Origin of the sequence: Duganella sp. P38 (assembly GCF_050859475.1) — a bacterium.
In the GTDB taxonomy this organism is placed as follows: domain Bacteria; phylum Pseudomonadota; class Gammaproteobacteria; order Burkholderiales; family Burkholderiaceae_D; genus Rugamonas.
Window position 1 is genome coordinate 4,474,994 of record NZ_CP193936.1, and the last position, 54,373, is coordinate 4,529,366.

The following is a 54,373-nucleotide window of genomic DNA, read 5'->3' on the forward strand; positions in this document are numbered from 1 at the left end:
TCTCGTTCTTCGTGCTGGTGCTGCGTTTTTGGCACCACAACAAGTTCGAACCGGGCGACAAGGAATGGCTGCAGCAACCGCAGGACGTGTTCAACAACCGTGAAGAGAATCTGCCACCGGTCGGCCAGTACAACGCCGGTCAGAAGATCCTGTTCTATGTGTTGATCCTGTCCATGGTCGGCCTGCTGTTGTCGGGCATCGTGATCTGGCGCGCGTACTTCGCGTTCTACTTCCCGATCGAGATCGTGCGCCTGGGCGCGTTGCTGCACGCGTTCTGCGCGACGGTGCTGATCATGTCGATCATCGTCCACATCTACGCGGCGTTCTGGGTTAAGGGTTCGATCAGCGCCATGGTGCGCGGCACGGTCACCTACGGGTGGGCACGCAAGCACCATCCGCGCTGGTTCGAAGAAGTGATCCGCAAAGGCCGCACCAAGCTTGACTAAGCCTGCGGCGATCCCGATTTGGGATTAAAATACTCCCTGAGCCGGCAGCGATTCCGCTGCCGGCAATACGGGAGATTTTTTGGTACAACGCTTGCTAGAACCTGGCGAAATCGAGGCACTCGATCACACCGCCATACCACGCCTGCTGCTCCCGGAAGCACGCAGTCTGTTCACCGCGCGCGCCGCGCGTCTTCGCCAGTTGGCGGATAATCAAATCAAGGGCATCCCGGTCGGCGAGACCATGAGTGGCTATCTGAAGATGATGGCCGCGCTGGTCGACGCGCAGTCCGCCGTGATCCGTTCGCTGCCGCCAGAAACGTTCGCCTTGCCGGATGCGGCCGGCATTCAAATGGCAATCGACCACCACATGCCGCCGCTGCCGGTCAACGGCGAGCGCCCGGCGACGTGGCGCCGCGTGTTCGACGCGATCCTGAATGAACTCGACCCGCTTGCGGCAAGCCAGCCACAATTGGCTGCCGTGCTGGCGGAGCTGCGCTCGCTCGACAGCGCGCAACTGGAAGGCTGCGCCGACGCGGTGCTGGCCGAGCTGACGGAAGGCGTGCATCCGCTGCACGCGCCGTTCGTGGCTGCGGCCTTGCAAGTGATGTGGACCATGCGCGCCAGCCAGCTCGAAGCGCCCAAGGTGCAGCCGCTGGTGACCAATACCCTGTGCCCGGTGTGCGGCGCGCATCCGGTGGCCAGCGTGATCCGCATCGGCGGCCAGTCGCAGGGCTATCGTTACCTGCATTGCGCTTGCTGCTCCAGCGAGTGGCACATGGTGCGCGTGAAATGCTCGTGCTGCGAGAGCACCTCCAATATCGCTTACCAGAGCATCGAGCCGGAAGGCGGCATGCCGGCGGCGACCGAGCCGGTCAACAAGGCCAACGATCCAAGCAAGGTAGCGCGCGCCGAGACCTGCGAGGATTGCCACACCTACCGCAAGATCTTCAACCAGGAACACGACCTGTTCGTCGATCCGCTGGCCGACGACCTGGCCAGCCTGGCGCTGGACCTGCTGGTCGGCGAAGCCGGCTACTCGCGCGCCAGCGGCAACCCTCTGCTGTGGTTTAACGCCGAATGAGCGTGTCGCCCGCCACCGCCGCAACGGCAGGCGCGATCCGCCTGCCGGCCGTGCACCTGATCCTGTCCGACGCCGGCTGTGAAGCCTTGATCGCGCAATATGGCCGCGTGCAGACGCTGGAAGCGGCGCGCGCGTTGCTGGCCGAACTGCGCGCTATGCTGCTGGCCGCGCGCGAAGGCGGCGACACGGCGGCGCTGGCGGTGGCCGGCGCGCCCGACACCAGCATCGCCTCGCTGGTCGCGATGCTGGCCACCCGCCTGCAAGAACAAAACGCCTCGCCGCTGCGCCCCGTGTTCAACCTGACCGGCACCGTGCTGCACACCAACCTTGGCCGCGCCCTGCTCCCCGACGCCGCCGTGCAAGCGGTGGTGGACGCGATGCGCTGGCCGATGAACCTCGAATGGGACATCGACACCGGCAAGCGCGGCGACCGCGATAACCTGATCGAAGACCTGCTGCTGGAACTGACCGGCGCCGAAGCGGCCACCATCGTCAACAACAACGCCGCCGCCGTGCTGCTGATGCTGAACACCGTGGCGCTGAACAAGGAAGTCATCGTCTCGCGCGGCGAGCTGGTGGAAATCGGCGGCGCCTTCCGCATTCCGGACGTGATGACCCGCGCCGGCGCCGTGCTGCGCGAAGTCGGCGCCACCAACCGCACGCACCTGAAGGACTACGACGAAGCGGCCGGCCCGGACACCGCGCTGATGATGAAGGTCCACACCAGCAACTACGCCATCACCGGCTTCACCAAGAGCGTCGAACTGGATGAACTGGCGCCGCTGGCGAAACAGCACAACATCCCGGTCGCGGTGGACCTCGGCAGCGGCACGCTGGTCGATCTGGAACAATACGGCCTGCCGCACGAAACCACCGTGCGCGAAACCATCGAAGGCGGCGCCGACCTGGTCACCTTCAGCGGCGACAAGCTGCTGGGCGGCCCGCAATGTGGCATCATCGTCGGCCGCAAGGACCTGGTCGCGCAGATCAAAAAGAATCCGCTGAAGCGCGCCCTGCGCGTCGGCAAACTGACGCTGGCAGCGCTGGAACCGGTGCTCGCGCTGTACCGCGCGCCCGACCTGCTGCCCGAGCGCCTGACCACCCTCAAGCTGCTGACCCGCCCCGCCGCCGACATGCGCGCGCAGGCGCAAGCCATTCTGCCGCTGCTGCAAGCCGCGCTGGGCGCCGGCTACGAAGTCACCGCTGACGCCATGACCAGCCAGATCGGCAGCGGCGCGCTGCCGGTGGACCAGCTGCCCAGCCACGGGCTGGTGATCCGCCCCGCCGCCGCTGGCCGCATCAGCAACGCCCTCGGCGTGCTGGAACAGCGCCTGCGCGCGCTGCCGCTGCCGGTCATCGGCCGGGTGGCGCAGGATGCGCTGTGGCTCGACCTGCGCTGCCTTCAGGACTACCAGCAGCAGCGCTTCATCGAACAACTTTCGCTGCTCCAGGCATGATCGTCGGTACCGCAGGCCACATCGACCATGGCAAAACCACGCTCACGCGCGCTCTCACCGGCGTCGATACCGATCGCCTGAAGGAAGAGAAGGCGCGCGGGATTTCGATTGAACTGGGCTACGCCTACACGCCGCTGAGCGGCGACGACATCCTCGGCGTGATCGACGTGCCGGGGCACGAGAAATTCATCCGCACCATGGCCGCCGGCGTCACCGGCATCGACGTCGCGCTGCTGGTGATCGCCGCCGACGACGGCATCATGCCGCAAACGCTGGAGCACCTGGCCATTCTGCGCCTGCTGGGCGTCAAGCGCGGCGTGGTGGCGATGACCAAGATCGACCGCGTCGACAGCAATCGCCTGGAACAGCTGGAAAAGGAGATCCATGCGCTGCTGGCGACCACCGATTTCGCCAGCGCGCAAATCTTCCGCACCAACGCCACGGTGGACGGCGATGTGGGCGTCAAGGCGCTGCTGCACCACCTGTCGCGCATCGCCGCCACGCTGCCGTCCAGCGATGAACGGCGCCTGTTCCGCCTTGGCGTGGACCGCGTGTTCACGCTGTCCGGCCAGGGCACGATTGTCACCGGCACGGCGCTGGCGGGCAGCGTGCGCGTGGGCGACACGCTGCAACTGGCGCCCGGCGGCCAGCAAGTGCGCGTGCGCAGCATCCACGCGCAGAACCGCGCGGCGGAAGCCGGCCGCGCAGGACAGCGGCTGGCGCTGAACCTGAGCGGCGCCGCCAAGGACGACATCGCGCGCGGCGCCTGGATCGTGGCGCCGGCGCTCGGCGAATGCTCGCAACGCGTCGACGTGCAACTGACGCTGACGCCGGACTGCGGCCTGACGCTGAAGCCATGGTCGCCGGTGCACGTGCACCTGGGCGCGGCGCACCATACGGCCAACGTGGTGATGCTCGATGACGAGGTGCTGGCGCCCGGCCGCACGGGACGCGTACAGCTAGTGCTGGACGCGCCGGTGCACGCGGTGCCCGGCGACCGCTTCGTGCTCCGCAACGCGCAAGCCACCGCCACCATCGGCGGCGGCGTGGTGCTCGACCCGTTCGGCCCCGCGCGCAAGCGACGCAGTGCGGCGCGGCTGGCGTGGCTCGATGCGCTGTCGGCCTACATCGGCAACGGCGACATCGCCGCCCTGCTGGCGCGCGGCCCGCTCGGCCTGCGCGCATCGACGCTGGTGCGGCTGTCGCAACTGCCGGCGGCGCAGATCGAGGCGCCGGCGGGCACGGTGGAAGTGGCGCTGCAAGGCGGCGACACGCTGCTGATCGCGGCGGCCGAAGTGAAGGCGCTGCAAGCGCGCATTCTGGCGGCGCTGGCCGAGTTCCACGCGCGCGCGCCGGACGATGCCGGCCCCGAACTGTGGCGCCTCAAGCGCATCGTCTCGCCGGACATGGAAGACCGCTTGTGGAGCCGCCTGGTCGACACGCTGCTGGCCGCTGGCGCCATCGGCCAGCGCGGCCGCAGCCTGCACCTGCCCGAGCACAGCGTTGAACTGAGCGCGGACGAACAAGCCGCGGCGGCGCCGCTGCTGGCGTCGCTATTGGCCGGCGGCTTCGATCCGCCATGGGTGCGCGACCTGGCGCGCGCCCACCAGATGCCGGAGGCCGAGGTGCGCCGCCTGCTGCTCAAGCTGTCCAAGACGGGCGAGCTGAGTCAGGTGGTGAAGGACTTGTTCTATCATCCGCAGCGGCTGGACGAACTGGCGCGGCTGGTGGCCACGCTGCCCGAGGTGCAGGCCGCCAGTTTCCGCGACGCCACCGCGCTCGGACGCAAGCGGGCGATACAGATCTTGGAATTCTTCGACCGGGTCGGCTATACTCGCCGGATTGGCAATATCCACCTGATACGTCCGAACGCAGTCTGGGCGTACAGTTCCTAGCAATCCCACGGAAGGCATACTCATCCGGTGATGGGGCCGGGCTTCAAACCCGGTGGGGGGCGTCAGCCGCTCCCTCGTAAGTTCGACTCCTACTGCCTTCCGCCATTCACCGTTTGCAGCACCATGTCGATGGCCGCGTCGAAGTCGGCCGGGGTCTGTTCCAGCAGCGACCACAGGTGATTGTGCGCGGCGCCCTGCACGATGTGCAGCTGGCGCGACTGCGCGCCGGTGGCTGCGCCGAATAGGCGGTCGGAGATTTCCAGCGGGATCACGGCGTCGTGCTCGGCGTGGATAATCAGCAGCCGGCCCTCGAAGCGCGCCAGGATGTCCCAGGCGTCGCTGTCGTCCCAGCTGCGCTCGCGCCGTATCACGGCCGAGAACTCCGGCCCGAACGGCACCTCATACGCCGCCGGCGTAAAGACGCCCGGCACGATCAACACCAGCGCATCGACCTTCTGCTGCCCGGCCAGGCGGATGGCGTTGTAGGCGCCCATGCTGGCGCCGAACACCACCAGCGGACCTTGCAGCGGGCTGGCCGCCAGCACCGCCTGCGCCTGCCGCGTGCGGCTTGCCACCGACGATTGCGCCAGCACGCCGCCGGTGTCGCCATGGCCGATCGCGTCGAAACACACGCTGCCCAGGCCGCGTTGCTGCAAGGCGCCGCGCAGCAGATGGTGGCCCTTGCGGGTGCTGGCGCCGGCGCCGTGCAGGTAAAGAATGCGGTTGCTGTCGCGCCCCACGTAGTGGTCGGCCTTCAGCGTGTGGCCGTCGAACGGCACGTCGAAATCGTGAATGGTCATGCCTTAGCCTACCGAAAGCCGCTGGCTTTGTAAATGAAAGTAGCCCGCCTTCCGTCATTCCCGCGCAGGCGGGAATGACGGGGGCGCACAGTAGGGGTTTCCACAAGGCACAAACTTTTACAATAGATGTTAGAATTGCCTAACAACAATACATATTGCAATCAAAATAACTATATCCACCACATTTTAAACATCGAGGAAACCTATGAATTTTGCAAAGATGAGAGTGGGTAATCGCCTGGCCATCGGCTTTGGCGCCTGCCTGGTGCTGTTGCTGGTCATCGCGGTCGGCAGCTCGATCACGATGCGCGGCATCACCAACGACACCGACAACCTGCTGGAGCAGCAGCTGCAAACCGAGCGCCTGGTGACCGAGTGGCACGGCAGCATCCAGAGCAACATCCAGCGCGCCCAGGCTTCCGCGCGCCTGACCAATCCGGAAGACCGCAAGTATTTCGACGACGGCCTGGCCGGCGCCATCAAGCGCAACGGCGAAGTGCAAAAGCTGCTGACCGAGCGCCTGGTCGACCCGCGCGCCAAGGAACTGTTCGCCAAAGCCATGACCGACCGCGACGCCTACCAGGCCGCCCGCAAGAGCGTGCTGGAAGCGCGCGACAGCGGCAACGCCGAGCTGACCGCGCAGCGCATCCGCGACCTGTTCGTGCCGGCCTGCGATCGTTACCTGGCCAGCATCGCCGCTGTCGCCGAGCGCCAGCGTGCCGCCATCGATGAAATCGGCAAGGCCGTGCACGACCGCAGCGTCGCCGGCATTTCGCTGTCCGCCTTCCTGGCGGTGATGTCGATCGGCGTCGCGGTGCTGCTGGGCTGGCTGATCACCCGCTCCGTGCTGAAGCAACTGGGCGGCGAACCGCTGTACGCCGCCGGCATCACCGACCGCATCGCCGCCGGCGACCTGACGGTGCGCGTGGAGCTGGCGCCGGGCGACCGCTCCAGTCTGCTCTACAGCATCGCCGCCATGCGCGACCGCCTGGCCTCCATCGTCGGCCGGTGCGCAGCACCACCGAGGCGGTGGCGACCGCGTCGGACGAAATCGCCAGCGGCAATATGGACCTGTCGTCGCGCACCGAACAGCAGGCCAGCTCGCTGGAAGAAACCGCCTCGTCGATGGAAGAACTGACCTCGACCGTCAAGCAAAACACCGACTACGCGCGCCAGGCCAACCAGCTGGCGGCCGAGGCGTCGGACGTGGCCAGGCGCGGCGGCGGCGTGGTGGCGGAAGTGGTCACCACCATGGAATCGATCAGCACCTCGTCCAAGCGCGTGGTGGATATCATCGGCGTCATCGATGGCATCGCCTTCCAGACCAATATCCTGGCGCTGAATGCGGCGGTGGAAGCGGCCCGCGCCGGCGAACAGGGCCGCGGCTTTGCCGTGGTGGCGTCGGAAGTGCGCAACCTGGCGCAGCGCTCGGCCAGCGCGGCCAAGGACATCAAGGAACTGATCAGCGATTCGGTGGAGAAAATCGAAAGCGGCGCGGCGCTGGTGGACCAGGCTGGCAATACGATGACCGAGATCGTCAACAGCGTGCGCAGCGTCAGCGACATCATGGAGCAGATCGCCCACGCCAGCGCCGAGCAGGAAGCCGGCATCGAGCAGATCAACCAGGCTATCGGCGAGATGGATGGCGTGACGCAGCAAAATGCCGCCCTGGTGGAAGAGGCGGCCGCAGCGGCGGAATCGCTGCAAGGCCAGTCGACCCATCTGGCGCAACTGGTCAGCGTGTTCAAGCTGGACGGCGCCGTGCCCACAAGCGCGGCGCGTTCCGCCACCGCCGCAAGCACTCCAGCGCCAGCACGCGCGCCGGCCCTGCCGCGACTGCGCAACAACCTGGCGAACTGACCGCACCGCCGCTGCGCGCACCGCACCTGCCGCAGCGGCGCTCTCGCCTGAGGCCTGGCCGCCAGGCGGCGGCCGCACCGCCGCGCTCCCCTGTGCTGACTGTACAATGGCGCATCATTTACCAGGGGACAACTTCCAATGTACAAGACCGCTTTGCAAGCCGCCGCCATCGGCATGGCGTTCGCTTCGTTTGCCGCCGGCGCCGCGCCGGCACTCACCGGGCAGCAGCTCTACCAGGCCAACTGCGCCGTCTGCCACGGCGCCGGCATGGAAGGCGCGGTCGGCCCGACACTGGGGCAGCACGCGTGGCTCCACGGCGAGCCGACCAAGGCCAATCTCATCAAGATTATCAGCAAGGGCGTGCCCGAGAAGAACATGCCAGCCTGGTCGCCTGCGCTCAGTTCCGCGCAAATCGCGCTACTGGCCGACTACATCGCCGCCAACGCCAACAAGAAGCTGTCGGCCAACGCCACGCCTGCGGCAGCGCCGGCAGCCAGGCCGGCGACCGATCTGCTGAGCGGCTTCACGCTGCCGAAAGGCTTCCGCATCAGCGTCTACGCGGAGGGCGCGGCGACTGCGCGCAGCATGGTGGTGTCGGACAGCGGCATTGTCTACGTCGGCTCGCGCAAGGCCGGTAAGGTGTACGCACTGGTGCCGCGCGCCGACAAGCAGAGCGCGGACGTGGTCACCATCGCCGAAGGGCTGGAAAACCCGATTGGCGTGACCTTGCTGAACGGCGCGCTGTACGTCGGCGAAATCAGCCGCGTGATCCGTTTCGACAACATCGACCAGCGCTATGCGCAAAAGCCGTCTTACGAGGTGGTCAAAGTCAGCCTGCCCAACGATAAATGGCATGGCGAGAAAATCATCAAGGCCAGCCCGGATGGCAAGCTGGTAATACCGGTCGGCGCACCCTGCAATATCTGCGACACCGACGACACCAAGAGCGCCAAGATCTATCGCATGAATGCCGACGGCAGCCAGTTGGAAGAAATCGCGCGCGGCGTCCGCAACACCGTCGGCTTCGCCTTCCATCCGACCACCAAGCAGCTGTGGTTTACCGACAATGGCCGCGACGAGATGGGCGACAACACCCCATCGTGCGAGCTGAACGTGCTAACCAAGTTCGGCCAGCATTTTGGCTTCCCTTACTGCCATGGCGGCGTGGTGCCGGACCCGAAATTCGGCCAGGGCCGCACTTGTGAAGAGTTTGTCGAACCGGTCGCCAAGCTGGGGCCGCACGTCGCTCCGCTGGGCTTGAGCTTCTACACCGGCAAGCAATTCCCTGAAGCGTATCGCAACAACATCTTCGTCGCCGAACACGGCTCGTGGAACCGTTCGACCAAGATCGGCTACAACGTCCGCCTGATCACGCTGTACGGTAACAAGATGGTCAGCGACACCAGTTTCATCGACGGCTTCCTGCGCGGCGACGAGGTAGTTGGGCGCCCGGTGGATGTGGTGACGCTGGACGATGGCTCGCTGCTGGTGTCCGACGACTACGCCGGCCGCATCTTCCGCGTCATCTACGACGGCAAGTAATCCAGCGCCAGCACCTGCTCAAGGCTCCATGGACGGGCTTCGGGCAGGTCGCTCAGTCCAGCCTGCAAGATCGCGGCGCTCAGCGCGTCCGCCCAGATTTCCTGATTCCACTCAGGATCATCCATAAGATGCCGAAGGCTCGGCATCTTCTTCAGCAAGCTGGCGATCCGTTCGCGCTGCTCGCGAATCGTCTTTATCCAGCTAGCGCCGCGCCGCTCGGGCTGATACTGCCACTTCAACAGATGCCCCATGAGTATCGCCATCCGATGCCCCAGTTGGTGGCGATGGCTGATGTTCATGTCCTCGATTTCTTCGGCAATATGCTCGATGTCGAGCAACGCCCATTGTCCTGAGCGCAGTAGCGCCACTTGCTCATCCGCCCAAGCGACAACGTCATCTTCGTAAGCAGTACTCATGATCGCCTCCTGTCGCAATTAGACGGGATTGCTGGACAAAAGTTCCGACTCAGTGAAAGCTGGACGTACATCAAACGAACAATAAAAAAACCGCCGGGGCTTGCGCGCCCGGCGGTTCTTTGACTCAGCCTAAACTGAATTACTGTGCGTTGGCGGCAGCGGCGGCAGCTTCTTCCGCAGCGGCTTTCATCGACAGCTTCAGGCGGCCGCGGTCGTCGGTTTCCAGAACCTTGACGCGCACTTGCTGGCCTTCTTTCAGGTAGTCGGCCACGGCGTTCACACGCTCGTTGGCGATCTGCGAGATGTGCAGCAGGCCGTCTTTGCCCGGCATCACTTGCACGATGGCGCCGAAGTCCAGCAGCTTCAGCACCACGCCGTCGTAGGACTTGCCTACTTCGACCGAGGCGGTCAGCTCTTCGATGCGACGCTTGGCTTCCTGGCCGGCGGCAGCGTCGACCGAAGCGATGGTGACCACGCCTTCGTCGCTGATGTCGATCTGGGTGCCGGTTTCTTCGGTCAGCGCACGGATCACCGCGCCGCCTTTGCCGATCACGTCACGGATTTTTTCCGGGTTGATCTTGATGGTGATCAGGCGCGGGGCGAAGTCCGACAGTTCGGTCTTCACGCTTGGCACGGCTTTCTGCATTTCGCCCAGGATGTGCTCGCGGCCTTCCTTGGCTTGCGCCAGCGCCACTTGCATGATTTCCTTGGTGATGCCCTGGATCTTGATGTCCATCTGCAGCGCGGTGATACCGTTGCGGGTGCCGGCTACCTTAAAGTCCATGTCGCCCAGGTGGTCTTCGTCACCCAGAATGTCCGACAGCACGGCGAACTTGCCGCCTTCCTTGATCAGGCCCATGGCGATACCGGCCACGTGCTCTTTCATCGGCACGCCGGCATCCATCAGCGCCAGGCAGCCGCCGCAGACCGAAGCCATCGACGACGAACCGTTCGATTCGGTGATTTCCGATACCAGGCGCACCGAGTAGCTGAACTCGTCCTGCGCCGGCAGCGCGGCGATCAGCGCGCGCTTGGCCAGACGGCCGTGGCCGACTTCACGGCGCTTCGGCGTACCGACGCGGCCGGTTTCGCCGGTAGCGAACGGTGGCATGTTGTAGTGCAGCATGAAGTCATCGGTGTACTCGCCCATCAGCGCGTCGATCTTCTGCGAGTCGCGGGCGGTGCCCAGCGTGGCAACGACCAGTGCCTGGGTTTCGCCGCGGGTGAACAGCGCCGAACCGTGGGTACGTGGCAGCACCGAGGTGCGGATCGAAATCGGGCGCACCGTGCGGGTGTCGCGGCCGTCGATGCGTGGCTCGCCGTCGAGGATCTGCGAACGGACGATCTTCGATTCCATGTCGAACAGGATGTTGCCGACTTCAACCGCGTCAGGCGCGGCGGCGCCGCTGGCGGCGGCGTCAGCGGCCAGGTCGGCGATGATTTCCGCCGAGGCGGCGCGCAGTTTTTCGGTACGGGCCTGCTTGTCGCGGGTCTGATAGGCTTCGCGCAGCTTGGCTTCGCCGAAGTGGGCCACGCGGCCGATCAGCGCTTCGTTCTTGGCCGGGGCGGTCCATACCTGCTCCGGCTTGCCGCCGTCGCGCACCAGGTCGTGGATCGCGTCGATCACGGCCTTCATCTGGGTGTGGCCGTAGACCACCGCGCCCAGCATGATTTCTTCCGACAGTTGCTGCGCTTCCGATTCAACCATCAGCACGGCCGATTCGGTACCGGCAACCACCAGGTCCATCTGCGAGGTCTTCAGTTGTTCAACGGTCGGGTTCAGGATGTACTGGCCGTTGGCGTAACCGACGCGGGCGGCGCCAATCGGGCCGTTGAACGGCACGCCCGACACGCACAGCGCGGCCGAGGCGCCGATCATCGAGGCGATGTCCGGATCGATTTCCGGGTTGACCGACAGCACGTGAATGATGACTTGCACTTCATTCATGTAGCCCTCTGGGAACAGAGGACGGATAGGACGGTCGATCAGGCGGGATGTCAGCGTTTCTTTTTCCGAAGGACGACCTTCACGCTTGAAGAAACCGCCCGGGATCTTGCCCGCAGCATAGGTTTTCTCCAGGTAGTCGACGGTCAGCGGGAAGAAGTCCTGGCCTGGTTTCGCGTCTTTACGCGCCACCACGGTGGCCAGCACGACGGTGTCTTCAATCGACACCATCACCGCGCCGGAGGCCTGGCGAGCGATCTCGCCAGTTTCCAGCGTGACGGTGTGTTGACCGTACTGGAAGGTTTTCGTAACTTTATTAAACATGGGTAATCCCTTTCTATTTGCCGACAGATTTTCAGGAGCTGTCGTTCACCTCACCACAGGCCACCGGGCTGGGGACCGGCGACCTTTGCTACAACTTTACAACTACGTTCTACTTAGCAATTTTTTAATACCCATAAAGACAAAATGCCCGCGACAGCAAACTGGCGCAGGCATTTTGACTTAAGCCGGACGTGGCAAGAATTACTTACGCAGGCCCAGTTTAGCGATCAGGTCGCGGTAACGGGTCGCGTCCTTGTCCTTCAGGTAGGACAGCAGGCTCTTACGACGGTTAACCATCTTGATCAGGCCACGACGCGAGTGGTGGTCTTTGCTGTGCGCTTTGAAGTGGCCGTTCAGTTCGTTGATACGGGCGGTCAGCAGTGCAACTTGCACTTCCGGGGAGCCGGTGTCTTTTTGGCCACGGGCGTTGTCAGCGATGATCGCTGCTTTGTTGATGTTTTCTACGGTCATGATATTTACCTTTAACATGCGGTGCGCGGAGTCGTAACCCTGCCCACCGTGAAGTTACAATAAAGCCTGGTCGGAAAGACCAGACCCGGAAGTATAACGGAAAAACCTGGTTGTGTATGCCCTTTTTCAGGAAAACCGCCATGAAACGCCTGATATCGATTGTTATTTTGCCACTGGCGCTGGGCGCCTGCGCCCATTTCGGCGCGCCGCCGCCGCAACCGGGCGACAGCGCCGACGCCGTCCGCGCGCGCCTCGGCCAGCCCACCAATGTCTACCGCAGCGGCGCCGACACGCTGCTGGAATACGCCACCGGGCCGATGGGCCAGTACACCTGGATGGCGCGCCTGGGTCCCGACCAGCGGCTGATCTCCTATCAACAGGTGCTGAACGGCGCCACCTTCGCCACCATCAAGCCGGGCCGCGATACCAAGGACACGGTGCTGACCATCCTCGGCCGGCCGACGCAGGTGACGCACTACGCCAGCGTCGACGGCGATGTGTGGTTGTACCGCTACAAGGAGCAGGATGTGTGGAACTCGATGATGTCGGTCGAATTCAACCGCCAGGGCGTGGTGAGCGCGCTGGTCAACGGGCCGGACGAGGAACGCGAGAACCGCCGCCGCTGAGGGTAGGATCATTCCCACGAGAATTGACGGCGTGCGCCGACGTGTTTTGCCGGGCATGGTTGCTATTATTTTCCCATCAACATTGCAACCTACGGAGAAGACATGTCCTTACGCACGCCCCCAGCCCGCCACGCCATCTACGCCGCCACCCTGCTGGCCCTGAGCACAGCCAGCGCCATCGCCCTGGCCGAGCCGTCGCCGGCGCTGGACCGCGCCAGCATCTCGGCCGGCGCGTTCTACACCGAGCCGAAGATCGACTACGAAGGCGACACCGACTATGGCCGCATCGACACCGGCAGCTACAAGACCGACAACGTGACGCTGCCGCGCGTGAAAGCTTCGCTGCTGCTGGGCGATTCGCACGGCCTCGATTTCGACTACTACCGCTACGACAAGAACTACAACCCGAGCCTGAGCGGCTCGACCAACATCAACGGCCTGCCGCTGACCGGCAACGGCCAGCTGAACGCGAAGCTGAAACTGGACCTGGCCAACCTGGCCTATAAATGGTGGATCGGCAGCGGCACCAGCGTGTTCGGCGTTGGCGTCGGCGCGGCCTATTACTCGGCCAGCCTGAAAGGCACCGCCAGCGGCGTGCTGAACGGCGTGTCCGGCAGTGGCCGCTACGAAGAGAAGGAACACGCCTACGCGCCGTTGCTGGAACTGGGCTGGCGCCAGCAGGTGTCGGACAATGTGCGCATCTATGCCGACGCTTCGGGCATCAAGAAAAATGGCGGCAGCATCGAGGGCCACATTTACGGCGGCGCGCTAGGCGTGGAGTGGTATCCGACCAAGATGGTCGGCCTGGTGGCGGAATACACCGCCCATAAGGTCAGCCTGAACCGCGCGCGCGACAACAGCGACCTGAATATCCGCCTGCACGGCCCGGCTGCTTACGTTAAGGTCCGCTTCTAAAGCGGTCGGGCGTTACGGCCTGCCTCACCCTTCCCCGTCATTCCCGCGTAGGCGGGAATCCATAGGACGCAAACCGCATACTCAGCATGGATTCCCGCCTGCGCGGGAATGACGGGGGCGGCTGTATCAGCCCAGCGCTGCGCGCACCTGCTGCGCCGTCGGAATCGGCGCCACCGCGCCGTGACCCAGCGTCGACAGCCCCGCCGCCGCATTCGCGTAACGCACCGCGTCGGCCAGCGCATCACCGGCAGCCAGGCGCGCCAGCAGCGAGCCGTCAAAGCAATCACCGGCGCCGGTAGCGTCCACCGCCTGCACGGCGCGCGCCGCAGCCAGACGCGGCTCGGCGCCCGGCTCCGCATACCACGCGCCGGATGGTCCGGCCTTCAGCACAACCGTGTGAGCGCCATGCGCACGCGCCCAGGCGAAGATCGCCGGCACATCGTCGGTGCCGGCCAGCGCCACCGCCTCGTCCAGACTAGGCAGGAACAGATCGGTCATTGCGATCGTTGCGGCAATGGTGGCGCGGGCGCGCGCCAATGGCCATAGCGACAGCCGCAGATTAGGATCGAAACTGACGCGGCCGCCAGCGGCGCGCGCGGTGTCGATGGCGGCAAACACGGTGTCGCAGGCGCCGGCCGAAATGGCCTGCGAGATGCCCGAGACGTGCAGCCAGCGCGCGCGCGCCGCCGCGCCCAGGTCCATCGTCTGCGGCTGCATGCGGCTGGCCGCCGAGCCGGCGCGCAGATAGCTGAACGAGTGGCCTTGCGGCCCGTGGTTGACGAAATACAGGCCGGTCGGCGCGCCCGCGTCGCGCGCGACCGCGCTGACGTCCACGCCTTCCGACTGCCACAGCTCCAGCAGCATGCGGCCGAAATGGTCCTCGCCGACGCGGCTCAGGTAGGCCACCCGCGCGCCCTGGCGGCTGGCGGCAATCGCCGCGTTGGACGTGTCGCCGCCGAAGCCCTGGCGATACAAAGGCTCGCTGGCTCTGGCCTGGTTGAACTCCACCATCGCCTCGCCCAGCGCTACAACATCAAAATACTCACTCATGGTTGCGGGTTCACTCGCTCAATTTTTGAATGCAGCTTGTTCAGCGCCGACAGATAGGCCTTGGCCGACGCCACGATAATATCCGGGTCCGCACCGACGCCATTGACGATGCGGCCCTCCTTCGACAACCGCATGGTGACCTCGCCCTGCGACTGCGTGCCGGTGCTGATGGCGTTCACCGAAAACAGCACCAGTTCCGCGCCGCTCCCCACCTCGCCCTCGATGGCGTTGACGGTGGCGTCGACCGGGCCATCGCCGCGGCCTTCGCTGACATGCTGCTCGCCGTCGATGCTGAACGTGACTCTGGCGCTCGGCGTCTCGTCGCTGGCCGAACGCTGCTCCAGCGCGATGAAGCGATACAACTCGCTCTCCTGCGACTGCTGCCCGTCCGACACCAGCGCCAGTATGTCCTCGTCAAAAATATCGGCCTTGCGGTCGGCCAGTTCCTTGAAGCGCGCGAAGGCGGCGTTCACCTCGACCTCGGATTCCAGATCGATGCCCAGTTCCTGCAAGCGCTGCTTGAAGGCGTTGCGGCCGGACAGCTTGCCCAGCACGATCTTGGTCGCCGTCCAGCCGACATCCTCGGCGCGCATGATCTCGTAAGTCTCACGCGATTTCAACATGCCATCCTGATGGATGCCGGAAGCGTGGGCAAACGCGTTCGCGCCCACCACCGCCTTGTTCGGCTGCACCGCGAAGCCGGTAATCTGCGACACCATCTTCGACGCCGCCACGATCTGCGTGGTGTCGATGCCGCATTCGAGGTTGTAATAGCCGCCGCGCGTGCGCAGCGCCATCACCACCTCCTCCAGCGCGGTATTGCCAGCGCGTTCGCCCAAGCCGTTGATGGTGCATTCGATCTGCCGCGCGCCGCCGATCACCACGCCGGCCAGCGAATTGGCCACCGCCAGCCCAAGATCGTTATGACAGTGGACCGACCACACGGCCTTGTCCGAGTTGGGAATGCGCTCGCGCAGGCGGCGGATGGTGTCGCCGAACAGTTCGGGCACCGCGTAACCCACCGTGTCCGGGAAGTTGATGGTGGTCGCGCCCTCGGCGATCACGCCTTCCAGCACGCGGCACAGGAAGTCCTCGTCTGAACGGCTGCCGTCTTCGGGGCTGAATTCGATATCGTCGGTATGCTGGCGGGCGAAGCGCACGGCGTTGCGCGCCTGTTCCAGCACCTGCTCCGGCGACATGCGCAGCTTGGCCTCCATGTGCAGTTTGGAGGTGGCGATGAAGGTGTGGATGCGTTTGCGCTCGGCCGGCGCCAGCGCTTCGGCGGCGCGGGCGATGTCGCGGTCATTGGCGCGCGACAGCGAGCAGATGGTCGATTCGCGCACGGCGCTGGCGATCGCCCTGATGGCGTCGAAGTCGCCGGGCGAGGCGGCCGCGAAGCCGGCTTCGATGACGTCCACGCGCAAGCGTTCGAGCTGCTTGGCGATGCGGATTTTTTCGTCCCTGGTCATCGACGCGCCCGGCGATTGCTCGCCGTCGCGCAAGGTGGTGTCAAAGATAATCAGGCGGTTGGATGAGTTGCTCATGATAGCTCCGTGGCTGCGTTGCGCTTCGTTGCTTGATGCTCAGCTTAATCCCAGGGCCGACCGCCCGCGCGGTTACAGTCGTTCGCTCGGGTCGTCGCTTTCCAGCTCGGTCTGGATCAGGCTGACTTTCTTGCCGGTGGCCGCGCGCCAGGCGGCGACCACATAGCCGGACAGGCCGTAGATCGCGAACAGCGGCCACAAGGTCACGGCCGGCTTGATGGCGATCAGCGCCAGGCCGAGCGCGATCAGGAACACGCCGATGAACGGCACCGGCTTGCGGAAGTTCACGTCCTTGAAACTGTAGAACGGCACGTTGCTCACCATCGTCAGGCCGGCAAACACGGCGATGCCCCACGACACCCAGCCCATGTCCAGGCCGGACACTTCCAGTTCCAGCATCATCAGGATAAAGCCGGCCATCAGCGCCGCGGCCGATGGCGACGGCATGCCCTGGAAGTAGCGCTTGTCCACCACTTCGATATTGGTGTTGAAGCGCGCCAGGCGCAGCGCGGCGCCGGCGCAATACACGAAGGCGGCGATCCAGCCCAGCTTGCCCAAGCCGCGCAGCGACCATTCATACATCACCAGCGCCGGAGCGGCGCCAAAGGACACCATGTCCGACAGCGAATCGTACTGCGCGCCGAATTCGCTCTGCGTGTTGGTCAGGCGGGCGACGCGGCCGTCCAGGCCATCGAGGATCATGGCGACGAAAATGGCCCAGGCGGCGTGCTCGAATTTCTGGTTCATCGCCATGACGATGGCGTAGAAGCCGCAGAACAGCGCGGCCGTGGTGAAGGCGTTCGGCAGCAGGTAAATGCCGCGATGGCGCGGGCGGTCGAGATCCAATCCCCGGGCACGACGCGCAAAACGGCTGAACCGCGAGGTTTTGGGCAGTTTGGCTTGGGCCGCGCCCTTGGCGCGGCGGCGGGGGAAATTGGGCATAGTGATCCGTTCTCTTATCAGGTAGTGTTGCTCCGTCATTATAGAGGACCGGACAACAAAAAAGGCAAGGCGCGCGCCGTTGCGCCCTGCCGCGCGATTACTTGAAGCGCACCTTGCCCACCAGGCGCATCGACAGCACCGTCTCGCCCGGCTCGAAACTCGGCTCGGCCACCTCGGCCGCGCGCACATTGGTGGCGTTGGCGATCACGCGCGCGCCGGTGACTTCGACACGGTTGCCGCTGTAGTTGCCGGATCCTTCAAAATCCACGGTATCGAGCACGGCGTCGCCGACCTTGCGGCCCATGGCCCTGGCGATGGCGTTGATGCGCTCGTTCAGATTCTGGTAAGTGGCGGCGATGCGCTGCTCGTCGAGCTGGCGCGTGGTTTCCGGCCGCAGGCCGAAGCGCAGATTGTTCAGGCTCAACACGCTTTGCGCGGCGGCTACGGTTTTCGGCAGGTTGTCGAGGTTGACAGTGACCAGTTGCACCGACTGGCCAACCCGCCACGAAGCCGGTACGCGCAGCTTGCGCGTTTGCAGCGGCTGGCCCGGCTGCGGCGGCGTTTCTTCGGCATAGACGGGATAGGTGTAATAGCCCTGGGTTTTCAGGCTGGCCTGCGGATCGGCCTTCTTCAGCAGGTCCAGGCCCTGCTTCATCTTCTGGTTGACGCGCGAGGCGGCGGCGGCCTTGTCCTTGTCGATCTCCTCCACCGAGAGGATGGCGGTGGCCTGGTCATTCACATGCGTCACTTCGCCGAAGGCCGGCACCACCACCAGCGTGCCGTTGGTCGGCAACGATTCGGCGTGCGCCGCAGCGCACGCCAGCAGAACAACAGCAGCAAGGTATTTCATCGCAGTCTCCGGTTAAGAAAACTGCAACTCTACCTTAACTTGCGTTATTTGAAGCGTACCTTGCCGACCACCTGCATCTGCAGCGTGGATTCGCCGGGCTCGAAGCTAGGCTCGGCCACTTCCGCCGTGTCGGCCGCTTTCGTGCGCATCATCATCGGCGCTGGCGCGAAAGCCTGCTCGCGCTGGGCATAGTTGCCCGAGCCTTCGAAGTCGATGGTATCGATCACGGCGTCGCCAACCTTGCGGCCCATGGCACTGGCGATCGAACCGATGCGCTCGTTCAGGTTCTTGTAGGTGGCGGCAATGCGCTGCTGATCCAGCTTGCGCGTGGTTTCCGGGGTCAGGCCGAAGTTGATGCTGTTCAGCGTCAGCACCTTCTGCGCCGCGGCCACGGTTTTCGGCAGCTTGTCCAGGCTGGTGGTGGTGACTTCCAGATACTGGCCGACGCGCCACGCGGTCGGCAGGCGTTGCTTGACCGGCTGACCGTTGGGCAGCACGCGCTCTTCCGGGTACACCGGGTAAGTGTAATAGCCCTGGGTTTTCAGGCTGGCGTTCGGGTCTTCTTTCTTGACGATGTCCTGGCCTTGCTTCATTTTCTGGTTGACGCGCGAGGCGGCGGCGGCTTTGTCCTTGTCCTGTTCTTCGACCGCCAGCACCACGACAGCCTGGTCGTTGGCGTGCTTCACTTCGCCGTAGGCGGGCACCACTACCAGCGTGCCGGTGGTTGGAACGGCGTCGGTCGGAGCGGCGTGTGCGCCCAGTGCCAGCGAAACGGCGGCAGCGGCGGCGAGTTTTTTCATCAGGTTCATTACGGGCTCCAGGTTGAGATAACGACAAGCCGCACTTTACCTGAATTTACATCGCGCACCTGTAAGACATAGTGACTGTTTGTAACATTGCTGATGGCACCGTGCTACAGTATCCCCATGCTTAATTATTTGATAGGCATTCACCGGCGCCACGCCGCACGGCCTCTGCTGGCAGCCATGCTTGCTGGCGTGCTGGTGTCGCCCCTCAGCCTCGCGCTCAGCCTGAGCGTAGCGCTCACCTTTCACCTGAGTGGCGGCGTCGCGCACGGGCTGTCAACGTTGTTAAGTGGGCTGGTATTTGCCTACGTTTATGTACTAAGTCGTCAGCACGGCAAGATGGCCGGGTTCTTGGCAAGCAATACCGCACACGCGGTGCACAACTTCGTGGTGGTATTTATCGTTTCACCGCTGATTACCGGATAGGCGGCTCGGCTTAAGGATTTTATAATTGGCGGCGAACTATGATGCTCTACCACCCAGGAGGGCTAGTCATGATGATCATCGGGGAATTCGCGTTTTATCTGTTCATGGACGTACTGATGTACAGCCTGGGGCGATTAATCATCCCCATCGTCTCGCTGGGCCGCGCCCGCGCGGTGCGGACCAGGGAAATCTTCAGTAGAAATCCCATGCCGCCCTATGCCGATGACGGCAAGATGTTGATCCCCGAATGGGGCGCTGCGATGGCCGGCGTTATCACACTGTCCCTGGCATTATCCCTTTACCTGGCCCTGCGCTGAACGCTGCGAGCCTATTTCTGGAAGAACAGCACAACAGCCAGTGCGACCAGGACGAACGACCAGTATTTCACCGGAATGAAGAACAAGTCGTGCTTCGGCTTGAAGACGACTTCCTGCCCGGTGTTTTTGTCCACCAGCACACGCGCCGGCTGCACTGGCGTCGATCAGGCGATGCAAGCCGTACACCAGCGCCGCCGCCAGCAACATGCCGACAAAAGCGCCGCCCGGACGATACCCTTCGGGTAAGGCTTCCACACCCAGCTGGCCCACAACCATGCCCAGTACCGCCAGCAACACAACCACAATGCCATACCCGCGCCAGATAATCATACAATTCCCTGTTCATCAATAAAACAACAATTTTACCCTGCGGAAACTTTTCAAAACTCACACATTTTCACTGGGCGTAAAAAAACCGGCAACAAGTGCCGGTTTTTTGAGGAAGAAGAAGCTGCTTAGTTCTTCGACTGGTCAACCATCTTGTTCTTGGCGATCCAAGGCATCATCGAGCGCAGTTTGGCGCCGACTTCTTCGATCTGGTGCTCGGCGTTCAGGCGGCGACGCGAGATCAGGGTCGGGGCGCCTGCCTTGTTTTCCAGGATGAAGGACTTGGCGTATTCGCCGGTCTGGATGTCTTTCAGCACCTGACGCATGGTTTCCTTGGTCTCGGCGGTTACAACGCGCGGGCCGGTCACGTACTCGCCGTATTCGGCGTTGTTCGAGATCGAGTAGTTCATGTTGGCGATGCCGCCTTCGTAGATCAGGTCAACGATCAGTTTCAGCTCGTGCAGGCACTCGAAGTAAGCCATCTCCGGCGCGTAGCCGGCTTCCACCAGGGTTTCGAAGCCAGCCTTGATCAGCTCGACAGCACCGCCGCACAGCACGGCCTGCTCGCCGAACAGGTCGGTTTCGGTTTCTTCGCGGAAGTTGGTTTCGATGATGCCGGCCTTGCCGCCGCCGTTGGCCGACGCGTACGACAGGGCGATGTCACGCGCGGTGCCGGACTTGTCCTGGTAGACGGCGATCAGGTGCGGCACGCCGCCGCCCTGGGTGTAGGTGGCGCGCACGGTGTGGCCTGGCGCTTTCGGTGCGACCATGATCACGTCCAGGTCGGCACGTGGCACAACCTGGCCGTAGTGCACGTTGAAGCCGTGGGCGAAGGCCAGCACCGCGCCTTGCTTGGCGTTCGGCGCGACGTTTTCGTTGTAGACCTGGGCGATGTTTTCGTCCGGCAGCAGGATCATGATGACGTCGGCGGCTTTGACAGCCTCGTTCACTTCGGCGACCTTCAGGCCGGCTTTCTCCACCTTCTGCCACGAGGCGCCGCCCTTGCGCAGGCCAACGGTGACGTTGACGCCCGATTCGCTCAGGTTTTGTGCGTGGGCGTGGCCCTGCGAGCCGTAGCCGATGATGGCCACGTTTTTGCCTTTGATCAGGGAGAGGTCAGCGTCTTTGTCGTAGAAAACTTTCATGTTCATTCCTAAGTAAATTTTTTTAAACCGGAGGCACTTCCGTCATTCCCGCGCAGGCGGGCATCCATGGTGCGTATCGTGTCCGGCGAAATATGGGTTCCCGCCTGCGCGGGAACGACGTTCTACACTTTCAGGATGCGTTCGCCGCGCCCGATGCCGGAGCCGCCGGTACGGACCGTTTCAAGGATAGAGGCACGGTCGATCGAGTCGATGAACGCGTCGAGCTTGCTCTTGGCGCCGGTCAGTTCAATCGTGTAGCTCTTTTCGGTGACGTCGATGATGCGACCGCGGAAGATGTCCGCCGTGCGCTTCATCTCTTCACGCTCCTTGCCCACCGCGCGTACCTTGATCAGCATCAGCTCGCGCTCGATGTGCTGGCCCTCGGTCAGGTCCACCACCTTGACCACCTCGATCAGGCGGTTCAGGTGCTTGGTGATCTGCTCGATGATGTCGTCCGAGCCGGTGGTGACGATGGTCATGCGCGACAGCGTCGCGTCCTCGGTCGGCGCCACGGTCAGCGTCTCGATGTTGTAGCCGCGAGCGGAGAACAGGCCCACCACGCGGGACAGGGCGCCGGCTTCGTTTTCCAGCAATACAGAAATAATGTGTCGCATTTAGAGATCCTCCGAACCCAGCAGCATTTCGGACAGACCCTTGCCTGCTTTCACCATCGGCCAGACGTTTTCCGATTGATCGGTGATGAAGTTCATGAACACCAGCTTGTCCTTCATCGCGAACGCGTCGCGCAGCGCGCCGTCGACGTCGCCCGGTTTCTCGATGCGCATGCCGACGTGGCCATAGGCCTCGGCCAGTTTCTCGAAGTTCGGCAGCGAGTCCATATAGGACTCGGAGTAGCGCGAACCGTAGTCGATCTGCTGCCACTGGCGCACCATGCCGAGGAAGCGGTTGTTCAGCATGATGATCTTCGGCGTCAGGTGATACTGCTTGCAGGTGGCCAGTTCCTGGATGCACATCTGGATCGAGCCTTCGCCGGTGATGCAGGCCACGGTGGCGTCCGGATTGGCCATCTGCACGCCCATCGCGTATGGCAGGCCGACGCCCATGGTGCCGAGGCCGCCCGAGTTGACCCAGCGCTTGGGCTTGTCGAACGGGTAGTACTGCGCCGCCCACATCTGGTGCTGGCCGACGTCGGAGGTGATGAAGGCGTCGCCCTTGGTCACTTCCCACAGCTTTTGCACCACCGATTGCGGCTTGATGACGAGGTCGGAGGTCGGGAACTTCAGGCAGTCGCGGCCGCGCCATTCCTCGATCTGCTTCCACCAGGTTTTCAGCGCCGGCTGGTTAGGCTTGGCTTCCGAGGCGTCCAGTTGCGCCAGGAACTCGATCAGCACGTCCTTGACGTTGCCGACGATCGGGATGTCCACTTTGACGCGCTTGGAAATCGACGACGGGTCGATGTCGACGTGGATGATCTTGCGCGGATTGGAGGCAAAGTGTTTCGGGTTGCCGATCACGCGGTCGTCAAAGCGGGCGCCGATGGCGATCAGCACGTCGCAGTTCTGCATCGCCATATTGGCTTCGTAGGTGCCGTGCATGCCCGGCATGCCGACGAATTTCTCGTCGCTGGCGCGGTAGGCGCCCAGGCCCATCAGCGTGTTGGTGACCGGGAAGCCGAGCTTGTCTACCAGCTTGTTCAGTTCCGGCGCCGCATTGGCCAGGATCACGCCGCCGCCGGTGTAAATCATCGGGCGCTCGGCCTGCAGCAGCAGTTGCACCGCCTTGCGGATCTGGCCCGAGTGGCCTTTGTCCACCGGCTTGTACGAGCGCATCTCGACCTCTTTCGGGTACGAGAAATGCGTCTTGTGCATCGAGATATCCTTCGGAATGTCGACCAGCACGGGGCCGGGACGGCCGGTGCGGGCGATGAAGAAGGCTTTCTTGACGGTCTCGGCCAAGTCCTTGACGTCCTTGACGAGGAAATTGTGCTTGACCACCGGGCGCGTGATGCCGACCGTGTCGCATTCCTGGAACGCATCCTGGCCGATCGCGTGGCTCGGCACCTGGCCGGAAATCACCACCATCGGAATCGAATCCATGTACGCGGTCGACAGGCCGGTGACGGCATTGGTGACGCCCGGACCGGACGTGACCAGCGCGACGCCGACTTTGTTCGACGAGCGCGAGTATGCATCGGCAGCGTGGACCGCGGCCTGCTCGTGGCGCACCAGAACGTGTTGGAATTTGTCTTGCTTGAAGATGGCGTCGTAGATATACAGCACGGCTCCGCCCGGGTAACCGAAGACGTGTTCAACGCCCTCTTCGGCCAGGCAGCGCACCAGTATTTCCGCGCCAGTCAGTTGTGATGAAGATGCTTCGGTATTCATGAAACATTCCTTTCAAGGTCCATAGGAGATTGATCGGATGCTCTGTCCTTGCGAAGTACGAATACCGCTACAGCTCTGCCTGGCTTCCCTTTATTTATGCGGTCGCACTGCCTCTTCCGCCAACCGTAGTGACGTGCAAAGCGATGCTAGCGCAAACTCTCGTTTGGCCGGGTTTTCCGTAGTGGTGTTGCATACCTCTCGTGCTTGTGGCACGGGCGAGAGCAAACTGCCTACATAAGAAAGCGCGTCGTGTCGATTGCGGCGTTGTGTGCCTGCTGCGACCAGACCATAGAGCTTCGGGGTTGTTCAAAGCGTCCCATACGGTACACCGGCGCACCCGATTGAGCAAGGACTAAATCTGAAATTGATTAGTTTTGACGTAAAACCATGCAAAACACGACATTTTTTGCTAGCATGCGCCTCAGTTCAAAACACCCGGCAGCCCCCTCCCCCGACGCATGGCCACAGACAAAGAATTATCCGACTTCCTCGAAAACGTCGAACGCCGGGCCTTCAAGCAAGCCGTCTACGCAGTACGCAAGGACGAGTCCGCGCTAGACATCGTGCAGGACGCGATGATCAAGCTCGCCGAAAAATACGGCGACAAACCGGCTGCCGAATTGCCGGCGCTGTTCCAGCGCATCTTGCAGACCACCATCCTCGACTATTTCCGCAGGGAAAAGGTGCGCAACACCTGGGTCAGCCTGTTTTCCGGCATGGGCCCGTCCAGCGACGAGCACGAGGACTTCGACATGCTGGAATCCTACGCCGCCGAGGCCGGCACCGAGGCGGCCGAATCCGGCGCCGACAAGTTCGAGCGCCAGCAGATGCTGGAGATCATCGATGCCGAGGTACAAAAGCTTCCGGCGCGTCAACGCGAGGCCTTCCTGATGCGTTATTGGCAGGATATGGACGTGGCCGAAACGGCCGAAGCCATGGGCTGCTCGGAAGGCAGCGTCAAAACGCATTGCTCTCGTGCAACACATGCGCTGGCCGAGGCGCTGGCAGCCAAGGGAATTAAATTATGAACACCGACGATCTGAATTTCGCTTACAAAGTGCGCCACGCGCTCAATGAAAAGCTGGACGAGCTGCCCGCTTCGACCACAGACCGCCTGGCGCAGGCGCGCAAGATGGCGCTGGCCCGCAAGAAAGCCCATGTGGAAGTGCCGCTGGCGGTGCGCGTGGTCAAAACGGAACTGGCGGCCGCCGGCGGCGGTTTCCTGTCGCAATTTAACTGGCTCGGCCGCTGGGGCATGCTGGTGCCGGCACTGGCGCTGGTGATCGGCATGGTCGGCATTTACCAGTACGAGCAGCAGGAACGCATCGCCGACCTGGCCGAGATCGACGCCGCCGTGCTGTCGGACGAGCTGCCGCTGGACGCCTACCTCGACCACGGCTTCAACGCCTACCTGACGCGAAGCGAGTAAGCGATGGCATGGAGCAGTGGCGCCAAGTGGGGCGCGGGAGCGGCGGTGTTAGCGGTAGCAGCCGGGGGCGCCTGGCTGGCCGCCCAGCCGGACGCGGCTGACCTGGTGGCGGCGCCGGTGGCAGCCGTCACCGGCCAGCACGTCGCCCAGCCGGTCGAAAAAACCAAATGGAAAGATCTGACGCCGGCCCAGCAGCAGGCGCTGGAGCCGCTGGCCGGCGAGTGGGATGGCATCGAGCCGATCCGCAAGCAAAAATGGCTGGGCATCGCCAAGCGCTACGCGCGCATGACGCCCGATGAGCAGGCGCGCGTGCAGCGCCGCATGCGCGAGTGGGTCGCCATGTCGCCGGAAGAGCGCCGCCAGATCCGCCAGAACTACGCCCGCGCGCAGAAGCTGAACCCGGCGCAGAAGGCGGTGTCGTGGGAAGAGTATCAAATGCTCACCGAAGAGCAGAAGAAGCAATTGGCGGCCAGGGCCGAGACCAAGAAACAGGTGGTCAACCTGCCGACGCCGACGCAGGCCAGGCAGCCGGCGCAGGCGCCTGCCGCGCCGCTGGCGCCGCCGATTGCAGCGCCGGTGGCGACGCCGCCGGCCGATCCGAACGCACCGCTGCCGAACGCCTCCAACGTGACGCCGATTCCACCGACCTCCACGCCGCCAACGCAAGCGGCGCCTCCTGCCGATGTCAAATAACCCGACCATCAAGCGCCGTCTGATTTCGATGGTGTACGAAACCCTGCTCGGCTTCGCCGTGCTGTTCCTGCCGTTCCTGATTTTTGAAATTGCCAGCGGCGCCAGCCACGCGCCGCTGGTCGAGCACATGCGGCAGGCGCTGGCCTTCCTGGTGCTGGGCGCCTACTTTATCCACCAGTGGACGCGCGAGGGCCAGACGCTGGCGATGCGCACCTGGCGCCTGAAGCTGGTGACGAACCACGGCTTGCCGCTGACGCCACGCGTCGCCGCGCTGCGTTACCTGTTGAGCTGGATGTGGATCTTGCCGGCGCTGATCGTCGCATTGGCCGCCGACCTGCATCGCTGGCAGGCGCTGGGCGCGATCCTGATCGGCATCGTGGCCTGGTCGCTGACGGCCTTCTTCGACAGGGACCGCCAGTTCCTGCACGATAAGCTGGCCGGCACCCGGCTGGTGCAGCTGCCGCCGCTGGCAAAGAAAAAGAAGGCGGCCAGCGCCGCTTAGAACTTCTCGTAGTTCTGCAAATAGCGCCACTCGCCTGACGGCAGGCTGGCCATGGAGATGCGGCCGACGCGGATGCGCTTCATGGAGACGACCTTCAGGCCAACTTCCTTGCACAGCTTTTCGATCGTGCCAAGCTTCAGGCCTTTGACGGCCCAGCGCAAACGCGTTTCGTTCTGCCAGCTTACCTTGCCGTTGATCTGGTTCAGCTGCTTCAGGCCATCCTCGATGATGGCGCCCGACACTTCAACGATAATCTCCTGCTCCAGCGTCTCCTCGCTCAACTTGCGGTTGACGCGGAAGTCCTGCGTGAACACGACCAGGCCGCTGGCCTTGGCGTCCAGCGGCACCATTTCCTGCTGGCCGGCGACGTGGCGCTTGAGGAAGCGCTGGCAGGGCACGGAACGCGTCAGCGTGTCGGCCTTGAGCAGATGCAGCGGCTGCGCGGCCCCCGCAGGCTTGTGCAGCAGGATGGTGACCGGCGTGATCTCCAGCAGCGTGGCGTCAGCCGCCAGCGTCACCTGCTGCTCCGGCGCGACGCGCGCGCCCACCTCCTCCACCACCTCGCCATCAATGCTGACAAAGCCGCCCTCGATATAGAGTTCCGCTTCGCGGCGCGAGCATTGACGCTCATCGGCCACCCGCTTGGAGAGTCGTATCGTGTTATCCAAAGAAGTCTCCAAATACAGTGATGGCGCGGTCGATGTCGTCGCGCGACGCGTCCATGTGCGTGACGATGCGCGTGCGCGGGCCGAGCGACATGCGGATGCGGGTCAGCTCAAGAACGTCGCCCAGGCCTTTCAGCACGAACTGCGGAATGTCGACGTAGAAGATATTGGTCTGCGGCGTGCTGACCTTGAGGTTCTTCATCTTCGCCAGCTCGCCGGCGAAGTAGGCGGCGTTGTCGTGGTCCTCGGCCAGGCGCGCGATGTTGTGTTCCAGCGCATACAGGCCGCCAGCGGCGATGATGCCGGCCTGGCGCATGCCGCCGCCCAGCATCTTGCGCCAGCGCCTGGCTTCCTTGATGAACGGGCGCGATCCCAGCAGGACCGAGCCGACCGGCGCGCCCAGGCCTTTCGACAGGCACACGGAGACGGAGTCGAAGCCCTGCACGACGTCGCGCGGCGCGACGCCCAGCTTGACGGCGGCGTTGCAGATGCGCGCGCCGTCGAGGTGCGTGGCCAGGCCTTTGTCGTGCGCCATCCCGGTTGCCTGCCGCACGTAATCCATCGGCAGCACGCGGCCGTTGATGGTATTTTCCAGCGCCAGCAGCCTGGTGCGGGCAAAGTGGAAATCATCCGGCTTGATACAGGACTCGATGTCGGCCAGCGCGATGCTGCCGTCGGCCTGATTGACGATTGGCTGCGGCTGGATGCTGCCCAGCACCGCAGCGCCACCGCCCTCGTAGCGGTAGGTATGCGCTTCCTGGCCGACCAGGTATTCGTCGCCGCGGCCGCAATGCGCCAGCAGCGCCAGCAGATTGGTTTGCGTGCCGGATGGCGCGAACAGCGCGTCTTCAAAGCCAAACAAATCGGCGGCGTATTCCTGCAGGCGGTTGACGGTCGGGTCGTCGCCGTAGACGTCATCCCCGACTTCGGCGGCGTTCATGGCCGCGCGCATGGCGGCGCTTGGGCGCGTGACGGTATCACTGCGCAGGTCCAGCCAGTTCTCCATTACACCACCTCTTCTTCAGCGAAGAAACGGCTATTCATCTCCTGCAGGCCCACGGTTTCCAGCACCTCTTTCAGGCGCTCGGCCGGACGCTTGCGCGGCAGGTTCTTGTAGGTGGCGATGATCAGCTCATTCTTCATCGAGTGCTCCCAGCCTACCAGTTCAGTGACGGTGACGCTGTAGCCGTGCGCTTCCAGTTGCAGACAGCGCAGCACGTTGGTGATCTGGCTGCCGAATTCACGCGTGTGGATCGGATGGCGCCAGATTTCGGTCAGCGCGGACTTGCCTAGCGACTGGCCCTTGTTCTTCTTCAGGACCGAGGCCACTTCGGCCTGGCAGCACGGCACCAGCACGATATGCCTGGCCTTTTTCTTCAGCGCGAACTGGATGGCGTCGTCGGTGGCCGTGTTGCAGGCGTGGAGCGCGGTGACGACGTCGATCTGCTGCGGCAGCAGCTTCGATTCGGTGGACTCGGCCACCGACAGCGGCAGGAAGGACATGCCCGGGAAGTTGAACTGCTTCGCCAGTTCCTGCGAACGCGCCACCAGTTCTTCGCGCGTCTCGATGCCATAGATGTGTGAATCGTTGTGCAGCGCCTTGAAGAACAGGTCGTAGATGATGAAGCCGAGGTAGGACTTGCCGGCGCCATGATCGACCAGCGAGACATTGTCCTTCTGTTCCAGCACTTCCTTCAGCAGCGGCTCGATGAACTGGTACAGGTGGTAGACCTGTTTCAGCTTGCGGCGGCTGTCCTGGTTCATCTTGCCGTCGCGCGTGAGGATGTGCAGCTCCTGCAGCAGGGCTACGGTCTGGCCTTCGCGGATTTCCGGCATGTTGTCGGCGCTGGTGACGGTGGCGCCGATCTTCTGTACGGGCTTCTTAGGCTGCTTCATCGATCCACGCCTGTTGAACCGCTTCGAGGACTTTTTCACCGCCGCGCGACTTGTCGTCGTCGAATTCTTCGAGTTCGACGATTTTGTTGTGCAGATCGGTGAAGCGGATCGTGGCCGGATCGACGTCCGGATACTTGTCGTACAGCGCTTCCGCAATCGCGGTGATGTCAGTCCACTTCATATCAGTGACCGCCTTCGCTAGCGTGGTTGATGGTGTACTTCGGAATTTCGACGACCAGGTCTTGGTCCGCCACCACGGCCTGGCACGACAGGCGCGACACGGCTTCCAGGCCCCAGGCTTTATCCAGCAGGTCTTCTTCGGTTTCGCTGGCTTCGTTCAGCGAATTGAAGCCTTCGCGCACCAGCACGTGGCAGGTGGTGCAGGCGCAGGATTTTTCGCACGCGTGCTCGATGTGGATGTCATTCTCCAGCATGACGTCGCACAGCGTTTTGCCGGCGTCGGCTTCAACGACGGCGCCGTCCGGGCACAGTTTTGCGTGGGGCAGGAATACGATTTGTGGCATGTTTAAACTCTTCTATTGACCCCGTCATTCCCGCGAAGGCGGGAATCCATGGGGGCGCGGATTCAATCTACTCAGCATGGGTCCCCGCCTTCGCGGGGACGACGTCACACTACCTGGTCCAGCGCCTTGCCGGCCAGCGCGCTGCGCACGCTGCGGTCCATGCGGCGGGACGCAAATTCTTCGGTGCCGTGGGCCAGCGCTTCCACCGCCGCCTTCACCGCCTGATGATCCACCGCGCCGGTCTGCGACTGCGCGACCACCTCGCGGGTTTGTACCATCAACGCATCGACCGCAACGCGTTCTTCGTCCGACAGCAGCGCCGCGTCTTCATCCAGCGCCGCTTGCGTGGCCAGCAGGATGCGTTCCGCCTCCACCTGTTCCTCGCGCAGCGCGCGCGCCTTCATGTCGACATCGGCCGAAGTGTGCGATTCCTGCAGCATGCGCGCCACATCGTCGTCACCCAGGCCATACGACGGCTTGACGCTGATCGACGCCTCAACGCCCGAGCGCAGCTCGCGCGCCGACACCGACAGCAAGCCATCCGCATCCACCTGGTACGTAATGCGGATGCGCGCCGCGCCGGCCGCCATCGGCGGAATCCCGCGCAGCTCGAAGCGCGCCAGCGAACGGCAATCGGCCACCAGCTCACGCTCGCCTTGCAGCACGTGCACCGCCAGCGCGGTCTGGCCATCCTTGAAGGTGGTGAACTCCTGCGCGCGCGCGCAAGGGATGGTCGAGTTGCGCGGAATGATCTTCTCCACCAGCCCGCCCATGGTTTCGATGCCCAGCGACAGCGGAATCACATCCAGCAGCAGCCAGTCGTCGCCCGGCGCGCGGTTCCCGGCCAGCAGATTGGCCTGCACGGCGGCGCCCAGCGCCACCACCTTGTCCGGATCGATATTGGCGTGCGGCGTGGTGTGGAAGAACTCACTCACCGCGCGATGCACGTGCGGCATGCGCGTTGCGCCGCCGACCATGACCACGCCATCGACATCGTCCGCATCGACATTGGCGTCGCGCAGCGCCTTCCTGATGGCCTTCATGGTCTTCTCGATCAGGTGCCTGGTAATCTCCTGGAACTTCTCGGCGGTGATGGTGATGTGTACCTGCTCGCCCGACTTCAACGTGGCGTCGACAATCACCTCGGCCTTGGTCGACAGCAGCTCCTTGGCCTCGCGCGCCTTCACCATCAGCACGGCGGTGTCTTCATCCGACAGCGGCGCCAGTTTCTCTTCCTGATGGATGTAGCAGAACAGGCGGTGGTCGAAGTCATCGCCGCCCAGCGCGGAGTCGCCGCCGGTGGCCAGCACTTCAAACACGCCCTTGCTCAGTTTCAGGATCGAGATATCGAAGGTGCCGCCGCCCAGATCGTAGACGGCGTAGATGCCTTCCGAAGCGTTATCCAGGCCGTACGCGATGGCGGCCGCAGTCGGCTCGCTCAGCAGGCGCAGGACATTCAGGCCGGCCAGCTGCGCCGCGTCCTTGGTCGCCTGGCGCTGCGCGTCGTCGAAGTACGCCGGCACGGTGATTACCGCGCCCACCAGGTCGTCGCCCAGCGAATCCTCGGCGCGCTGGCGCAGCGTGGCCAGAATCTGCGCCGACACTTCCACCGGGCTTTTCACGCCGGCGACCGTTTTCAGCTGCACCATGCCGGGCGTATCCTGAAAATCGTAAGGCAGGTTTTCCGCATAGGCGATATCGGCCAGGCCGCGGCCCATGAAGCGCTTGACCGAGACGATGGTGTTTTTCGGATCGGTAGTCTGCGCGGCCTGCGCCTTGTAGCCGATGTTGGCGTGACCGTTGGGCAGGTAGCGCACCACCGACGGCAGCAGCGCGCGGCCGTCTTCATCGTTCAGCACTTCTGGAATGCTGTTGCGCACAGTCGCCACCAGCGAGTTGGTGGTGCCCAGATCGATCCCCACCGCCAGCCGGTGCTGGTGCGGTGCGGTGGACATGCCTGGTTCGGAAATTTGCAGAAGTGCCATGGGTGAGACCTGTATTCTTATGTGGTCAGCTGAGGCGGCGCCGGGCAGCGGCGCCGGGCATCAAGCTTCGATTGCTTCAAAGGCGAAGCGGACTTCTTCGCCGAATTTTTCGAGGAACATCAGCGCCCGCACGCCTTGCGCGGCGGCGGCGTAGTCGCCGGCGTTGATCTGCTGTTCGATCTGCGCCAGCTGCTGCTTGCGGGCGCCGCGCAGTTGCTGGTCCAGCGACTCCAGCGCGTCGCTGTCCTTGCCGGCGCGGGCGTCGCCCAGTTCTTCGCGCCACTCCATCTGCTGCATCAGGAAGGCCATCGGCATCGCCGTATTCGACTCGGTCTGCAAATCGACGCCGTGCAGCTCGCACATGTATTGCGCGCGCTTCTGCGGATTCTTCAGGGTCTGATAGGCTTCGTTGGCGCGGGTGGCCCACTGCATGGCGACGCGCTTCTCGGCGTCGGTGGCGTTGACGAATTTATCGGGATGGACGCGGCTTTGCACGTCGCGGTAGGCGCTGTCCAGCGCCCCGGCGTCTACGGCAAACTGCTGCGGCAGATTGAATAGCTCAAAGTGATTCTGCATGACGGCTTAGACGCGGAAGCTTTCACCGCAACCGCAAGCGTCTTTCTCGTTCGGGTTGTTGAACTTGAAGCCTTCGTTCAGGCCTTCGCGCGCAAAGTCCAGTTCCGTGCCGTCGATGTACGGCAGGCTTTTCGGATCGACGAACACTTTCACGCCGTGCGATTCGAACACGCTGTCCTCGTCGGTCACTTCGTCGACGTATTCCAGCTTGTAGGCCATGCCCGAGCAGCCGGTGGTGCGCACGCCAAAGCGCAGACCGATGCCCTTGCCGCGGCGCTCGATGTAGCGGTTGATGTGTTTCGCTGCTTTTTCGGTCAGGGTGATTGCCATTTGATTCTCCGTTGTCGTTCCCGCGCAGGCGGGAACCCATAGAACGCATGCTCAGCATGGATTCCCGCCCGCGCGGGAATGACGGTTGTTACGCTTCGACGGCGGCGTGCTTGTTCTGGTAGTCCAGTACCGCTGCCTTGATGGCGTCTTCCGCCAGGATCGAGCAGTGGATTTTCACCGGCGGCAGCGCCAGTTCCTCGGCGATCTGGGTGTTCTTGATGGCCAGCGCCTGATCCAGCGTCTTGCCCTTGACCCATTCGGTCACCAGCGAACTCGATGCGATGGCCGAACCGCAGCCGTAGGTTTTGAACTTGGCGTCTTCGATCACGCCATCGGCGCCCACCTTGATCTGCAGCTTCATCACGTCGCCGCAGGCAGGCGCGCCCACCATGCCGGTGCCGACGCTGTCGTCGCCTTTTTCGAAGGCGCCAACGTTACGTGGGTTTTCGTAGTGGTCCAGTACTTGTTCCGAGTAAGCCATTTTAATGCTCCTGTATCTTTAATAATTTAGTGGGCTGCCCATTGGATCGAGCTGATGTCGATGCCTTCTTTGAACATATCCCACAGCGGCGACAGTTCACGCAGTTTGCTAACCTTGGACTTCATCAGTTCGATCGCGAAATCGATATCGGCTTCGGTGGTAAAGCGGCCGATGGTGAAACGGATCGAGCTGTGCGCCAGTTCGTCGCTACGACCGAGCGCGCGCAATACATAAGATGGTTCCAGCGAGGCCGACGTGCAAGCGGAACCCGACGACACGGCCAGGTCTTTCACCGCCATGATCAGCGACTCGCCCTCAACGTAGTTGAAGCTGACGTTCAGGTTGTGCGGCACGCGGTGTTCCATGTCGCCGTTGATGTAGGTTTCCTCGATTTCCTGCAGGCCCTTGGCCAGGCGGTCGCGCAGCGCCTTGATGCGGGCGATTTCGCTGTCCATCTCGACCTTGGCCAGGCGGAACGCCTCGCCCATGCCGACGATCTGGTGGGTCGGCAAGGTGCCCGAACGCAGGCCGCGCTCGTGACCGCCGCCGTGCATCTGCGCTTCGATACGCACGCGCGGCTTGCGGCATACGTACAGCGCGCCCACGCCTTTCGGGCCATAGGTTTTGTGCGCGGTGAAGGTCATCAGGTCGACCTTGGTTTTTTGCAGGTCGATCACCACCTTGCCGGTCGCCTGCGCGGCGTCGCAGTGGAAGATGATGCCTTTCGAGCGGCACAGTTCGCCGATCTGGTCGATCGGCTGGATCACGCCGATCTCGTTGTTGACCAGCATGACCGAGATCAGGATGGTGTCCGGGCGGATGGCCGCGGTCAGCTGCTCGATGGTGATCAGGCCGTTGTCCTGCGGCTCCAGGTAGGTCGCTTCAAAGCCTTGGCGCTCCAGTTCACGCACGGTGTCCAGCACGGCCTTGTGCTCGGTCTTGACGGTGATGATGTGCTTGCCCTTGGTCTTGTAGAACTGCGCCGCGCCCTTGATGGCCAGGTTGTTCGATTCGGTCGCGCCCGAGGTCCAGATGATTTCGCGCGGGTCGGCGTTGACCAGCGCGGCGACGTTGGCGCGCGCCTCTTCCACCGCTTTTTCAGCGGTCCAGCCATACATGTGGCTGCGCGACGCCGGGTTGCCGAACTGCTCGCGCAGGTAGGGAATCATCGCATCGGCCACGCGCGGGTCGATCGGCGTGGTGGCCGAATAGTCCATGTAGATCGGGAAATGCGGCGCGGTCTGGAACTTCACGTCAGCGATGTTTTTTTCTGGGGCGTTCATCTGGGTTACTCCGTTATCTATCTGGGCTTACAGCGCGGCGTGATTGCCGTTGCGGTGCAGGTGCACCACGTTCTGTGCCGCGTCTTTCTGCTTTTGTTGATCGACCAGATCCTGCAGCGAAACGGAATCCAGATAATCAACCATTTTTTCGTTCAGCGTGGCCCACAGTTCGTGGGTCATGCAACGCACGCCGCTGGCGGCATCGGCGCCGTGGCAATTTTCCTTGCCGCCGCACTGCGTCGCGTCCAGCGGCTCATCGACGGCGATGATGATGTCGGCCACGGTGACCTTGTCGGCGCGCCGCGCCAGGCTGTAGCCGCCGCCCGGGCCGCGGATCGATTCGACGATCTCGTGGCGGCGCAGCTTGCCAAACAGCTGCTCCAGGTAGGACAGCGAAATCGCCTGACGCTGGCTGATGCCCGACAGCGTGACAGGACCCTTGCCTTGGCGTAACGCCAAGTCAATCATCGCAGTCACAGCAAAACGGCCTTTGGTGGTCAGACGCATCACTACCTCGGTTGGGTTAAAATATCGACCTCATTACTATTCACAAAGCCTGAGTAGTTGATCGATTTAGTCAAGTATACCAAACTTTAATAAAGCTTGCTGGCCTGCCCTCGGTTTTGCCCCGGGGGCTCAGCCCTTCAGCAACTGCATCGGCTGGAACAGTTGGTGCATGTCCCGATTGCCGATGAAACTCAGGTTGTACGGGTGCTCCGCCGTGATCTGCGGAAACTCTTTCATAACCGGCAACTTGCTCAACAGTTCGGCGATCTTCCCCCATAGCACCATCGTCGGCACTTTGCCGGCCTGTGCCGCCAGGCCGGCCATGACCGTTTCGAAGAACGGCAGCCAGGCCTTGGCGTCCTTGGCCGGGGCCACGTGGCTGCGGAACACCAGCGAGGCGTTCAGCAGCAAAAAGCCGTGCGCGGTCAGCTTGTTCTGCATGTCGGCCAGCGTCAGGATGTGGCTGCCGGCGCCGCTGCGGGCCCGCGCCGACACGGCCGCCATCGCCTCGCCGGCGGTATTTTCCAGCTGCAACTGGCCGTCGGCCACCAGCAGCATCTTCATGAAATTGCGCAGCGAAGTGGCCTTGTTGACCGGCTTCGACAAGCCGCCGCCCGCCTCGGACGACCACAGGCTGCCGACCGCCCCATCCATGAAACAGACGCCGGTGGCGCTCTCTGCTCGCGGATATGGCCCCTCGCCCACCAGTACATACTTGACCTCATCAAGCGGCAGCGCGAACGCCGCGAACAGCCGCTGCCCGGTCGGCAGGTACTGGTCCTGCGCCAGTTGCGGCAGGTAGTCGGGCGTCGCCGCCATCATGGCTTCCAGCCCCTTGATCAGCAAGGGACGCCAGGAAACATCGGCGCGGTCGAGCGCCGCCAGGATGGTGGTCGGTATCGTCATGAAGGAATTGCTTTCGGGGAAAGGTGAGATTGTAACGCGCCGCGGCCCTCAGCGGCATTTTCTGATGGGAAAGTGTTAAGATAATTTTCGAATAAATGTCTGATTCTGGGGAATAAATGAGCCGTCAATGCTGGATCGCCGCTGTTTTGCTGATGACTTCGACGAGCGCCGGCGCGCAAACCGCCGCCGCGCCGGCGCTGGACGAAGCGCTGGACGCGCCAACGCGCGCCCATATCGTCACCGAATTTGCGCGGCGGCTGAACGAGCTGCATGTTGACGGTGCGCGCGCCAAGGCGGCCGCCGACGACTTGCGCAAGCGCCTGGCGCGCGGCGAGTACGACGACGCGCTGACGGCCCGCGCGCTGGCGCCGCGCGTCACCCGCGACGTCGCGGCCATCACGCCGGACCGCCATACCTACCTGGAATTCGTGCCTTACGACCTGGGCGACGCGCGCCTGCGCCCGGCGCCGCCTGCGCCGGCGGCCGACAACTACGGCCTGCGCAAGTTCGAGCTGCTGGATGACGGTATCGGCTATCTGAAAATCACCCGCTTCGCACCGCTCGACCATGGCGCGCTGGACACGGCGGCACGTTTCATGGACAAGGCCGCCGACAGCCCGGCCCTCATCATCGACTTGCGCGACGCCGGCGGCGACAGCCAGGACATGGCGGCGCTGCTGGCGAGCTACCTGCTCGATGACCAGCGCAGCATCTTCTTCAAGAACCAGCAGATTCACCTGCACGACCAGCTGGACCGCAACGGCCGCGTGGTGGCGGAATACTGGACCTACGGCAGCGTGGCAGGCAGGCGCTTCGGCGGCGTCAAGCCCTTGTACCTGCTGGTGAACAGTGGCACCAGCGGCGCGGCGGAAGCGTTCGCCTACGACTTGCAGCAATACGTGCGGCGTCCCTTCGCCAGCGGCAAGTCCGGCCAGCGCGCGCTGGTGATCGGCACGCCGACGGCTGGCGACGCGCGCGTGGGCAGCAAGCAGCGCATCTCGCGCCAGTTGCAGACGTCGATCGCGGTTACGCGCGCCAGCAACTATCTCACCCGCTACAACTGGCAAGGCGGCGGCGTCCAGCCCGACCGCATGGCCGAGCCGTCGGCCGCGCTGGACACGGCGCAGCAGCTGGCGCAGGCCGCCATCCGCGGGGCAAGCGGCGCGGCGGAACAGCAGCCGTGACTATTCGGCGTCCGGCTGCCGGGATGGATGGGCTTGCTGGAAAGCGGGCAGCGCCTCGCAGGCAGCGTGGATGCGCATGATGACCGGGTAAGGCGCCATGTCGACGCCGAAGCGCTGCGCGCCGAACACTTGCGGCACCAGGCAGCAATCGGCCAGACCCGGCGTGTCGCCATGGCTGTAGCGCCCGGTGCGCGGATCGCCCGCCAGCAGGCTCTCCAGCGTGGCCAGGCCGGTGCGCAGCCAGTGCTGCTGCCAGTCGAGCTTGACCTCCTCGCTCACGCCCAACTGCCCCGTCAGGTATTTCAGCACGCGCAGGTTGCCCAGCGGATGCGTATCGGCCGCAACCGTCAGCGCCAGCGCGCGCACCCGGGCGCGCTCGGCCGGCGTGGCCGGCAGCAACGGCGTTTGCGGATGCGTTTCCTCCAGATATTCGATGACGGCCAGCGATTGGCTGAAGATGTTGCCGCCGTCGTCCAGCGCCGGCACCAGCGCCGCCGGATTGATGGCGCGATAGGCCTCGCCCAGCTGCTCGCCGCCGTTGCGCAGCAGGTGCACCGGCACCGCATCGTAAGCAATGCCTTTCAGGTTGAGGGCGATGCGCACGCGGTAGGCAGCCGAGCTGCGGAAGTAGGTATAGAGCTTCATCCGCGGCGCTCCCTGTCGTGCGTGACGACCTGCTCGATGGCGCCGAAGATGCTGGCGCCGTGCGCATCGAGCATCTCGATGCGCACGCTGTCGCCGAATTTGAGGAACGGCGTGTGCGGCTTGCCGGTTTCGATGGTTTCGTACATGCGCACTTCGGCCAGGCAGCAATAGCCGACGCCGCCATGGGCGATGCTCGATCCATGCAGTCCGCCCTGCTTGTTCGACACCGTGCCGGAACCGATGATGGTGCCGGCCGCCAGCTCGCGCGTGGCGGCCGCGTGCGCCACCAGCTGGGCGAAGCTGAAGGTCATGTCCTCGCCCGCGTCGGGCTGGCCAAACGGCTGCCCGTTCAGCGCGACGCGCAATGGCAGGTGCAGCTTGTGGTCCGCCCAGTGCTGGCCCAGCTCGTCCGGCGTCACCGCCACCGGCGAGAAAGCGCTGGCCGGCTTGGACTGGAAGAAGCCGAAGCCCTTGGCCAGCTCGTTGGGGATCAGGTTGCGCAGCGAGACATCGTTGACCAGCATCACCAGCCGGATCGCCGCGGCTGCGTCCGCCAGCGAGGCGCCCATGCGGACATCGCCGGTGACGACCGCCACTTCCGCCTCCAGATCGATGCCCCACTCTTCCGACAGCGCATACACCGGATCGCGCGGGCCGACGAAACTGTCCGAGCCGCCCTGGTACATCAGCGGATCGGTGTAGAACGAGGCCGGCACGTCGGCATTGCGCGCCTTGCGCACCAGTTCGACGTGGTTGATGTAAGCCGAGCCGTCGGCCCACTGGTAGGCGCGCGGCAACGGGGAGTGGCATTGCTGCTGCTCGAACGGCTGCGTATCGATGGCCTCGCCCGCGTTGAGCGCGGCGTACACTTGCCGCAGGCGCGGCTCGACCTGCTGCCAGTGGTCGAGCGCATGCTGCAGCGTGGCGGCGATTTTCGGCACTGGCTGGCAGCAACCGAGGTCGCGGCTGACGACCACCAGGCGGCCGTCGCGGCTACCGTCTTTCAGCGTCGCCAGTTTCATGCTTCGCCTCCGTGCATCCAGGCTGCGTGCTTGGGCGCTTTTTTGGTGCGCGACCATTCTTCCAGCATGTCCCATTTGACCTCGTCGAGCTTGCGCATCATGTCCGGCGTGCCGGTGTTGCAGGCCAGCTCCAGCCGGTGCCCGTTCGGATCGAAGAAGTAGATCGATTTGAAAATGGTGTGGTTGACCGGGCCGATAACCTCGATGCCGGCGGCCACCAGGCGTTCCCTGGCCGCCAGCAGCTCGTCCATGCTGGCCACTTCCAGCGCCAGGTGCTGCACCCAGGCCGGCGTATTCTGGTCGCGCCCCATCGCCGGCTGGGTCGGCAGCTCGAAGAAAGCCAGCACATTGCCGTTGCCGGCGTCGAGGAACACGTGCATATACGGGTCCGGCGCCTTGGTCGATGGCACTTCGTTCTCGGCAATGGCCAGCACGAAGTCCATATTCAGGTGTTTGACGTACCACTCGACGGTTTCCCTGGCGTCCTTGCAGCGGTAGGCGACGTGATGTATTTGCTTGATTTTCATGGCTGTCTCCTCTTGTTCCCCGCATTAGATGCCAGTTTCAGATATCATGCAAATCGAATTTATCTCGTCATTTATCAGTATTTCCCATGAATCCCAGCATCAAGCAAATGCGCGCCCTGGTGGCGCTGGCCAAGACTGGCAGCTTTACGCTGGCGGCCGGCCACCTGAGCGTGACGCAGTCGGCGCTCAGCGGGCAGATCAAGGAGCTGGAGCAGCTGCTGGGCATGCGCGTGGTCGAGCGCACCACGCGCAAGACCCAGCTTTCCGAGCTGGGCCGGGAACTGTATCCGCTGTTCGACAAAATGCTGCACGACCTCGACCGTGCCATGGCCGACATCGCCAGCCGCAAGGCGCTGCAACAGGGCGCGGTGCGCGTGGCCGCGCCGCAGATGCTGTCGTGCACCATGGTGCCGGAAGTGATCGCCGCCTACCGCGAGCGCCATCCCGAGGTGCAGGTGCGGCTGACCGACTGCCCGCTGGAGCAAGTGTCGGCGCGCGTGTTCAGCGGCGAGGTCGACTTCGGCATCGGCCCCGAACGCGACGCCACCGCCGAGATCGATGCGCAGCCGCTGTTTGAAATGCCGTTTGTGGCCGTGTATCCGCCCGGTCACGAACTGGACCAGCGCAAGCGCATCACCTGGAGCGACGTCAACCGCTATCCCTTCATCTCGCTGCAGGGCCAGTTCACCGAACGCCTGTTGCGCGATGTTCACGTTTCATTCAGAGAACTGTCGCTCAGTCCGCACAACGAAGTCACCTTCATGACCACCGCGCTGGCCATGGTGCATGCGCGCCAGGGCATTACCGTGTGCCTGCCTTACGCGGAAAAGATGGTGCAGTTGTATGGGCTGAAAATGCGGCCGCTGGCGGCGCCGGCGCTGACGCGCCGCTTTTTCGTCTACACCCGCAGCGCCCGCGCGCTGTCGCCGGCGGCGGAGAGCTTCGCCGCCTTCCTGCACCAGTTTGTGGCCGCGCACGACTGGAATCTGCCGGCCAACTGAAGCAGCTTTTCACATTTTATTTCAATTAGGAAATTGAAATTGCCATAAATCTATTGTGGAAGCGGTTTCTGTTTGTGTATCCTTTATTCATGAACATTCTGCACATAGATTCCTGCGCCCTTGGCGACCATTCGACGTCACGCCAGATCACCGCAGCGGCCGTCGCCGCGCTGACCGCGGCGGACGCGCAGGCAACCGTCCTCTACCGCGACCTGGCGGCCGCCCCGCTATCGCACGCCAGCGGCCCGCTGCTGCAGGTGATCAGCCAGCGCTGGGACGCCGACATTCCGATGCACGCCGAACTGCGCGCCGAAGCGCTGCAAAGCGCTTCGCTGCTGCAGGAATTCCGGCACGCCGACGTGGCCGTGGTCGGCGCGCCGATGCACAATTTCTCCATTCCCTCGACGCTGAAAGCGTGGCTGGACCGCCTGCTGGAAATGCAGACCGCCGCCGGCCGCCCGCGCGCCGCCCTGCGCCTGCTGCTGGTCACGTCCGGCTGTGCCGTCATGGGCCTGCAATCGGAAGACGAGCTGCTGGACAACCATGAGCTGCAGCTCAGGGCGGCGTTCGACTTCATCGGCGTCGACCGCGTGGACGTGGTGCGCACACTGGCAGATCTGCAACAAATCACGGGGCTAAACCACGCGGCCTGATGTTAGCGCTACCGCTGTTTTATAATGGCGGCATGACTGCGAATACCACCGCCATCAACCAACTGATGGACAAGTTTGACGGCCACCACAGCGTTTGGCTGTTTGGCTACGGCTCCCTGATCTACAAGGCGGACTTTCCCTACCTGCAACGCCGCCCGGCCAGCATCGAAGGCTGGACGCGGCGTTTCTGGCAGGGCTCGCACGACCACCGCGGCACGCCCGATGCGCCGGGCCGCGTGGTGACGCTGATCGAAGAAGCCGGCGCGATCTGCCATGGCATGGCCTACCTGATCACGCCGGAAGTGTTCGCCCACCTCGACCACCGCGAAAAAAACGGTTATCTGCGCCTGGCCATCCGCATCACTTTTGAGGACGGCGGCCAGTCCGAAGGCCTGGTCTACATTGCCACGCCGGACAACACCGCCTTCCTCGGCGCCGCCTCCGAACAGGAAATTGCCGCCCACATCGCCCGCTCCGCCGGCCCCAGCGGCCCGAACAGCGATTACCTCAACCACCTGGCCAGCGCGCTGCGCCAGCTGGGCCGGCACGACCAGCACGTGTTCGAGATCGAGCGCCACCTGGCCGCGCTGCATTCAAAATAAGTCCAGCTGCCCGGCGTCGGCTGCGGCCTTGGCGCGCGCGCCCAACGGCGGCACCACCAGCGGCCGCGTGAACTGCGACGCGTCCATGCGGTGAAAGCGACTGCCCTGCCCGCTCAAGCCCAGGCGCTCCGAGGCAATTTTGACGCGCTGGCGTATCAGCTCGGCCCACACGCCCTCGCCTTTCATGCGCGTGTCGAAGTTGCTGTCATAGTCCTTGCCGCCGCGCATTTCACGCACACGGTTCATCACCCGCTGCGCCCGCTCGGGGAAATGCGCTTCCAGCCATTGCTTGAACAGCGGCGCCACCTCCCACGGCAAGCGCAGCACGGTGTAGTGCGCGCTGACGGCGCCGGCCTCCTTGACCGCTTCCAGTATCCGCTCGATGTCCGGCTCGGTAATGAAGGGAATGATGGGCGCGATGCTGACCGCCACCGGAATACCGGCGTCCGTCAGCGTGCGGATGGTGCGCAGGCGGCGCGCGGGGGCGGCCGCGCGCGGCTCCAGCGTGCGGGCGATGGCCGGGTCCAGCGTGGTCAGCGTAATGGCGACGCCCGCCTGCCGCCTGGCCGCCATCGGCGCCAGGATGTCGATGTCGCGCTCGATCAGCGAATTCTTGGTGATCAGGCCGACCGGATGTTGGCACTCGTGCAGCACTTCCAGCACGCGGCGCGTGAGCTTGTACTCGCGCTCGCACGGCTGGTAGGCGTCCGTGTTGACGCCCAGCGCGATCGATTCCGGCTGGTAGCCCGGCCTGGCCAGTTCGCGGCGCAGCATCTCCGGCGCGTTGACCTTGGCGAAGATCGTGCTCTCGAAGTCCATGCCGGGCGATAAACCGAGATAGCTGTGGGTGGGCCGCGCAAAGCAGTAAATACAGCCATGCTCGCAGCCGCGATACGGATTGAGCGAGACGCTGAACGGCAAGTCCGGCGAGGCGTTGCGGCTGAGGATGGACTTGCATATTTCCTCGGTGACCTGGGTTTTCCATGGCAGTTCCTCCTCTTCCTCGCGCTGCCAGCCGTCGTCATAAGCTTCGCGGACGTTGAGTTCGTAGCGCCCCTGCAGGTTCGAGACGGCGCCACGCCCCTTGCGCGCCTTCAGCGAAGGCGGCGGCAACATCACTTGTTCCTGCTTATTTTCATCGTGGCCCATGGCATCGCTCTAAATACTGTATACATATACAGTATTCTAGCGCTGCGCGCCGCCAATTCAAGCGAAATCCGCGTGCGTTCTTGGGGAGCGCCGGGGCAAGCTGGTATCATGCCGGGCTTCGCCCCAGCGCGCGCGCAGCGCAGCGTTCGGCAACCTCACAGTGAGTAATAATATGAACCATTCGAGCCAACCCCTGCCGTCTTTCTTCAGCCGGATTTCGATCGCCATCGGCGCCTTCTTCCGCGCCCTGTCCGACGCTGACTACGCCGCGCGCCTGACGCGCATCGACGATGCGCCGCAACCAGCGGCGGCGCCGGTCGCGCCGCCCGCCCCGGCGCCGGCGCCGGCCCCTGCCCCAGCGCCGGTAACGCTGCGCGTGGCCACGCCGGACGCCGCGCTGCAACTGCTGTCGCTGTTCCAGCGCGAGGCGCGCCTGATCGACTTCACCCAGGAAAACCTGAGCGCCTATTCCGACGCCGACATCGGCGCCGCCGCGCGCGTGGTGCACGAAGGCTGCGCCAAGGTGCTGAAAGAGCACTTCACCATCGAGCCGGTCCGCAGCGAAGCGGAAGGCAGCCGGGTCGAACTGCCGGCAGGCTTCGACGCCGCCGCCGTGCGCCTGACCGGCAACGTGGTCGGCAAGGCGCCGTTCAAAGGCACGCTGAGCCACCGCGGCTGGCGCTCGGCCGACGTGCGCCTGCCGAAACTGGCGGAAGCGCATGACGCGTCCATCCTGGCGCCGGCGGAGGTGGAACTATGAGCGATCCACGCTACGCCATCGGCATCGACCTCGGCACCACGCACAGCGCGCTGTCGTATGTGAACCTGCAAGCCAGCGACGGCGAGAAAACCCAGCACGGCGTGCTGGCGATTCCGCAGCTGACCGCGCCGGGCACCATCGAAGAACTGCCGTTGCTGCCGTCCTTCCTCTACCTGCCGCACGCCGACGAGCTGGCGCCCGGCGAGAACAAGCTGCCGTGGCAGCAAAGCGCTGAAGAACAAGCCGGCGTGGCCGGCGAGATGGCGCGCAGCCGTGGCGCCACCACGCCGATCCGCCTGGTGTCGAGCGCCAAGAGCTGGTTGAGCCATCCCGGCGTCGACCGCCGCTCGGCGCTGCTGCCGAACGACGCGCCGGAAGAAGTCACGCGCGTGTCGCCGCTGGAAGCATCGACACGCTACCTGAGCCACCTGCGTAAGGCGTGGGAGCAGGCGCACCCTGAGGCGCCGTTCGGCGAGCAGGCGGTGACGGTGACGATACCGGCGTCGTTCGATCCGGGCGCGCGTGAACTGACGGCCGACGCGGCCCGCGCGGCCGGCTACACCAACCTGACGCTGCTGGAAGAGCCGCAGGCGGCGCTGTATAGCTGGATCCAGGGCAGCGAAGGCCGCTGGCGCAAGGAAGTCAAGCCGGGCGACATCATCCTGGTGGTCGACGTCGGCGGCGGCACCAGCGACTTCTCGCTGATCGCCGTGCTGGAACGCGACGGCGTGCTGGAACCGCACCGCATCGCCGTGGGCGACCACATCCTGCTCGGCGGCGACAATATGGACCTGGCGCTGGCGCACCTGGTGGCGCGCAAGCTGGCCGCCAACGGCACGCAACTCGACGCCTGGCAGATGCGCGCGCTGACCTACGGCTGCCGCACCGCCAAGGAAAAACTGCTGGCCGATGCGACCGTGGCCACCTGGCCTATCGTCGTGCCCAGCCGTGGCTCGAAGCTGATCGGCGGATCGATCCGCACCGAATTGACGCGCGAAGAGGTATCGGCCTTCATCCTCGACGGCTTCTTCCCGCAGGTGGACGCGTCGGCGCGTCCCGCCGTGCGCACGCGCGCCGGCCTGACGCAGCTTGGCCTGCCGTATGCGCAGGACGCCGGCATCACGCGCCATCTGGCGGCGTTCCTGGCGCGCCAGCTTGGCGCCACGGCGGAGCTGGAAGGCTACGCCGGCAAGCAAAGCGCCGAGGCGACTTTCCTGCATCCGACCGCGGTGCTGTTCAACGGCGGCGTGTTCAAGTCGGACCTGCTGGCCCAGCGCATCATGGGCACCATCAACGACTGGCTGTACATGGAAGGCGCGGAGCCGGCGCGCATGCTGGGCGGCGCCGATCTCGATCTGGCGGTGGCGCGCGGCGCCGCTTACTACAGCTACGTGCGTCGCGGCAGCGGCGTGCGCATTCGCGGCGGCACGGCGCGTTCCTACTACGTGGCGATCGAGTCGGCGATGCCGGCGATTCCCGGCATGGAGCCGCCGATTCAGGCGCTGTGCGTGGCGCCGTTCGGCATGGAGGAAGGCAGCGAGATCGAATTGCCGAACAAGGAGTTTGGCCTGGTGGTCGGTGAGCCGGTGCAGTTCCGCTTCTTCGGTTCCTCGGTGCGCCGCCAGGACCAGATCGGCGACCTGCTGGACTTCTGGGGCGCCGATGAACTGATCGAGATGAACGAGATTCAGGCCAACCTGTCGCCGGAAGGCCGTCAGGCCGGCGACGTGGTGCAGGTGCGGCTGCATGCGATGGCGACCGAATCCGGCACGCTGGAACTGGCGGCAGTGGCCAGCGACGGCCAGCGCTGGAAGGTGGAGTTTGACGTTCGTTCCGCTTCCTGAGCATGAGTAAATACGTCGTCAGTATCGACCTAGGCACCACCAATACGGTGATGGCCTTTGCGGAAGCCGGCAGTACGCAGATTCAGTTGTTCGAGATCGATCAGTTGACGGCGCCCGGCGAGGTTGGTGCTGCGGCGTTGCTGCCGTCCTTGCGCTATCACCCTGCCGCCGGCGAGCTGGCGGACGGCGAACTGCAACTGCCATGGCGGGCGGACGACGTGGCGGGCCTGTCGCAGGTGGTGGTCGGACGGCTGGCGCGCCAGCTTGGCGCGCAGGTGCCGGGACGGCTGGTGGCCAGTGCCAAGAGCTGGCTGTCGCATCCGCAGGTGGACCGCATGGCGCCCATCCTGCCGTGGGGCGCGCAGGCCGAGGTGCCGAAGGTGTCGCCGGTGGCGGCCAGCGCGTCGTACCTGGCGCATTTGCGCAGCGCCTGGGACGCGCGCTTTCCGGCACATCCGCTGCATCGGCAGCAGATTGTTCTGACCATTCCCGCCTCGTTCGATGAAGGCGCACGTGCGTTGACGCTGGAAGCGGCGCGCATGGCGGGCTTGCCGTCCTTGCGATTGCTGGAGGAGCCGCAGGCGGCGTTTTACGACTGGTTGTTCCGCCAGCGCGCGTCGCTGGCGCAGGAGCTGGCGGACACTCGCTTGGTGCTGGTGTGCGACGTCGGCGGCGGCACCACGGACTTCAGCCTGATGAAGGTCGAGGGCGGCGACGAAGGCCAGCCGACGATCAGCCGCATAGGCGTCGGCAATCACCTGATCCTCGGCGGGGACAATATGGACCTTGCCCTCGCCCACCTGGTCGAGTCGCGCCTGAGCGGCAACGCGCCGGGCGCGGCGCAGCCGGTAGCCAAGCTTTCAGCCAGCCGGCTGTCGCAACTGGCGGAGCGCTGCCGGGCGGCGAAGGAACTGCTGCTGGCGGCCGGCGCGCCCGAGCGCACCACCGTCACGCTGCTGGGCGCCGGCTCGAAACTGATCGGCGGCTCGCGCTCCGCAGAACTGACGCGCGATGAAGTCTCGGCGCTGGTGGTGGACGGCTTCTTCCCGCTGAACGAAACGCAGGCGCCGGCCCGGCGCGGTCGCGGCGCCATCGTCGAATTCGGCCTGCCCTACGCCGCCGACGCCGCCATCACCCGCCACCTGGCGGACTTCCTGCGCCAGCACGCCGCCGCCATGCGCGAAGCCCTCGGCCTGGCGGCCGACAGCACCACACTCCCGATTCCGGACACACTGCTGCTCAACGGCGGCGTATTCCGCGCCGATGCGCTGGCGCGCCGCCTGCAGGCCACACTGGCCGGCTGGCGCCAGCAAGCGCCGCGCGTGCTGCACAACGATAACCCGGACGTGGCGGTCGCCCGTGGCGGCGTCGCCTATGCGCTGGGACAGGCCGGCCAGGCGCCGGTCATCGGCGGCGGCTCCGCGCGCAGCTACTTCCTGCTGCTCGACGACGCCGGCCCGGCCGACAAGCCACGCCGCGCCGTCTGCATCCTGCCGCGCGGCGCCGCCGAGAACCGCGAGCTGCTGCTGGCCGACCGCACCTTCGCCCTGCGCCTCGGGCGGCCGGTGCGCTTCCACCTCGCCTCGTCCACGGCGGACGCACCGCAAGCGGGCGACTTGGTCGAACTGCGGCCGGACGAATACATCCAGCTGCCGCCCATCGCCACCGTGCTGCGCGACAGCGGCGCAGCCGGCGCCCTCAAGGAAATCCCGGTGCTGCTGGCCGCCATGCTGAGCGAAGTCGGCACGCTGGAAGTGCATTGCGTCGCCAAAGAGGACGCGCAACGCTGGCTGCTCGAATTCCAGCTGCGCGGCGACGCCGCCAGCGAGCCGGCGAGCGACGATCAGGCGCAGATGCCGGCCGGCCTTGGCGCCGCCATCGAAAAGATCGACCGCATCTTCGGCAGCCGCGCGCAGCAAGTCGACGTCAAGGAAGTCAGGCAACTGCGCGCGCAGCTCGAACAGCTGCTGGGCAGCCGCGAAAGCTGGGCCACGCCGGTGCTGCGCCGCCTGTTCGACGCGCTGATGGAGCGCGCCAAGGGCCGCCGCCGGTCGGTCGAACATGAACGTGCATGGCTCAATCTGAGCGGCTACTGCCTGCGTCCCGGCTTCGGCCACACACTCGACGAATGGCGCATCGAGCAGCTGTGGACGTTGTTTGAAACCGGCGCACAGAATCACAAGGACAGCCAGGTCTGCGCCGAATGGTGGACCATGTGGCGCCGCGTCTCCGGCGGCTTGAGCGTGGACGCCCAACTGCGCCTGCTGGACGATTTCGCCTTCAACGTGCAGGCCGATGCTGCCGAACGCGGGCGCCGGCCGGTCACGCTGGTCAACGGTGCCGAAGAAGACATGCTGCGCCTCGGCGCTTCGCTTGAACGGATCCCGGGCAACTACAAGGCCGAAATCGGCGCATGGATGCTCGATCAGCTGCAAAAGGCGAGCAAGTCCGCCGCCAGGGCCGCCGCCAACAAAACCCGCACCGGCGCCGCCGACCTGGCCCGGGCCGAGGCCACGCAAGGCCGCTTCCTGTGGGGCCTGAGCCGCGTCGGCGCGCGCCAGCCGTTCCACGGCAGCGCGCACGATGTGGTGGAAACCGCCGTCGTCGAACAATGGCTGGACGCGGTATTGCAGCTGGACTGGAAAAAGTGGAGCCGGCCGGCTTTGCCGCGTCCCATCTGGCGCGCATGACCGGCGACCGCTCGCGCGACATCAACGACACGCTGCGCGCCCACGTGCTGCGCCGCCTGAGCGCTGTCGGCGCGCCGGCCAACTGGAGCGCCATGGTGCGCGACGTGGTGCAGCTCGACCTGGCCGACGAAAAGCGCATGCTGGGCGACGCCCTGCCGCCGGGCCTCAAGCTGATTTCGTGACGTAGCCGGCCTGCTGGGCGACAAAGCCATCGAAGGCGTCGATCAGCGGCTTGTATTTGTTTATATCGTTTTCCAGCTGCGCCAGTGCGTAGACCGTGGCCTCCAGCGTGGATAGCTGGTCGGGCAAGTGCGCCTTGCGGATCAGGTAGTGCGACGGCGGCGTTTCACGCAGCGGCATGCGCGGCAGCGATTGCAGCGGTGGATTCAGGTACAGCATCTTGCGGCTCTTGCGCCAGGTGCCATCCAGCACCACCAGCCGCAGCGGCTGTTGCAGCCACGCCGGATCGAACGGCTGTGGTTTCGCCAGGCCGAGCGAAGCGTCTTCCGTGGCGGGATACAGCAGCACGTTGCGGCGCTCCGGCGACAGCATCGATTCCAGCTGCGCCGGAGCGAACCTCTCGCCCACTTCCAGGCGGCTGTTGGCCAGGCTCAGATGCAGCAGGCGCGCGCTGCCCTTGGCGTTAGCGACCTCCATCGGGTGCTGAAGAACCAGGACTTCGACCTGATTGGGCATGGCCGTCACCCAGCGGCAGATGCAGGTCTGCCGGGGGCGCAGGCAGGCGGCGCACAGGGCGCGCCGCGTCGGGGTTTCGGAGAAGCTGGCGGTAGTCATAGGCCGCCATTCTACAGTGGCTTAGAACTCTTCCCAGTCACCTTCGCTGGCAGTGACGGGCTTGCGCTTGGCGGCCGGCGAGGAGGCCGGGGCCGGGGCCGGGGCCGGAGCCGGTGTCGGGGCGGCTGCGGGCCTGGATGCCACCGCCAGGGCGGTACGGCGCGGCAGCGATGCCGTTCTGGCTGGCGCGCGCGGCAGGGCCGGCGGCGAATACGCGGCATCGAGCTTGAATACGCTGACCACGTCCGCCAGCTTGGCCGACTGCTCCTGCATCGATTCCGCAGCGGCAGCCGCTTGCTCGACCAGCGCCGCGTTCTGCTGCGTCACCTGGTCCATCTGCGTGATGGCGTCATTCACTTGGGCGATGCCCTGGCTCTGCTCTTCGCTGGCATTGCTAATCTGCGTCATGATCTGTGTAACGCGGCTGATGCTCTGGACGATTTCCTCCATCGTCTGCCCGGCCTTGTCCACCAATTCGGAACCGATTTGCACTTTCTGCACCGAGTCGTCGATCAGGCCCTTGATATCCTTGGCTGCCGAGGCGGAACGCTGCGCCAGGTTACGCACTTCCGACGCCACCACAGCGAAGCCGCGGCCCTGCTCACCGGCGCGCGCCGCTTCCACCGCCGCATTCAGCGCCAGGATATTGGTCTGGAAAGCGATACCGTCGATGACCGAAATAATGTCGACGATCTTGCGCGACGAATCGTTGATCGAGCCCATGGTGTTGACCACCTCGCCCACCACAGAACCGCCACGGCTGGCGATTTCAGACGCACTGATCGCCAGCTCATTGGCCTGGCGCGCATTCTCAGCGTTAAAGCGCACGGTGGACGTCAGCTCCTCCATCGAGGATGCGGTTTCCTCCAGCGAGCTGGCTTGCTCCTCGGTGCGCGACGACAGGTCCTGGTTGCCGGCGGCGATCTGCGTCGACGCGGTGGCGATCAACTCGGTGCCGTTGCGCACCTGGCCGACGATGTTCACCAGATTGCTGTTCATGGTCTTCAGTGCATTCATCAACTGGCCGGTTTCGTCGTTGCTGTTGACCTGAATGTCGCTGGTCAGGTCGCCGGACGATACCGTCTCCGCCACTTTTACCGCCTCGTTGATCGGCTGCGTGATGGTGCGGGTAATCCACCATGCCGCGGTCACGCCCAGCACAATCGCGGCAAGGCCCAGCATGACCAGCAGCGTGCGCCCGCTCTGGTACTGCTGCTGGATTTCGATCGCCGCCTGGTCCAGCAAGGCCGCCTGCCGGTCGGCGAAGCTCTTCAGCGCGGCCAGGTAGGCAATGCGGCTCTGGGTCATTTCGCCCTCATAGATTTTGGCGGCGGCATCCAGGTTACCGGCGTTCTTGGCGGCGAAAACGGTCTTGCGGAAATCGGTGTAGGCCTTGCGCGTATCGAGCACCTGCTTGAACAGCGGCTTCAGTTCCTCCGCCTGCAAGTTGGCGCCGATCTGGTCCTGGATTTGCGTGGCGCGGCCGGACGATTCCGCCATCAGCGCTTCCAGCTTTTTCTGGTCGGCCGGATCGCGCACCATGAACGCGCCGGTGGTGCGCGCGGCGTTTACCTCGATAATCTTGCCCCATTCGGCGGTCAGGCGCTCGTCGCGCACCTTGACGTTGATCATCTCGTCCGTCTTGCTGCTGGCGCTGCTTAAACGCAGTATGCCAATGGTGGTCATCACAACCAGCAGTAACAAAATAAGCGAGAAACCGAAGCCGAGGCGGGTACCGATCTTGAGATTGTTCATGGCTGACTCCCTAGCTAAAAGTCTGGATTGTCTAGTTCATCGTAGCACTAATCCATCCGGAAGCTGTGGCATAAAAGAAACTTTCTGCATTGCGGTGCAGCATTATTCCAAGCCGGGGGTGGCGCCGAGCAACTCCTCTACCCCGGCAATCGCGCCGGGGTCCTTGATGACGGCTCGCAGCCACACGTGCAATGGCATCTCGCCCCAGCTTGCCGCGCGCTCGGCCAGATAGGCCACCGGACTGTGCGGCTCGGTACGGCGGAAGAACTCGGCCACCAGCCGCAGCTGTTGCAACGCCTGGGCGCGGCTTTGAAAATTACCTGTCAACACTATGGCCGCGTTACCAATAGTGGCAGTATCGCCAGACATGGCAAGCGCATCGCCATACGGCGCCAGATCGCGCACCACGGATTGCAGTGCTTCGCGGGCGGCGCTGAAGCCGGGACCGTCGGCGCCGAGTTGCGTATCTACCACGCGCTCCAGCGCCAGCAGCATCGAGAGACAGTATTCAGCGTCGGCCTGCGAGGGCGCTTGCGCGGCGCACTCGCGCACCAGCAGCGGCGTGCGCGCCAGTAGCCAGAACAGGTTGCCGATGCGCTGATCGCAGTCGCCGTTATCGACCAAAGGATACAAATCGCTCCAGTATTGTTCGCACAATCCGGCCAGCACGGCGTAACCATCCCCCAGGCCGCGCAGGCCGCGCGTGCGCGCCAGGGCTTCGGCCAGCCACGCGGCCAGGCGCAAATCCTTGCTGCGCGTGGCGATCATGTCGGCGCAGCGGCCGGCGACGAACAGCCAATCGGCTTCCTTTAATGCGCTGGCCCATTCGCCCTGGTCAAGGGTCGGGTCGTCGTGCTGGCGCGCCTGGGCGATGGCGTCGACTTCGCTGCTAAAGGACAGGTCTTCGCCGCAGCGCCGCTCGGCGCTGACAGGTTGCAGCAGTTGCGCTACGTTGAACATCGGCGCCTCCTATTTGACGGTGTATTTGAACAGTCCCTTGCTGGTGGCGCCGGCCCTGATGCGCGTGATGACCTGCTCCTGCGCCATCTTCTCCAGCACCGCCTGGGCGATTTCCGGCAACAGCGTGCCATTGAGGATATGGTCCACATTGCGCGCGCCTGAATCGACTTCGGTGCAACGCGCAAGCACCGCATCGAGCAGCGGCGGTTCGTAGCTGAACTCCGCTTGATGTTGTTCGCGGATGCGCTGGCCGATGCGCGCCAGCTTGAGCGCGATAATCTCCTTCAGCACCGCATCCGCAATCGGGTAGTACGGCACCACTTTCACGCGGCCGAGGAAGGCCGGCTTGAAGTGCCTGACCAATTGGGGGCGCAGCAGTTCTTCCAGCTGCTCCGGCGCCGGAGGCGTTTCGTTGTTCAGGCATGCCTGCATGATGGTCGCCGAGCCGGCATTGGCGGTGGCGATGATGATGGTGTTGCGGAAGTCGATCTCGCGGCCTTCGGCATCATCCATAACGCCCTTGTCGAACACCTGGAAGAACAGTTCCAGCACGTCCGGGTGCGCTTTTTCGATTTCGTCCAGCAGCACCACGCTGTAAGGCTGGCGGCGCACGGCTTCGGTCAGCACGCCGCCCTGGCCGTAGCCCACGTAGCCGGGGGCGAGCCTTTGAGGGCGGAGACGCTGTGCGCCTCCTGATACTCGCTCATGTTGATGGTGATGAGTTTTCGCTCGCCGCCATACAGCACATCCGCCAGCGCCAGCGCGGTCTCGGTCTTGCCCACGCCGGACGGGCCGACAAACAGGAACACGCCCTTCGGCTTGTTGGGATCATCGAGATTGGCGCGGGCGGTTCGCACTCGCTGCGCCACGGCGGCTATCGCATGCGGCTGGCCGAGGATGCGCGTCCGCAGCGTTTCGTCGAGCGCGAGCACCGTGCGGATCTCGTCCCTGACCATCTTCCCAAGCGGGATGCCGGTCCAGCCGGCGACGATGCCGGCGACGATAGCGCCATCCACCTCCACCGGTACCATTGGCGTTTCGCCTTGCAGCACCGCCAGCTCTTCCTTCAGCGCGCGCACTCCGGCCGTGCCGCCGTCCTCGTTCCGTTGACGCACGATGGCGGCGACGATCGACTGTTCCCGCTGCCAGCGTTCGGTGAGCAGCGTCTGCTCTTCCGCATAGGCCGCGTGACTGGCCTGCAGGTGCAGCAGGCGCTGGCGCAGCTGGGGGCCATCCTCCTCGCGCTGCAAGGCGTCGATTTCGGCAGCGCAGCGTTCCATCTGCCTGGTAGTGTCTTCCAATTGCGCCGGTGTGCCGCTTTGAGCCAGCGCCACGCGCGCGCAGGCAGTATCCAGCACGCTCACAGCTTTGTCCGGCAGCTGCCGCCCGCTGAGCACCACCATGATATGGCCTGGCTTCCGGTTTATTGCTCGCCGCGCGCTGGATGGTTCGTTCAGCAGAATATGGAAGTAAATGTTTCTGTTGATACAAACTATTCATTCTTCATTTGATGTGTTGAATGTTTGTTGTGTTGAAGAATCTTTTTTGTTTGTTGTTTGTGTTTCGTTCTTATAGTGAAGCAGACATATCAAATGAATATGATATTTGCTTTGATAGAATGAGTGAAGTCAGCTGAATGCAATGGGAATGGCAGGCTGAGGGATGTGGTTTCACTGAGAAGAGATGATCTTGCCAATGATGAGTGTATTTCCCAGATACAAACAAGGGGTGCTGTTTGAATTCACATTTCAAACAGTGCCATGCTGGTTTCAGAAATAAGCTTCATGTTCAGCATGCTTCATTTTTATGAAGAGATGTGAATATCCAGTATATGTATGTGTTTATTGTTGTTGAAAGAAAGCCATTTGTTTGCTTGGGAGAAGAGTTTGAGTTCATTTATATGAAGTGAAGAAGAACATTAGCTGTTTGAGGATTTCTTTTTTGTGGTTGGGCTTCTGCTTTCACAGAGATTGAAGTGGGCTCATAGCCAGGTTACATGGCTGAGCAGGAGTTCACTGAAGAGCCAGCAAAGCTGATAAGAGTGCTTTGTTCTCAGGGGACCAGGATATGCCTGTTTCTGTGGAGTCCATGTGGCAGGAGCTGCCCATCAGAAAATAGCTGGCTGATGAGAAGGGAGGACACAGGAGGCAAAGGAAGCAGTCCAGGTTTCTGATATTTCTGGAGAGGTATTTGCTTTAGTAGACATGGGCTTTGTGATTTGTGTTCTTACAGAGGAAAAGGAGATTAGACATTAGCTAGACATTCTGAGAAGCAGAAAAGGAAATATCTAGTAGACATGCTGGTGGGATTTATTGACTTCTTTGTGATGTGTATTCATCTTATGGTTCAGGATTGATGGTAGATGATGTCTAATGTGGAAACGGGATATTCAGATTAGTGGTATGATAGAAAAGGCAGATATCTTTGGTTCTTCTAGACTTTGAAGCAGTTCTTTGTGTTTGTGATGGCTAATGGTGTTTGTGGTGGTGGGCCATTGTCAGTTTATGTTTGACTTGCTGATTTGGGAACACAGGGGAGCTCACATGCTGGCCATTCCCTCAGGTAATGCGATGGTTATTACCCGCCGTTTCACGCTTCTGCGGCGATGAGCCCGGGCTAACCGCGGCACGGTAAGCGTTTGGCTTTATATCGACGCCTGTTTTGCCCGCCCGCGCTGCGCATTTACATTGCGCAGGCGCGGCTCATGACGCTCTATCGCCGCCTTGAGCGCGGCGCATATGCGCGCGCGGTCGTCCGCGCTGCTCAGGCACATGCCGGCGAAGTCGGTCAGGCCGTAGTTGGCGATGGAGCGGGCGCATTCGGGATAGGCGCGCATCAGCTCCTCCGGTAGCGCGCAGCGGGTGTTGAGCAGGTCCTCAAGATCGCGCGCCACGCTGTCCTTGTACTGTTCCATCGACATCGGGCGCTCGTGAATGCCTAGCAGCCGGTCCAGCAGGCCGGGAGTGAAGCCGTTCATCGCATGCTTTCGAAAAGAAGCCAGGCCTGCCGGCCTGGCCGAAACGCGCGCAGCAACGGTACTCACGGTACATGTCGCCGGCGCTGGGGGAGTGCTTAAACAATGCGGTTGGTGGAGAGGTCCCAGCCACCGGAAGCAGTTGCCGCCGGCGCCACCACTGATTTTCTGCTGCGTGTACTTCCATTTGATTTTGGAGAATTTGAACGCCACGTCCTCGGTCAGGATGTCGCCCTCCTCCACTGCCGGCGAGACGGCGCCGATGAGCACATTCTCGATTTCGATCTCGTAGTACTTCACGCGCTCGCCCTGGGCGTCCGCGCGCATGAACTCAAACTTGGCCTTGGGGATGGTGCGGCCGGCCGAGCAGGTTTGCAGCAGGATGGGCGAAGCCAGATCGGCGAGTTTGGAGATCACAATGTCGCGGTGTTCGCAGCGCTCGGCCGTGTGGCCGCCGCTGGTGGAAGCGGTGGCGGACTTGGGCTGCTCCACGCCGAAGCTGACC

The 54,373-nt window shown here is 63.8% G+C and carries 52 protein-coding genes, 1 tRNA gene and 4 pseudogenes (2 of these 57 cut by a window edge); 22 read left to right on the top strand and 35 right to left on the bottom strand.

Going from position 1 to position 54,373, the window contains the following annotated elements; all coding sequences use genetic code 11:
* The 5 genes from ACRQ5J_RS20770 to ACRQ5J_RS20790 form a co-directional block, all read left to right on the top strand.
* Positions 1-446 carry the 3' portion of a formate dehydrogenase subunit gamma gene (locus ACRQ5J_RS20770; RefSeq protein WP_432379421.1) on the top strand. The gene continues 217 nt to the left of window position 1, outside the view, so only the last 446 of its 663 coding nucleotides appear in the window; its start codon lies off the left edge, out of view; its stop codon occupies positions 444-446.
* A gap of 79 nt (positions 447-525) precedes the next feature.
* Positions 526-1,527: a formate dehydrogenase accessory protein FdhE gene (gene fdhE, locus ACRQ5J_RS20775; protein WP_432379423.1), complete on the top strand. Its 1,002-nt coding sequence runs from the start codon at positions 526-528 to the stop codon at positions 1,525-1,527.
* The gene (gene selA / locus ACRQ5J_RS20780) at positions 1,524-2,984 is read left to right on the top strand and encodes an L-seryl-tRNA(Sec) selenium transferase (protein ID WP_432379425.1); all 1,461 of its coding nucleotides are present in this window, start codon (positions 1,524-1,526) and stop codon (positions 2,982-2,984) included. The genes fdhE and selA overlap by 4 nt, the downstream gene beginning before the upstream one ends.
* Positions 2,981-4,879 (top strand): selenocysteine-specific translation elongation factor, encoded by a 1,899-nt coding sequence (gene selB, locus ACRQ5J_RS20785; RefSeq protein WP_432379427.1) that lies wholly within the window; start codon positions 2,981-2,983, stop codon positions 4,877-4,879. The genes selA and selB overlap by 4 nt, the downstream gene beginning before the upstream one ends.
* Before the next feature lie 9 nt (positions 4,880-4,888).
* Positions 4,889-4,984: transfer RNA gene (locus tag ACRQ5J_RS20790), tRNA-Sec, on the top strand.
* Here ACRQ5J_RS20790 and ACRQ5J_RS20795 read toward each other — a convergent pair.
* Positions 4,969-5,679, bottom strand: coding sequence for an alpha/beta hydrolase (locus ACRQ5J_RS20795; protein ID WP_432379429.1), 711 nt, complete (start codon positions 5,677-5,679; stop codon positions 4,969-4,971). The genes ACRQ5J_RS20790 and ACRQ5J_RS20795 overlap by 16 nt on opposite strands.
* Before the next feature lie 220 nt (positions 5,680-5,899).
* On the opposite strand from ACRQ5J_RS20795, the pseudogene ACRQ5J_RS20800 reads away from it, so the two are divergent.
* Together ACRQ5J_RS20800 and ACRQ5J_RS20805 are read left to right on the top strand one after the other, a co-directional pair.
* Positions 5,900-7,539: pseudogene (locus tag ACRQ5J_RS20800) on the top strand (methyl-accepting chemotaxis protein).
* Between the two features lie 138 nt (positions 7,540-7,677).
* Positions 7,678-9,081, top strand: coding sequence for a c-type cytochrome (locus ACRQ5J_RS20805; protein ID WP_432379431.1), 1,404 nt, complete (start codon positions 7,678-7,680; stop codon positions 9,079-9,081).
* Here ACRQ5J_RS20805 and ACRQ5J_RS20810 read toward each other — a convergent pair.
* The 3 genes from ACRQ5J_RS20810 to rpsO all read right to left on the bottom strand — a co-directional run bounded on the left by ACRQ5J_RS20810 (position 9,066) and on the right by rpsO (position 12,237).
* Positions 9,066-9,497, bottom strand: coding sequence for a DUF29 domain-containing protein (locus ACRQ5J_RS20810; protein WP_432379433.1), 432 nt, complete (start codon positions 9,495-9,497; stop codon positions 9,066-9,068). The genes ACRQ5J_RS20805 and ACRQ5J_RS20810 overlap by 16 nt on opposite strands.
* Positions 9,498-9,636: 139 nt before the next feature.
* Positions 9,637-11,766 carry a polyribonucleotide nucleotidyltransferase gene (gene pnp / locus ACRQ5J_RS20815; RefSeq protein WP_432379435.1) on the bottom strand — a complete coding sequence of 710 codons (2,130 nt, stop codon included), beginning with the start codon at positions 11,764-11,766 and terminating at the stop codon, positions 9,637-9,639.
* 201 nt (positions 11,767-11,967) lie between these two features.
* Positions 11,968-12,237, bottom strand: a complete 270-nt coding sequence (rpsO, locus tag ACRQ5J_RS20820) for a 30S ribosomal protein S15 (protein WP_160991463.1) — start codon at positions 12,235-12,237, stop codon at positions 11,968-11,970.
* Between the two features lie 140 nt (positions 12,238-12,377).
* On the opposite strand from rpsO, the gene bamE reads away from it, so the two are divergent.
* Together bamE and ACRQ5J_RS20830 are read left to right on the top strand one after the other, a co-directional pair.
* Positions 12,378-12,863, top strand: coding sequence for an outer membrane protein assembly factor BamE domain-containing protein (bamE, locus tag ACRQ5J_RS20825; RefSeq protein WP_432379438.1), 486 nt, complete (start codon positions 12,378-12,380; stop codon positions 12,861-12,863).
* Positions 12,864-12,965: 102 nt separating this feature from the next.
* Positions 12,966-13,778 carry a hypothetical protein gene (locus ACRQ5J_RS20830; protein WP_432379440.1) on the top strand — a complete coding sequence of 271 codons (813 nt, stop codon included), beginning with the start codon at positions 12,966-12,968 and terminating at the stop codon, positions 13,776-13,778.
* A gap of 126 nt (positions 13,779-13,904) precedes the next feature.
* On the opposite strand, the gene ACRQ5J_RS20835 is transcribed toward ACRQ5J_RS20830, so the two are convergent.
* From ACRQ5J_RS20835 to ACRQ5J_RS20855, 5 genes are all read right to left on the bottom strand, one after another.
* Positions 13,905-14,828 carry a sugar kinase gene (locus ACRQ5J_RS20835; RefSeq protein WP_432379441.1) on the bottom strand — a complete coding sequence of 308 codons (924 nt, stop codon included), beginning with the start codon at positions 14,826-14,828 and terminating at the stop codon, positions 13,905-13,907.
* Positions 14,825-16,372, bottom strand: a complete 1,548-nt coding sequence (locus tag ACRQ5J_RS20840; RefSeq protein ID WP_432379443.1) for a 2-isopropylmalate synthase — start codon at positions 16,370-16,372, stop codon at positions 14,825-14,827. Before ACRQ5J_RS20840 ends, ACRQ5J_RS20835 begins: the two co-directional genes overlap by 4 nt.
* A 72-nt stretch (positions 16,373-16,444) precedes the next feature.
* Positions 16,445-17,314 carry a CDP-diacylglycerol--serine O-phosphatidyltransferase gene (pssA, locus tag ACRQ5J_RS20845; protein ID WP_432379445.1) on the bottom strand — a complete coding sequence of 290 codons (870 nt, stop codon included), beginning with the start codon at positions 17,312-17,314 and terminating at the stop codon, positions 16,445-16,447.
* Between the two features lie 97 nt (positions 17,315-17,411).
* Complete coding sequence (locus ACRQ5J_RS20850) at positions 17,412-18,164, bottom strand: SIMPL domain-containing protein (protein WP_432379447.1); 753 nt, start codon at positions 18,162-18,164, stop codon at positions 17,412-17,414.
* Positions 18,165-18,208: 44 nt separating this feature from the next.
* Positions 18,209-18,973: an SIMPL domain-containing protein gene (locus ACRQ5J_RS20855; RefSeq protein WP_432379448.1), complete on the bottom strand. Its 765-nt coding sequence runs from the start codon at positions 18,971-18,973 to the stop codon at positions 18,209-18,211.
* Between the two features lie 117 nt (positions 18,974-19,090).
* On the opposite strand from ACRQ5J_RS20855, the gene ACRQ5J_RS20860 reads away from it, so the two are divergent.
* Together ACRQ5J_RS20860 and ACRQ5J_RS20865 are read left to right on the top strand one after the other, a co-directional pair.
* Positions 19,091-19,396, top strand: a complete 306-nt coding sequence (locus tag ACRQ5J_RS20860; RefSeq protein WP_432379450.1) for a hypothetical protein — start codon at positions 19,091-19,093, stop codon at positions 19,394-19,396.
* Positions 19,397-19,464: 68 nt separating this feature from the next.
* The gene (locus tag ACRQ5J_RS20865; protein WP_432379451.1) at positions 19,465-19,713 is read left to right on the top strand and encodes a hypothetical protein; all 249 of its coding nucleotides are present in this window, start codon (positions 19,465-19,467) and stop codon (positions 19,711-19,713) included.
* On the opposite strand, the gene ACRQ5J_RS20870 is transcribed toward ACRQ5J_RS20865, so the two are convergent.
* The 4 genes from ACRQ5J_RS20870 to ACRQ5J_RS20885 form a co-directional block, all read right to left on the bottom strand.
* Positions 19,687-20,043, bottom strand: a complete 357-nt coding sequence (locus tag ACRQ5J_RS20870) for a hypothetical protein (RefSeq protein WP_432379452.1) — start codon at positions 20,041-20,043, stop codon at positions 19,687-19,689. The genes ACRQ5J_RS20865 and ACRQ5J_RS20870 overlap by 27 nt on opposite strands.
* Positions 20,044-20,168: 125 nt before the next feature.
* Positions 20,169-21,185, bottom strand: coding sequence for a ketol-acid reductoisomerase (gene ilvC, locus ACRQ5J_RS20875; protein WP_432379453.1), 1,017 nt, complete (start codon positions 21,183-21,185; stop codon positions 20,169-20,171).
* Between the two features lie 122 nt (positions 21,186-21,307).
* Positions 21,308-21,799: an acetolactate synthase small subunit gene (gene ilvN / locus ACRQ5J_RS20880; RefSeq protein ID WP_092273446.1), complete on the bottom strand. Its 492-nt coding sequence runs from the start codon at positions 21,797-21,799 to the stop codon at positions 21,308-21,310.
* Positions 21,800-23,530, bottom strand: coding sequence for an acetolactate synthase 3 catalytic subunit (locus ACRQ5J_RS20885; protein ID WP_432379455.1), 1,731 nt, complete (start codon positions 23,528-23,530; stop codon positions 21,800-21,802).
* Positions 23,531-23,988: 458 nt separating this feature from the next.
* Between ACRQ5J_RS20885 and ACRQ5J_RS20890 the strand changes: the two genes are divergently transcribed.
* Genes ACRQ5J_RS20890 through ACRQ5J_RS20905 form a run of 4 tightly spaced genes read left to right on the top strand, consistent with a single transcriptional unit; the run spans position 23,989 to position 26,154 of the window.
* The gene (locus ACRQ5J_RS20890) at positions 23,989-24,558 is read left to right on the top strand and encodes an RNA polymerase sigma factor (protein WP_432379457.1); all 570 of its coding nucleotides are present in this window, start codon (positions 23,989-23,991) and stop codon (positions 24,556-24,558) included.
* Positions 24,555-24,959, top strand: coding sequence for a DUF3619 family protein (locus tag ACRQ5J_RS20895; protein ID WP_432379459.1), 405 nt, complete (start codon positions 24,555-24,557; stop codon positions 24,957-24,959). Before ACRQ5J_RS20890 ends, ACRQ5J_RS20895 begins: the two co-directional genes overlap by 4 nt.
* Positions 24,960-24,962: 3 nt before the next feature.
* A complete protein-coding gene (locus ACRQ5J_RS20900; protein ID WP_432379461.1) occupies positions 24,963-25,652 on the top strand; it encodes a DUF3106 domain-containing protein in 690 nt (229 codons plus the stop codon).
* Positions 25,642-26,154 (top strand): RDD family protein, encoded by a 513-nt coding sequence (locus ACRQ5J_RS20905; RefSeq protein ID WP_432379463.1) that lies wholly within the window; start codon positions 25,642-25,644, stop codon positions 26,152-26,154. Before ACRQ5J_RS20900 ends, ACRQ5J_RS20905 begins: the two co-directional genes overlap by 11 nt.
* On the opposite strand, the gene ACRQ5J_RS20910 is transcribed toward ACRQ5J_RS20905, so the two are convergent.
* The 12 genes from ACRQ5J_RS20910 to ACRQ5J_RS20965 form a co-directional block, all read right to left on the bottom strand.
* Positions 26,151-26,822 (bottom strand): S4 domain-containing protein, encoded by a 672-nt coding sequence (locus tag ACRQ5J_RS20910; RefSeq protein ID WP_432379465.1) that lies wholly within the window; start codon positions 26,820-26,822, stop codon positions 26,151-26,153. The two genes, ACRQ5J_RS20905 and ACRQ5J_RS20910, sit on opposite strands and share 4 nt — an antisense overlap.
* Complete coding sequence (gene ltaE, locus ACRQ5J_RS20915) at positions 26,815-27,825, bottom strand: low-specificity L-threonine aldolase (RefSeq protein WP_432379466.1); 1,011 nt, start codon at positions 27,823-27,825, stop codon at positions 26,815-26,817. The genes ACRQ5J_RS20910 and ltaE overlap by 8 nt, the downstream gene beginning before the upstream one ends.
* Entirely contained in the window at positions 27,825-28,715 is an 891-nt protein-coding gene (locus tag ACRQ5J_RS20920; protein ID WP_432379468.1) for a class I SAM-dependent methyltransferase, read from the bottom strand. The genes ltaE and ACRQ5J_RS20920 overlap by 1 nt, the downstream gene beginning before the upstream one ends.
* A complete protein-coding gene (iscX, locus tag ACRQ5J_RS20925) occupies positions 28,702-28,896 on the bottom strand; it encodes a Fe-S cluster assembly protein IscX (protein ID WP_432379470.1) in 195 nt (64 codons plus the stop codon). Before iscX ends, ACRQ5J_RS20920 begins: the two co-directional genes overlap by 14 nt.
* A gap of 1 nt (position 28,897) precedes the next feature.
* The gene (gene fdx / locus ACRQ5J_RS20930) at positions 28,898-29,239 is read right to left on the bottom strand and encodes an ISC system 2Fe-2S type ferredoxin (protein WP_432379472.1); all 342 of its coding nucleotides are present in this window, start codon (positions 29,237-29,239) and stop codon (positions 28,898-28,900) included.
* Positions 29,240-29,343: 104 nt separating this feature from the next.
* The gene (hscA, locus tag ACRQ5J_RS20935; RefSeq protein ID WP_432379473.1) at positions 29,344-31,224 is read right to left on the bottom strand and encodes a Fe-S protein assembly chaperone HscA; all 1,881 of its coding nucleotides are present in this window, start codon (positions 31,222-31,224) and stop codon (positions 29,344-29,346) included.
* A gap of 60 nt (positions 31,225-31,284) precedes the next feature.
* Positions 31,285-31,800 (bottom strand): Fe-S protein assembly co-chaperone HscB, encoded by a 516-nt coding sequence (gene hscB, locus ACRQ5J_RS20940; protein ID WP_432379475.1) that lies wholly within the window; start codon positions 31,798-31,800, stop codon positions 31,285-31,287.
* 6 nt (positions 31,801-31,806) lie between these two features.
* Positions 31,807-32,130, bottom strand: coding sequence for an iron-sulfur cluster assembly protein IscA (gene iscA, locus ACRQ5J_RS20945; RefSeq protein ID WP_092273492.1), 324 nt, complete (start codon positions 32,128-32,130; stop codon positions 31,807-31,809).
* Between the two features lie 88 nt (positions 32,131-32,218).
* Positions 32,219-32,611 carry a Fe-S cluster assembly scaffold IscU gene (iscU, locus tag ACRQ5J_RS20950; protein WP_432379477.1) on the bottom strand — a complete coding sequence of 131 codons (393 nt, stop codon included), beginning with the start codon at positions 32,609-32,611 and terminating at the stop codon, positions 32,219-32,221.
* Between the two features lie 26 nt (positions 32,612-32,637).
* Positions 32,638-33,894, bottom strand: a complete 1,257-nt coding sequence (locus tag ACRQ5J_RS20955) for an IscS subfamily cysteine desulfurase (protein ID WP_432379478.1) — start codon at positions 33,892-33,894, stop codon at positions 32,638-32,640.
* Between the two features lie 27 nt (positions 33,895-33,921).
* Positions 33,922-34,401, bottom strand: a complete 480-nt coding sequence (iscR, locus tag ACRQ5J_RS20960; protein WP_432379479.1) for a Fe-S cluster assembly transcriptional regulator IscR — start codon at positions 34,399-34,401, stop codon at positions 33,922-33,924.
* 129 nt (positions 34,402-34,530) lie between these two features.
* On the bottom strand, positions 34,531-35,307 hold the full coding sequence (locus tag ACRQ5J_RS20965) for a uracil-DNA glycosylase (protein WP_432379480.1): 777 nt from the start codon (positions 35,305-35,307) through the stop codon (positions 34,531-34,533).
* Positions 35,308-35,423: 116 nt separating this feature from the next.
* On the opposite strand from ACRQ5J_RS20965, the gene ACRQ5J_RS20970 reads away from it, so the two are divergent.
* A complete protein-coding gene (locus tag ACRQ5J_RS20970) occupies positions 35,424-36,491 on the top strand; it encodes a S41 family peptidase (protein ID WP_432379482.1) in 1,068 nt (355 codons plus the stop codon).
* Here the strand turns inward: ACRQ5J_RS20970 and maiA are convergent, their stop codons facing one another.
* The 3 genes from maiA to ACRQ5J_RS20985 are packed head-to-tail and all read right to left on the bottom strand — an operon-like array spanning position 36,492 to position 38,685.
* A complete protein-coding gene (gene maiA / locus ACRQ5J_RS20975; RefSeq protein WP_432379483.1) occupies positions 36,492-37,136 on the bottom strand; it encodes a maleylacetoacetate isomerase in 645 nt (214 codons plus the stop codon).
* Positions 37,133-38,158: a fumarylacetoacetate hydrolase family protein gene (locus tag ACRQ5J_RS20980; protein ID WP_432379484.1), complete on the bottom strand. Its 1,026-nt coding sequence runs from the start codon at positions 38,156-38,158 to the stop codon at positions 37,133-37,135. The genes maiA and ACRQ5J_RS20980 overlap by 4 nt, the downstream gene beginning before the upstream one ends.
* On the bottom strand, positions 38,155-38,685 hold the full coding sequence (locus ACRQ5J_RS20985; RefSeq protein ID WP_432379486.1) for a VOC family protein: 531 nt from the start codon (positions 38,683-38,685) through the stop codon (positions 38,155-38,157). Before ACRQ5J_RS20985 ends, ACRQ5J_RS20980 begins: the two co-directional genes overlap by 4 nt.
* 86 nt (positions 38,686-38,771) lie before the next feature.
* Between ACRQ5J_RS20985 and ACRQ5J_RS20990 the strand changes: the two genes are divergently transcribed.
* From ACRQ5J_RS20990 to ACRQ5J_RS21000, 3 genes are all read left to right on the top strand, one after another.
* A complete protein-coding gene (locus ACRQ5J_RS20990) occupies positions 38,772-39,686 on the top strand; it encodes a LysR family transcriptional regulator (protein ID WP_432379488.1) in 915 nt (304 codons plus the stop codon).
* Positions 39,687-39,775: 89 nt separating this feature from the next.
* Positions 39,776-40,339 (top strand): NAD(P)H-dependent oxidoreductase, encoded by a 564-nt coding sequence (locus tag ACRQ5J_RS20995; RefSeq protein ID WP_432379489.1) that lies wholly within the window; start codon positions 39,776-39,778, stop codon positions 40,337-40,339.
* Positions 40,340-40,371: 32 nt separating this feature from the next.
* Positions 40,372-40,941: a gamma-glutamylcyclotransferase gene (locus tag ACRQ5J_RS21000; RefSeq protein ID WP_432379491.1), complete on the top strand. Its 570-nt coding sequence runs from the start codon at positions 40,372-40,374 to the stop codon at positions 40,939-40,941.
* Here ACRQ5J_RS21000 and ACRQ5J_RS21005 read toward each other — a convergent pair.
* Entirely contained in the window at positions 40,933-42,090 is a 1,158-nt protein-coding gene (locus tag ACRQ5J_RS21005) for a PA0069 family radical SAM protein (RefSeq protein ID WP_432379493.1), read from the bottom strand. The genes ACRQ5J_RS21000 and ACRQ5J_RS21005 overlap by 9 nt on opposite strands.
* A gap of 172 nt (positions 42,091-42,262) precedes the next feature.
* Here ACRQ5J_RS21005 and ACRQ5J_RS21010 point away from each other — a divergent pair, with 172 nt between their 5' ends.
* From ACRQ5J_RS21010 to ACRQ5J_RS21020, 3 genes and pseudogenes are all read left to right on the top strand, one after another.
* A complete protein-coding gene (locus tag ACRQ5J_RS21010; RefSeq protein WP_432379495.1) occupies positions 42,263-42,850 on the top strand; it encodes a DUF2760 domain-containing protein in 588 nt (195 codons plus the stop codon).
* A complete protein-coding gene (locus ACRQ5J_RS21015) occupies positions 42,847-44,694 on the top strand; it encodes an Hsp70 family protein (RefSeq protein WP_432379497.1) in 1,848 nt (615 codons plus the stop codon). Before ACRQ5J_RS21010 ends, ACRQ5J_RS21015 begins: the two co-directional genes overlap by 4 nt.
* A 2-nt stretch (positions 44,695-44,696) precedes the next feature.
* Positions 44,697-47,566, top strand: a pseudogene (locus ACRQ5J_RS21020) (Hsp70 family protein).
* Here ACRQ5J_RS21020 and ACRQ5J_RS21025 read toward each other — a convergent pair.
* The 6 genes and pseudogenes from ACRQ5J_RS21025 to ACRQ5J_RS21050 form a co-directional block, all read right to left on the bottom strand.
* Positions 47,550-48,179 (bottom strand): tRNA-uridine aminocarboxypropyltransferase, encoded by a 630-nt coding sequence (locus ACRQ5J_RS21025; RefSeq protein ID WP_432379499.1) that lies wholly within the window; start codon positions 48,177-48,179, stop codon positions 47,550-47,552. The pseudogene ACRQ5J_RS21020 and the gene ACRQ5J_RS21025 overlap by 17 nt on opposite strands.
* A gap of 21 nt (positions 48,180-48,200) precedes the next feature.
* The gene (locus ACRQ5J_RS21030; protein ID WP_432379501.1) at positions 48,201-49,934 is read right to left on the bottom strand and encodes a methyl-accepting chemotaxis protein; all 1,734 of its coding nucleotides are present in this window, start codon (positions 49,932-49,934) and stop codon (positions 48,201-48,203) included.
* 102 nt (positions 49,935-50,036) lie between these two features.
* Positions 50,037-50,894, bottom strand: a complete 858-nt coding sequence (gene tssA / locus ACRQ5J_RS21035; RefSeq protein WP_432379503.1) for a type VI secretion system protein TssA — start codon at positions 50,892-50,894, stop codon at positions 50,037-50,039.
* A 9-nt stretch (positions 50,895-50,903) separates the two neighbouring features.
* A pseudogene (locus tag ACRQ5J_RS21040) lies at positions 50,904-52,288 on the bottom strand (AAA family ATPase); the annotation flags it as partial.
* Between the two features lie 1,250 nt (positions 52,289-53,538).
* Positions 53,539-53,871, bottom strand: a complete 333-nt coding sequence (tssE, locus tag ACRQ5J_RS21045) for a type VI secretion system baseplate subunit TssE (protein ID WP_432379505.1) — start codon at positions 53,869-53,871, stop codon at positions 53,539-53,541.
* A gap of 95 nt (positions 53,872-53,966) precedes the next feature.
* Positions 53,967-54,373: pseudogene (locus ACRQ5J_RS21050) on the bottom strand (Hcp family type VI secretion system effector) (it continues 86 nt past the right edge of the window).

What these genes read in the sequence shown, in the direction of transcription:
- ACRQ5J_RS20805 (WP_432379431.1), top strand. Translation starts at nt 7,678, where the DNA reads ATGTACAAGACCGCTTTGCAAGCCGCCGCCATCGGCATGGCGTTCGCT.
- ACRQ5J_RS20995 (WP_432379489.1), top strand. Translation starts at nt 39,776, where the DNA reads ATGAACATTCTGCACATAGATTCCTGCGCCCTTGGCGACCATTCGACG.
- ilvC (WP_432379453.1), bottom strand. Translation starts at nt 21,185, where the DNA reads ATGAAAGTTTTCTACGACAAAGACGCTGACCTCTCCCTGATCAAAGGC.
- iscX (WP_432379470.1), bottom strand. Translation starts at nt 28,896, where the DNA reads ATGAAGTGGACTGACATCACCGCGATTGCGGAAGCGCTGTACGACAAG.
- ACRQ5J_RS20980 (WP_432379484.1), bottom strand. Translation starts at nt 38,158, where the DNA reads ATGAAACTGGCGACGCTGAAAGACGGTAGCCGCGACGGCCGCCTGGTG.
- ACRQ5J_RS20835 (WP_432379441.1), bottom strand. Translation starts at nt 14,828, where the DNA reads ATGAGTGAGTATTTTGATGTTGTAGCGCTGGGCGAGGCGATGGTGGAG.
- selB (WP_432379427.1), top strand. Translation starts at nt 2,981, where the DNA reads ATGATCGTCGGTACCGCAGGCCACATCGACCATGGCAAAACCACGCTC.
- ACRQ5J_RS21030 (WP_432379501.1), bottom strand. Translation starts at nt 49,934, where the DNA reads ATGAACAATCTCAAGATCGGTACCCGCCTCGGCTTCGGTTTCTCGCTT.
- ACRQ5J_RS20900 (WP_432379461.1), top strand. Translation starts at nt 24,963, where the DNA reads ATGGCATGGAGCAGTGGCGCCAAGTGGGGCGCGGGAGCGGCGGTGTTA.
- ACRQ5J_RS20865 (WP_432379451.1), top strand. Translation starts at nt 19,465, where the DNA reads ATGATGATCATCGGGGAATTCGCGTTTTATCTGTTCATGGACGTACTG.
- hscB (WP_432379475.1), bottom strand. Translation starts at nt 31,800, where the DNA reads ATGCAGAATCACTTTGAGCTATTCAATCTGCCGCAGCAGTTTGCCGTA.
- ACRQ5J_RS20985 (WP_432379486.1), bottom strand. Translation starts at nt 38,685, where the DNA reads ATGAAAATCAAGCAAATACATCACGTCGCCTACCGCTGCAAGGACGCC.
- bamE (WP_432379438.1), top strand. Translation starts at nt 12,378, where the DNA reads ATGAAACGCCTGATATCGATTGTTATTTTGCCACTGGCGCTGGGCGCC.
- ACRQ5J_RS20810 (WP_432379433.1), bottom strand. Translation starts at nt 9,497, where the DNA reads ATGAGTACTGCTTACGAAGATGACGTTGTCGCTTGGGCGGATGAGCAA.
- iscA (WP_092273492.1), bottom strand. Translation starts at nt 32,130, where the DNA reads ATGGCAATCACCCTGACCGAAAAAGCAGCGAAACACATCAACCGCTAC.
- ACRQ5J_RS20895 (WP_432379459.1), top strand. Translation starts at nt 24,555, where the DNA reads ATGAACACCGACGATCTGAATTTCGCTTACAAAGTGCGCCACGCGCTC.
- ACRQ5J_RS20990 (WP_432379488.1), top strand. Translation starts at nt 38,772, where the DNA reads ATGAATCCCAGCATCAAGCAAATGCGCGCCCTGGTGGCGCTGGCCAAG.
- ACRQ5J_RS21005 (WP_432379493.1), bottom strand. Translation starts at nt 42,090, where the DNA reads ATGGGCCACGATGAAAATAAGCAGGAACAAGTGATGTTGCCGCCGCCT.
- ltaE (WP_432379466.1), bottom strand. Translation starts at nt 27,825, where the DNA reads ATGGAGAACTGGCTGGACCTGCGCAGTGATACCGTCACGCGCCCAAGC.
- ACRQ5J_RS21015 (WP_432379497.1), top strand. Translation starts at nt 42,847, where the DNA reads ATGAGCGATCCACGCTACGCCATCGGCATCGACCTCGGCACCACGCAC.
- ACRQ5J_RS20965 (WP_432379480.1), bottom strand. Translation starts at nt 35,307, where the DNA reads ATGACGATACCGACCACCATCCTGGCGGCGCTCGACCGCGCCGATGTT.
- ACRQ5J_RS21000 (WP_432379491.1), top strand. Translation starts at nt 40,372, where the DNA reads ATGACTGCGAATACCACCGCCATCAACCAACTGATGGACAAGTTTGAC.
- ACRQ5J_RS20795 (WP_432379429.1), bottom strand. Translation starts at nt 5,679, where the DNA reads ATGACCATTCACGATTTCGACGTGCCGTTCGACGGCCACACGCTGAAG.
- ACRQ5J_RS20905 (WP_432379463.1), top strand. Translation starts at nt 25,642, where the DNA reads ATGTCAAATAACCCGACCATCAAGCGCCGTCTGATTTCGATGGTGTAC.
- maiA (WP_432379483.1), bottom strand. Translation starts at nt 37,136, where the DNA reads ATGAAGCTCTATACCTACTTCCGCAGCTCGGCTGCCTACCGCGTGCGC.
- ACRQ5J_RS20920 (WP_432379468.1), bottom strand. Translation starts at nt 28,715, where the DNA reads ATGAAGCAGCCTAAGAAGCCCGTACAGAAGATCGGCGCCACCGTCACC.
- ACRQ5J_RS21010 (WP_432379495.1), top strand. Translation starts at nt 42,263, where the DNA reads ATGAACCATTCGAGCCAACCCCTGCCGTCTTTCTTCAGCCGGATTTCG.
- ilvN (WP_092273446.1), bottom strand. Translation starts at nt 21,799, where the DNA reads ATGCGACACATTATTTCTGTATTGCTGGAAAACGAAGCCGGCGCCCTG.
- iscU (WP_432379477.1), bottom strand. Translation starts at nt 32,611, where the DNA reads ATGGCTTACTCGGAACAAGTACTGGACCACTACGAAAACCCACGTAAC.
- ACRQ5J_RS20840 (WP_432379443.1), bottom strand. Translation starts at nt 16,372, where the DNA reads ATGAGCAACTCATCCAACCGCCTGATTATCTTTGACACCACCTTGCGC.
- ACRQ5J_RS20970 (WP_432379482.1), top strand. Translation starts at nt 35,424, where the DNA reads ATGAGCCGTCAATGCTGGATCGCCGCTGTTTTGCTGATGACTTCGACG.
- ACRQ5J_RS20830 (WP_432379440.1), top strand. Translation starts at nt 12,966, where the DNA reads ATGTCCTTACGCACGCCCCCAGCCCGCCACGCCATCTACGCCGCCACC.
- rpsO (WP_160991463.1), bottom strand. Translation starts at nt 12,237, where the DNA reads ATGACCGTAGAAAACATCAACAAAGCAGCGATCATCGCTGACAACGCC.
- tssA (WP_432379503.1), bottom strand. Translation starts at nt 50,894, where the DNA reads ATGTTCAACGTAGCGCAACTGCTGCAACCTGTCAGCGCCGAGCGGCGC.
- fdx (WP_432379472.1), bottom strand. Translation starts at nt 29,239, where the DNA reads ATGCCACAAATCGTATTCCTGCCCCACGCAAAACTGTGCCCGGACGGC.
- pnp (WP_432379435.1), bottom strand. Translation starts at nt 11,766, where the DNA reads ATGTTTAATAAAGTTACGAAAACCTTCCAGTACGGTCAACACACCGTC.
- ACRQ5J_RS20885 (WP_432379455.1), bottom strand. Translation starts at nt 23,530, where the DNA reads ATGAATACCGAAGCATCTTCATCACAACTGACTGGCGCGGAAATACTG.
- tssE (WP_432379505.1), bottom strand. Translation starts at nt 53,871, where the DNA reads ATGAACGGCTTCACTCCCGGCCTGCTGGACCGGCTGCTAGGCATTCAC.
- ACRQ5J_RS20850 (WP_432379447.1), bottom strand. Translation starts at nt 18,164, where the DNA reads ATGAAATACCTTGCTGCTGTTGTTCTGCTGGCGTGCGCTGCGGCGCAC.
- ACRQ5J_RS21025 (WP_432379499.1), bottom strand. Translation starts at nt 48,179, where the DNA reads ATGACTACCGCCAGCTTCTCCGAAACCCCGACGCGGCGCGCCCTGTGC.
- ACRQ5J_RS20860 (WP_432379450.1), top strand. Translation starts at nt 19,091, where the DNA reads ATGCTTAATTATTTGATAGGCATTCACCGGCGCCACGCCGCACGGCCT.
- ACRQ5J_RS20890 (WP_432379457.1), top strand. Translation starts at nt 23,989, where the DNA reads ATGGCCACAGACAAAGAATTATCCGACTTCCTCGAAAACGTCGAACGC.
- pssA (WP_432379445.1), bottom strand. Translation starts at nt 17,314, where the DNA reads ATGCCCAATTTCCCCCGCCGCCGCGCCAAGGGCGCGGCCCAAGCCAAA.
- ACRQ5J_RS20855 (WP_432379448.1), bottom strand. Translation starts at nt 18,973, where the DNA reads ATGAACCTGATGAAAAAACTCGCCGCCGCTGCCGCCGTTTCGCTGGCA.
- hscA (WP_432379473.1), bottom strand. Translation starts at nt 31,224, where the DNA reads ATGGCACTTCTGCAAATTTCCGAACCAGGCATGTCCACCGCACCGCAC.
- iscR (WP_432379479.1), bottom strand. Translation starts at nt 34,401, where the DNA reads ATGCGTCTGACCACCAAAGGCCGTTTTGCTGTGACTGCGATGATTGAC.
- selA (WP_432379425.1), top strand. Translation starts at nt 1,524, where the DNA reads ATGAGCGTGTCGCCCGCCACCGCCGCAACGGCAGGCGCGATCCGCCTG.
- ACRQ5J_RS20870 (WP_432379452.1), bottom strand. Translation starts at nt 20,043, where the DNA reads ATGATTATCTGGCGCGGGTATGGCATTGTGGTTGTGTTGCTGGCGGTA.
- ACRQ5J_RS20955 (WP_432379478.1), bottom strand. Translation starts at nt 33,894, where the DNA reads ATGAACGCCCCAGAAAAAAACATCGCTGACGTGAAGTTCCAGACCGCG.